The 57,210-nt window shown below is 39.5% G+C and carries 60 protein-coding genes and 3 tRNA genes (2 of these 63 only partly in view); 28 read left to right on the top strand and 35 right to left on the bottom strand.

The genetic code is table 11. The features are described 5' to 3' along the window. Positions 1-1,888, bottom strand: the 5' portion of a protein-coding gene (locus QXF67_00640) for a carboxypeptidase regulatory-like domain-containing protein (protein MEM3060030.1). The gene continues 410 nt to the left of window position 1, outside the view; the window shows 1,888 of its 2,298 coding nt (coding positions 1-1,888); it begins with the start codon at positions 1,886-1,888; its stop codon lies beyond the left edge, outside the window. A gap of 79 nt (positions 1,889-1,967) precedes the next feature. Between QXF67_00640 and QXF67_00635 the strand changes: the two genes are divergently transcribed. After that, positions 1,968-2,213 carry a TRAM domain-containing protein gene (locus tag QXF67_00635; GenBank protein MEM3060029.1) on the top strand — a complete coding sequence of 82 codons (246 nt, stop codon included), beginning with the start codon at positions 1,968-1,970 and terminating at the stop codon, positions 2,211-2,213. A 10-nt stretch (positions 2,214-2,223) separates the two neighbouring features. On the opposite strand, the gene QXF67_00630 is transcribed toward QXF67_00635, so the two are convergent. Beyond that, positions 2,224-2,694, bottom strand: a complete 471-nt coding sequence (locus tag QXF67_00630; GenBank protein ID MEM3060028.1) for a winged helix-turn-helix transcriptional regulator — start codon at positions 2,692-2,694, stop codon at positions 2,224-2,226. A 65-nt stretch (positions 2,695-2,759) separates the two neighbouring features. On the opposite strand from QXF67_00630, the gene QXF67_00625 reads away from it, so the two are divergent. Genes QXF67_00625 through QXF67_00605 form a run of 5 tightly spaced genes read left to right on the top strand, consistent with a single transcriptional unit; the run spans position 2,760 to position 7,399 of the window. Further along, entirely contained in the window at positions 2,760-3,479 is a 720-nt protein-coding gene (locus tag QXF67_00625; GenBank protein ID MEM3060027.1) for a cupredoxin domain-containing protein, read from the top strand. Next, positions 3,476-3,955 (top strand): hypothetical protein, encoded by a 480-nt coding sequence (locus tag QXF67_00620; GenBank protein MEM3060026.1) that lies wholly within the window; start codon positions 3,476-3,478, stop codon positions 3,953-3,955. Before QXF67_00625 ends, QXF67_00620 begins: the two co-directional genes overlap by 4 nt. Continuing rightward, complete coding sequence (locus QXF67_00615) at positions 3,952-4,173, top strand: heavy metal-associated domain-containing protein (protein ID MEM3060025.1); 222 nt, start codon at positions 3,952-3,954, stop codon at positions 4,171-4,173. The genes QXF67_00620 and QXF67_00615 overlap by 4 nt, the downstream gene beginning before the upstream one ends. 4 nt (positions 4,174-4,177) lie before the next feature. Next, entirely contained in the window at positions 4,178-5,098 is a 921-nt protein-coding gene (locus QXF67_00610) for a hypothetical protein (GenBank protein ID MEM3060024.1), read from the top strand. A gap of 15 nt (positions 5,099-5,113) precedes the next feature. Continuing rightward, the gene (locus tag QXF67_00605) at positions 5,114-7,399 is read left to right on the top strand and encodes a heavy metal translocating P-type ATPase (GenBank protein MEM3060023.1); all 2,286 of its coding nucleotides are present in this window, start codon (positions 5,114-5,116) and stop codon (positions 7,397-7,399) included. Between the two features lie 270 nt (positions 7,400-7,669). On the opposite strand, the gene dnaG is transcribed toward QXF67_00605, so the two are convergent. Both dnaG and QXF67_00595 read right to left on the bottom strand, forming a co-directional pair. Continuing rightward, entirely contained in the window at positions 7,670-8,998 is a 1,329-nt protein-coding gene (gene dnaG / locus QXF67_00600) for a DNA primase DnaG (GenBank protein ID MEM3060022.1), read from the bottom strand. A 176-nt stretch (positions 8,999-9,174) separates the two neighbouring features. Further along, a complete protein-coding gene (locus QXF67_00595) occupies positions 9,175-9,681 on the bottom strand; it encodes a CBS domain-containing protein (protein ID MEM3060021.1) in 507 nt (168 codons plus the stop codon). Positions 9,682-9,773: 92 nt separating this feature from the next. Here QXF67_00595 and hjc point away from each other — a divergent pair, with 92 nt between their 5' ends. Continuing rightward, positions 9,774-10,157: a Holliday junction resolvase Hjc gene (gene hjc, locus QXF67_00590; protein ID MEM3060020.1), complete on the top strand. Its 384-nt coding sequence runs from the start codon at positions 9,774-9,776 to the stop codon at positions 10,155-10,157. Here the strand turns inward: hjc and QXF67_00585 are convergent. From QXF67_00585 to QXF67_00570, 4 genes are all read right to left on the bottom strand, one after another. Beyond that, on the bottom strand, positions 10,154-10,771 hold the full coding sequence (locus tag QXF67_00585; GenBank protein ID MEM3060019.1) for an energy-coupling factor transporter transmembrane component T: 618 nt from the start codon (positions 10,769-10,771) through the stop codon (positions 10,154-10,156). The genes hjc and QXF67_00585 overlap by 4 nt on opposite strands. A 4-nt stretch (positions 10,772-10,775) precedes the next feature. Continuing rightward, the gene (locus QXF67_00580) at positions 10,776-11,453 is read right to left on the bottom strand and encodes an ABC transporter ATP-binding protein (protein MEM3060018.1); all 678 of its coding nucleotides are present in this window, start codon (positions 11,451-11,453) and stop codon (positions 10,776-10,778) included. A gap of 9 nt (positions 11,454-11,462) precedes the next feature. Further along, on the bottom strand, positions 11,463-12,266 hold the full coding sequence (locus tag QXF67_00575) for a hypothetical protein (GenBank protein ID MEM3060017.1): 804 nt from the start codon (positions 12,264-12,266) through the stop codon (positions 11,463-11,465). A gap of 160 nt (positions 12,267-12,426) precedes the next feature. Then, a complete protein-coding gene (locus tag QXF67_00570) occupies positions 12,427-12,654 on the bottom strand; it encodes a DUF357 domain-containing protein (protein MEM3060016.1) in 228 nt (75 codons plus the stop codon). Between the two features lie 79 nt (positions 12,655-12,733). On the opposite strand from QXF67_00570, the gene yjjX reads away from it, so the two are divergent. After that, positions 12,734-13,705 (top strand): inosine/xanthosine triphosphatase, encoded by a 972-nt coding sequence (gene yjjX / locus QXF67_00565; GenBank protein ID MEM3060015.1) that lies wholly within the window; start codon positions 12,734-12,736, stop codon positions 13,703-13,705. On the opposite strand, the gene QXF67_00560 is transcribed toward yjjX, so the two are convergent. From QXF67_00560 to QXF67_00535, 6 genes are all read right to left on the bottom strand, one after another. Beyond that, positions 13,699-14,586 (bottom strand): hypothetical protein, encoded by an 888-nt coding sequence (locus QXF67_00560; GenBank protein ID MEM3060014.1) that lies wholly within the window; start codon positions 14,584-14,586, stop codon positions 13,699-13,701. The two genes, yjjX and QXF67_00560, sit on opposite strands and share 7 nt — an antisense overlap. A gap of 40 nt (positions 14,587-14,626) precedes the next feature. Beyond that, positions 14,627-15,706, bottom strand: coding sequence for a tryptophan--tRNA ligase (gene trpS / locus QXF67_00555; GenBank protein ID MEM3060013.1), 1,080 nt, complete (start codon positions 15,704-15,706; stop codon positions 14,627-14,629). A 2-nt stretch (positions 15,707-15,708) separates the two neighbouring features. Next, on the bottom strand, positions 15,709-16,539 hold the full coding sequence (locus QXF67_00550) for an ATPase domain-containing protein (GenBank protein ID MEM3060012.1): 831 nt from the start codon (positions 16,537-16,539) through the stop codon (positions 15,709-15,711). Continuing rightward, positions 16,540-17,052 (bottom strand): hypothetical protein, encoded by a 513-nt coding sequence (locus QXF67_00545; GenBank protein MEM3060011.1) that lies wholly within the window; start codon positions 17,050-17,052, stop codon positions 16,540-16,542. Between the two features lie 93 nt (positions 17,053-17,145). Then, positions 17,146-18,207 (bottom strand): formate--phosphoribosylaminoimidazolecarboxamide ligase, encoded by a 1,062-nt coding sequence (locus QXF67_00540; GenBank protein ID MEM3060010.1) that lies wholly within the window; start codon positions 18,205-18,207, stop codon positions 17,146-17,148. A gap of 4 nt (positions 18,208-18,211) precedes the next feature. Further along, a complete protein-coding gene (locus tag QXF67_00535) occupies positions 18,212-19,345 on the bottom strand; it encodes a DUF1297 domain-containing protein (protein MEM3060009.1) in 1,134 nt (377 codons plus the stop codon). A 117-nt stretch (positions 19,346-19,462) separates the two neighbouring features. Between QXF67_00535 and guaA the strand changes: the two genes are divergently transcribed. Together guaA and QXF67_00525 are read left to right on the top strand one after the other, a co-directional pair. Continuing rightward, entirely contained in the window at positions 19,463-20,422 is a 960-nt protein-coding gene (guaA, locus tag QXF67_00530; GenBank protein ID MEM3060008.1) for a glutamine-hydrolyzing GMP synthase, read from the top strand. Between the two features lie 5 nt (positions 20,423-20,427). Then, the gene (locus QXF67_00525) at positions 20,428-20,991 is read left to right on the top strand and encodes a GMP synthase subunit A (protein ID MEM3060007.1); all 564 of its coding nucleotides are present in this window, start codon (positions 20,428-20,430) and stop codon (positions 20,989-20,991) included. A gap of 17 nt (positions 20,992-21,008) precedes the next feature. Here QXF67_00525 and QXF67_00520 read toward each other — a convergent pair whose 3' ends face one another. Further along, positions 21,009-22,211, bottom strand: a complete 1,203-nt coding sequence (locus QXF67_00520; protein MEM3060006.1) for an MFS transporter — start codon at positions 22,209-22,211, stop codon at positions 21,009-21,011. A 102-nt stretch (positions 22,212-22,313) separates the two neighbouring features. Further along, positions 22,314-22,450 (bottom strand) — tRNA-Leu (locus QXF67_00515). A 49-nt stretch (positions 22,451-22,499) separates the two neighbouring features. On the opposite strand from QXF67_00515, the gene QXF67_00510 reads away from it, so the two are divergent. The 5 genes from QXF67_00510 to QXF67_00490 all read left to right on the top strand — a co-directional run bounded on the left by QXF67_00510 (position 22,500) and on the right by QXF67_00490 (position 27,424). Continuing rightward, positions 22,500-22,943, top strand: coding sequence for a CoA-binding protein (locus QXF67_00510; GenBank protein ID MEM3060005.1), 444 nt, complete (start codon positions 22,500-22,502; stop codon positions 22,941-22,943). A gap of 101 nt (positions 22,944-23,044) precedes the next feature. Then, positions 23,045-23,521, top strand: a complete 477-nt coding sequence (locus QXF67_00505; protein MEM3060004.1) for a hypothetical protein — start codon at positions 23,045-23,047, stop codon at positions 23,519-23,521. A gap of 19 nt (positions 23,522-23,540) precedes the next feature. Further along, positions 23,541-25,577: an ATP-dependent protease LonB gene (gene lonB / locus QXF67_00500; GenBank protein MEM3060003.1), complete on the top strand. Its 2,037-nt coding sequence runs from the start codon at positions 23,541-23,543 to the stop codon at positions 25,575-25,577. Positions 25,578-25,640: 63 nt separating this feature from the next. After that, on the top strand, positions 25,641-26,951 hold the full coding sequence (asnS, locus tag QXF67_00495) for an asparagine--tRNA ligase (protein MEM3060002.1): 1,311 nt from the start codon (positions 25,641-25,643) through the stop codon (positions 26,949-26,951). After that, positions 26,948-27,424 (top strand): adenylyltransferase/cytidyltransferase family protein, encoded by a 477-nt coding sequence (locus QXF67_00490; protein MEM3060001.1) that lies wholly within the window; start codon positions 26,948-26,950, stop codon positions 27,422-27,424. Before asnS ends, QXF67_00490 begins: the two co-directional genes overlap by 4 nt. Here the strand turns inward: QXF67_00490 and QXF67_00485 are convergent, their stop codons facing one another. Genes QXF67_00485 through QXF67_00475 form a run of 3 tightly spaced genes read right to left on the bottom strand, consistent with a single transcriptional unit; the run spans position 27,425 to position 29,819 of the window. Next, on the bottom strand, positions 27,425-28,309 hold the full coding sequence (locus tag QXF67_00485) for a hypothetical protein (protein ID MEM3060000.1): 885 nt from the start codon (positions 28,307-28,309) through the stop codon (positions 27,425-27,427). It lies immediately after the preceding gene. After that, on the bottom strand, positions 28,306-29,346 hold the full coding sequence (fen, locus tag QXF67_00480) for a flap endonuclease-1 (GenBank protein ID MEM3059999.1): 1,041 nt from the start codon (positions 29,344-29,346) through the stop codon (positions 28,306-28,308). The genes QXF67_00485 and fen overlap by 4 nt, the downstream gene beginning before the upstream one ends. Continuing rightward, positions 29,346-29,819: a multiprotein bridging factor aMBF1 gene (locus QXF67_00475; GenBank protein MEM3059998.1), complete on the bottom strand. Its 474-nt coding sequence runs from the start codon at positions 29,817-29,819 to the stop codon at positions 29,346-29,348. The genes fen and QXF67_00475 overlap by 1 nt, the downstream gene beginning before the upstream one ends. A 78-nt stretch (positions 29,820-29,897) precedes the next feature. On the opposite strand from QXF67_00475, the gene QXF67_00470 reads away from it, so the two are divergent. Next, on the top strand, positions 29,898-31,319 hold the full coding sequence (locus tag QXF67_00470; GenBank protein MEM3059997.1) for a site-2 protease family protein: 1,422 nt from the start codon (positions 29,898-29,900) through the stop codon (positions 31,317-31,319). 14 nt (positions 31,320-31,333) lie between these two features. Continuing rightward, a complete protein-coding gene (locus QXF67_00465) occupies positions 31,334-32,275 on the top strand; it encodes an FAD-dependent oxidoreductase (GenBank protein ID MEM3059996.1) in 942 nt (313 codons plus the stop codon). Here the strand turns inward: QXF67_00465 and QXF67_00460 are convergent. From QXF67_00460 to QXF67_00435, 6 genes are all read right to left on the bottom strand, one after another. Further along, complete coding sequence (locus QXF67_00460; GenBank protein ID MEM3059995.1) at positions 32,265-33,560, bottom strand: sodium-dependent transporter; 1,296 nt, start codon at positions 33,558-33,560, stop codon at positions 32,265-32,267. The genes QXF67_00465 and QXF67_00460 overlap by 11 nt on opposite strands. A gap of 16 nt (positions 33,561-33,576) precedes the next feature. Beyond that, positions 33,577-34,845: a serine--tRNA ligase gene (gene serS / locus QXF67_00455; GenBank protein ID MEM3059994.1), complete on the bottom strand. Its 1,269-nt coding sequence runs from the start codon at positions 34,843-34,845 to the stop codon at positions 33,577-33,579. 2 nt (positions 34,846-34,847) lie between these two features. Further along, entirely contained in the window at positions 34,848-35,729 is an 882-nt protein-coding gene (locus QXF67_00450; GenBank protein ID MEM3059993.1) for a hydroxyacid dehydrogenase, read from the bottom strand. A 38-nt stretch (positions 35,730-35,767) separates the two neighbouring features. Then, positions 35,768-36,835 (bottom strand): alanine--glyoxylate aminotransferase family protein, encoded by a 1,068-nt coding sequence (locus tag QXF67_00445; protein ID MEM3059992.1) that lies wholly within the window; start codon positions 36,833-36,835, stop codon positions 35,768-35,770. Positions 36,836-36,850: 15 nt separating this feature from the next. Beyond that, positions 36,851-38,260 (bottom strand): hypothetical protein, encoded by a 1,410-nt coding sequence (locus QXF67_00440; protein MEM3059991.1) that lies wholly within the window; start codon positions 38,258-38,260, stop codon positions 36,851-36,853. A gap of 324 nt (positions 38,261-38,584) precedes the next feature. Then, positions 38,585-38,700: transfer RNA gene (locus tag QXF67_00435), tRNA-Asp, on the bottom strand. Between the two features lie 147 nt (positions 38,701-38,847). Here QXF67_00435 and QXF67_00430 point away from each other — a divergent pair. Then, positions 38,848-39,001 (top strand) — tRNA-Tyr (locus QXF67_00430). A gap of 20 nt (positions 39,002-39,021) precedes the next feature. On the opposite strand, the gene QXF67_00425 is transcribed toward QXF67_00430, so the two are convergent. After that, complete coding sequence (locus QXF67_00425) at positions 39,022-40,257, bottom strand: DUF373 family protein (GenBank protein MEM3059990.1); 1,236 nt, start codon at positions 40,255-40,257, stop codon at positions 39,022-39,024. 131 nt (positions 40,258-40,388) lie between these two features. On the opposite strand from QXF67_00425, the gene QXF67_00420 reads away from it, so the two are divergent. The 8 genes from QXF67_00420 to QXF67_00385 all read left to right on the top strand — a co-directional run bounded on the left by QXF67_00420 (position 40,389) and on the right by QXF67_00385 (position 46,310). After that, positions 40,389-40,952: an exosome complex RNA-binding protein Csl4 gene (locus QXF67_00420; GenBank protein MEM3059989.1), complete on the top strand. Its 564-nt coding sequence runs from the start codon at positions 40,389-40,391 to the stop codon at positions 40,950-40,952. A 30-nt stretch (positions 40,953-40,982) separates the two neighbouring features. Beyond that, entirely contained in the window at positions 40,983-41,252 is a 270-nt protein-coding gene (locus tag QXF67_00415; GenBank protein MEM3059988.1) for a DNA-directed RNA polymerase subunit L, read from the top strand. A gap of 3 nt (positions 41,253-41,255) precedes the next feature. Beyond that, the gene (locus QXF67_00410) at positions 41,256-42,242 is read left to right on the top strand and encodes a hypothetical protein (GenBank protein ID MEM3059987.1); all 987 of its coding nucleotides are present in this window, start codon (positions 41,256-41,258) and stop codon (positions 42,240-42,242) included. A gap of 82 nt (positions 42,243-42,324) precedes the next feature. After that, the gene (gene pcn / locus QXF67_00405; GenBank protein MEM3059986.1) at positions 42,325-43,071 is read left to right on the top strand and encodes a proliferating cell nuclear antigen (pcna); all 747 of its coding nucleotides are present in this window, start codon (positions 42,325-42,327) and stop codon (positions 43,069-43,071) included. A 4-nt stretch (positions 43,072-43,075) separates the two neighbouring features. After that, positions 43,076-43,576, top strand: a complete 501-nt coding sequence (locus QXF67_00400; GenBank protein MEM3059985.1) for an acyltransferase — start codon at positions 43,076-43,078, stop codon at positions 43,574-43,576. Continuing rightward, positions 43,563-44,192 (top strand): DUF1405 domain-containing protein, encoded by a 630-nt coding sequence (locus QXF67_00395; protein MEM3059984.1) that lies wholly within the window; start codon positions 43,563-43,565, stop codon positions 44,190-44,192. The genes QXF67_00400 and QXF67_00395 overlap by 14 nt, the downstream gene beginning before the upstream one ends. A 21-nt stretch (positions 44,193-44,213) precedes the next feature. After that, positions 44,214-44,741: a 50S ribosomal protein L16 gene (locus tag QXF67_00390; GenBank protein ID MEM3059983.1), complete on the top strand. Its 528-nt coding sequence runs from the start codon at positions 44,214-44,216 to the stop codon at positions 44,739-44,741. A 42-nt stretch (positions 44,742-44,783) separates the two neighbouring features. Beyond that, positions 44,784-46,310, top strand: coding sequence for a hypothetical protein (locus QXF67_00385; protein ID MEM3059982.1), 1,527 nt, complete (start codon positions 44,784-44,786; stop codon positions 46,308-46,310). Positions 46,311-46,318: 8 nt separating this feature from the next. On the opposite strand, the gene QXF67_00380 is transcribed toward QXF67_00385, so the two are convergent. Continuing rightward, entirely contained in the window at positions 46,319-46,642 is a 324-nt protein-coding gene (locus QXF67_00380) for a hypothetical protein (GenBank protein ID MEM3059981.1), read from the bottom strand. A 122-nt stretch (positions 46,643-46,764) separates the two neighbouring features. After that, a complete protein-coding gene (locus tag QXF67_00375) occupies positions 46,765-47,298 on the bottom strand; it encodes a hypothetical protein (GenBank protein ID MEM3059980.1) in 534 nt (177 codons plus the stop codon). An 83-nt stretch (positions 47,299-47,381) separates the two neighbouring features. Between QXF67_00375 and QXF67_00370 the strand changes: the two genes are divergently transcribed. Beyond that, the gene (locus QXF67_00370; protein ID MEM3059979.1) at positions 47,382-47,948 is read left to right on the top strand and encodes a redoxin domain-containing protein; all 567 of its coding nucleotides are present in this window, start codon (positions 47,382-47,384) and stop codon (positions 47,946-47,948) included. 46 nt (positions 47,949-47,994) lie between these two features. Here the strand turns inward: QXF67_00370 and QXF67_00365 are convergent, their stop codons facing one another. The 7 genes from QXF67_00365 to QXF67_00335 form a co-directional block, all read right to left on the bottom strand. Further along, positions 47,995-48,870, bottom strand: a complete 876-nt coding sequence (locus QXF67_00365) for a phytoene/squalene synthase family protein (GenBank protein MEM3059978.1) — start codon at positions 48,868-48,870, stop codon at positions 47,995-47,997. Further along, the gene (locus QXF67_00360) at positions 48,870-49,973 is read right to left on the bottom strand and encodes an NAD(P)/FAD-dependent oxidoreductase (protein MEM3059977.1); all 1,104 of its coding nucleotides are present in this window, start codon (positions 49,971-49,973) and stop codon (positions 48,870-48,872) included. Before QXF67_00360 ends, QXF67_00365 begins: the two co-directional genes overlap by 1 nt. Before the next feature lie 34 nt (positions 49,974-50,007). Continuing rightward, positions 50,008-50,562, bottom strand: coding sequence for a phospholipase D family protein (locus QXF67_00355; protein MEM3059976.1), 555 nt, complete (start codon positions 50,560-50,562; stop codon positions 50,008-50,010). Then, positions 50,540-53,752 carry a carbamoyl-phosphate synthase large subunit gene (gene carB / locus QXF67_00350; protein MEM3059975.1) on the bottom strand — a complete coding sequence of 1,071 codons (3,213 nt, stop codon included), beginning with the start codon at positions 53,750-53,752 and terminating at the stop codon, positions 50,540-50,542. The genes QXF67_00355 and carB overlap by 23 nt, the downstream gene beginning before the upstream one ends. 33 nt (positions 53,753-53,785) lie before the next feature. Further along, positions 53,786-54,697: an ornithine carbamoyltransferase gene (argF, locus tag QXF67_00345; protein MEM3059974.1), complete on the bottom strand. Its 912-nt coding sequence runs from the start codon at positions 54,695-54,697 to the stop codon at positions 53,786-53,788. A gap of 2 nt (positions 54,698-54,699) precedes the next feature. Continuing rightward, a complete protein-coding gene (carA, locus tag QXF67_00340; protein MEM3059973.1) occupies positions 54,700-55,806 on the bottom strand; it encodes a glutamine-hydrolyzing carbamoyl-phosphate synthase small subunit in 1,107 nt (368 codons plus the stop codon). A 74-nt stretch (positions 55,807-55,880) separates the two neighbouring features. Continuing rightward, complete coding sequence (locus QXF67_00335) at positions 55,881-56,732, bottom strand: RimK family alpha-L-glutamate ligase (protein ID MEM3059972.1); 852 nt, start codon at positions 56,730-56,732, stop codon at positions 55,881-55,883. 118 nt (positions 56,733-56,850) lie between these two features. On the opposite strand from QXF67_00335, the gene QXF67_00330 reads away from it, so the two are divergent. Further along, positions 56,851-57,210 carry the 5' portion of a hypothetical protein gene (locus QXF67_00330; protein ID MEM3059971.1) on the top strand. Its footprint extends 249 nt past the window's final position, so 360 of the gene's 609 nt are visible here — the first part of the coding sequence; its start codon is at positions 56,851-56,853; the stop codon falls past the right edge of the window.

Here is a 57,210-nt window from a genome sequence, read left to right as displayed (position 1 = left end):
TTAGCCTTGCAATCTTAATCTTTTCAGGAGTCACTGTTTCATATCTCTTCCCAAAAGAAGAAAAGCCGCTTGCATCATCAACAAATTTGTTTATTTTGTATCGTATACTTATCTCTTTTTGAGGCTCAAGGACAGAAAATCTCCATATAATGATCTTGCTTCCGCCGCTTCCATTAAGTATGTAATGCTCCTTTGGCTCTATTTCACTAATACCCACTCCAGCAACATTTGACGGGACGGTCTCCCAAAGCTCTACATTATAAATCGCTTCTTCTTCTATATTTATAATATTAAGAGAGACTTCACTTCTTTGCATGCTCTTATTTGAGATTACTTTTCTCTTGACACCTATTCTTTCGAACCCAAGCACTATTACTTCTGTTTTTTCAACCTCAACTTCAACGTCCTCTACGCACTCGCCGCTTTTGCAAAAGCCCCCACAACACACAAGTCCTCTTATGCACTGATAAGTTTTGTTACATGCACCTCCTTCAGGAACATTGAGCTGAATACACGGAGGCAATTGGCAGGTTCCGTAACAGCAGGAAAGCCCAGCTTCGCACTCAACACTTTCTCTACAAGTTCCCCCTGCGCTTACATTGCAATCCAGAGCAGTACATACTCTATTGCAACAATTTCCGCTTGCACACTGATCATCATTTTCACATGAAACTCCGTTTGATAAGTTTGAAAGACTAATTGTAAATAATGAAATGTTAAGCTCTACAGCGCTTGAAGAATTTTTTAATTCAAAGTATAACGTGCGTGATATAAACTTTGTAGCATTTACAAGCAAGGTGTAGTTGCCGGCAGTAAGATTATCAAAATAATAATACCCGTTGCTACCTGTATTTTTAGTTACTAAATATCTGTTTTTTGATATCCTTATTAGTGCATCTGGAACACTTGCATTGTTGCTTACATTTCTTACATAACCAAAAATTCTTCCACCTTTGCTTTCGTTGAGTGTTATATTGAGATAATTATAACCCCCTACAATTAACACAATTCTAGAGTGGCCCTCAAATTCTGTAGCAGTGACCGAAAGCAGATATAATCCAGGCATCATATTGAAAAAGGAGTAGCTTCCATTCTGTGAAGTATTGGTTTTTAGTGTTATGTTTAGAGTCGAGTTATCCATTTTGAGATTTGCACCGCCTATTCCATAACCGCTGCTTGAATTTAGTACAAAACCAAAAAGAGAACCATTTGTCACATCTTCTCCACTAATTCTTTTTAGTGTAAAATTTATGCTCTTGCTTTCGTTTTCAACTAGAGTAAGATTCCAGCTCTGGTTTGATTCATACCCGCTTGCATTTGCTGATATCATATATCCATTAGAGGGTACTACATCAAAAAACTGGTAATATCCATCTGAATCCGTAAATGCAGTTTCATTTCCATAGTTTCCAGATAATTTTACTTCCGCTCCCAAAAATGGATTTCCTATACTCCCATTCCAAACATAGCCAAAAAATCTGCCTCCATAGAGAGAGATGGTTGTGCTGGTATATGGTGAGACGTTTTCACATCCTGTCGTATTCAAGCTTATATTGTAAATACCCAATGCAGAAATCTTAATCTGTAGGCGGGCAGTCCCGCTAATTCCGCTAGCATTATAGCGTTCTGAAATGTTATAATCCGAAAGCGCAATAAAATTTCCACTTGAATTGACAAGGACACGGCTACTGTTGGCGTTCACTCTATCAGAACAACCTCCTACATAGTTGCTGTTATTTGCGACAATATCTAAAAAAAATGTTGAATTTACATTTACTACTCCTCCCACGACAAAAGAAAAGGAAGTTGGCTCATAGCCAAAAGAAAAACAGACTAAAAAAATAAAAACTAAAAATGAACTAATCCACCCGAAGCTTCTCCCTTTCATAGTTTTATTCATACCATCATTTTTAAATAACCTCTTCCATAACCAACCAACGCAAAATCTGACAAAGGAGGTAGTGAGGATGAAAGGTTCAGAGGGAGAAGATAGTAGATTTGGTAGGCGAGGCATACGAGATTTTGGCCCCAAACCCGTCAAGGTAAACGATGAGCTTGATGTCACTATAGAGGCCAAAGCAGCAAAAGGAGACGGAATAGCAAAGAAAGACGGCTTTGTAATCTTTGTGCCGAATACGAAGGAAGGCGACAATGTGAAGATAAAGATAAAGGAGCTTCGTTCCAGCTTTGCAATTGGAGAAGTCATAGGATAACTTTTTCTTTTCATTTTTCTTTCAGTTCGTCTATAAGGCGAACCATATTCACTTTTCCGTTTTTTTCTATGTATATTATTCCTCTTTTTTCAAGTTTCTTTACGATGCGGTGAGCCTTTAATCTGTTCATTCCAGGGAGTCTTGAAATTTCACTCTGTGTTGTCATCCCGTCTCTCTTTAAGAGCAGCTCCAAAATCTCCCTTTCTTTGTCTTCAAGGAACTTCATCACTATCCCAACATTTGTCTTTTTTTGCCTCTGAATGGTCGATATAAGATTATTATAAATAACAATCCCAGCAACGAAACCCACAAGCCCCATAATTATCATGAACTCAACATGATACTGGAGAAACGGCTGAAAAAGACTTGGTATCTCCGCACCTTCGATTGATGCTACATAAACAAAGGAAAGCGCCGTAATAAGAAAAATAAAGAATGCCGTAACTAAAATCCCAGCTATTACTTTATTTATGTTTTCCATATTTTCACACTACAACCTACATTAAAAACATTGTTTCATTATCTAATTTATATTGTTTCAGTCAAATGATACATCTAACAGCAATTAAATTTAATAAATTTAACATAGAGGTGGTCCATATTGAACCCATTGTAAACCAAAGCAATACACCACAAGAAGAACCAAACGAGATTCCCAGGAGCTCTTTTGGTTGTGGCTGCGATCAAGAGACAAGAAATGAAAAAGCCTCAGAAAACAAAGCAACTACTCAACTAAATAATCAAATGGCAAAAACCGCTCAAATAAATGCACAAATGAATACCTTCCCCTTTATACTAGCTTCGTCCCTTGCAATCCTTCTTCTGATTTATCTTGTTGCCGGTATCCTGTCATCTTCGTCGCAACCATCATGCGAAAGTGGGAATGTTGGAGCATGTCCTCTTGATGCATCCCTTACAACTCTAAACACTATCCGCTCTCCCTCATCAAACACCTCTCCCTCCTCTTATGTTACTGGAACATCCGGTAATAAAGAAGTACAGGATATCTATATTAGGGCGCTTTCGACAGGGAGATATGACAAAGACAGAATAGAAGTAAAAAAGGGAGTACCGGTCAGGCTGCATTTCTCAGCCGATAAGAATGCAGGTTGTGGAAGACAGCTCGTCATATATGGTTTAAACGTCCGTGCAATTTCAAAAAGCGGTGAGGAACAGATAGTCGATTTTATTCCAAACAGAGAAGGTACCTTCGAGTACAATTGCGGCATGAGAATGTTTAGGGGAGGCAAACTAGTGGTCGTATGAGCGCATCACATTCTATCCTATACCTACGGAACATACTATCAAAAAGAGAATATACTCTCTTGTTTAGTCTCCTCTTTCTCATATTTTTTATTATACTCTCAATAACTTCCAACTTTATAGTTCCTTTACCACTGCAGATAAATCCCTTTACAGACCCATTGCTATTGCTCATAATATTTTGCATTTCTCTTCTCATTTCTCTTAATGCTACTCTCCTCTTCTACAACCACTCTAACAAAGAGAAACATACTCTTCCACTAAAACTGTCTGTTATTGGTAGCACTTTAGCATTCTTTACAACATCATGCCCTTTCTGTTATCCCCCCCTTCTAATGTGGGCAGGCCTGGGTTCTGCCGCAGCGTTTATCTCTGGTTTTAACCTATCCTTAGGATTAATTAGCATAGTCTTTCTTGCGCTCTCCATCCACTTTCTCCTAAAAAGGCAATGCAGCAACTGCGAGGTGATGAAAAAATGACTGAAGTTTTGAAAGTAGTTGGGCTTCACTGCCGCTCTTGCGAACTTCTTCTTCAAGACGCTCTCTCAGAAATAGGAGGGATATCAAACATCAGCGTAGATTCCAAAAAAGGTGAGATAAGATTTGATGCCAAAAGTAAAGATGCTATTGAGTCAGCAATAGTCGCAATAGAAAAAGAAGGCTATACTGTAGCTAAAATTCCATTACTCAAAAAGTGATCCTATGCCTGATTTAACTTTGCATTTAACCGGCCTTTCGTGCAGCAGTTGCGAGAAACTTTTAGAGAAAATTGCACGGGACCATAATGCAGAACTAAAGAGCATAGATTACGACTCCGGCATAGTTGTTTTCTACTCAAGCGAAAATGACTTTTCATCATTGAAAGAAGCTCTTGCGCTAAAAGGCTTTATTGAGACTAATAAAGAATCTTTTGTGACTCGCGGCAACTGGGCGTTTGTAAAAGATTATTGCATGCGTCTTGTTGATGGTAGGGATGCTTCTTTAGAAGTCGAACGCAGACTCCTTATTAATGCTCTCGTTTCATTACTAACACTTATCTTTTTAGGTGCTTTGGGATACTTTGGAGGGATGTTCGATTCAGCCTATCTCCCTTTTCTTCTGCTTGCTATCTTCGCATCAATCTCTACTGCATTCGCTTATTACCATATGTCATGCTATCGCAAAGGTTTGTCCTGCACAAATGGTATGATGATAGGAATGACAATGGGTATGGTTTGCGGTTCAATGTTCGGCCTTCTCGTAGGTGCAACAAACGGTATGTTTATAGGTTCACTAGTTGGGATGACTATAGGGATAGGGTTAGGCGTCAATTTAGGGCGTTTTTGTGGAGTTATGGGGGCGATGGAGGGAATAATGGCGGGAATGATGTCAGGACCAATGGGTGCAATGACCTCAATTATGCTCTTCTCTGATAACCTTCTGCCATTTCTTTATATCTTCTTCTCACTATGTGTTATTGTAATATTTGGTTTAAGTTATATGATGTATCGAGAAGTGGGTGCTGCAAAGAAGGAGCATCATAACTCAGGGCTTTCTGACTTCTTCTACTTTTCTGCATCTCTTTTTCTGGCTGCTTCCATCATAATGATAGCCGGACCAAAAGGACCGCTTACATACATATAGAGACGGAGGGATTAGATGAAAAAAATAAAATTCTACATTTTAGGGATGCACTGTGCTTCGTGCGCCACAAACATTGAAAAAAGACTCAAAAAAATTGATGGCGTGAAAGCGGCTGTTGTAAATTTTGCTACTAATAATGCAATAGTTGAATTCGATGAGAAGAAAACTAGTCCTGACGATTTCAAAAAAACTATTGACCTTCTTGGGTACAAGGCTGAAATAGACGAAAGCCAACACAAAAGTGAGGATAGCGGTACCTCCTCCCTTCTTTATGGTTCGGAAGCCCGCGACAAAGAAAAAATTCAGCGTGAACGAGAAATAGCAGAGCTTAGGTTAAGGGTAATATACTCCTTTACCCTTTCACTTCCAACCCTAATACTCGGCCTCCCAGAGATGGTCAAAGGAATCATCCTTTTAGAATATCCGCCGCTAATATCTGAAAACTCTGCAATACTCCAATTTCTATTTTCTACTCCGGTACTATATCTAAACAGAGATTTTTTTGTAAGAGGAATTCGTTCTCTTATAAATCGAATGCCAGGAATGGAAAGTCTTGTGGCAATCGGAGTAGGTACTGCTTATCTTTATAGTGCCGTAGTAACGATTGGGCTTATTGAAGGTGAAGTATATTTTGAAACTGCCGCTCTTCTACTTTCATTTATAGTTGTCGGTAAATATCTAGAATCCATAGCAAAAGGCAGGACTTCTGAGGCAATAAAACGGCTAATAGGTTTACAACCAAAGACGGCTACCATAATTAGAAATGGAAAAGAAATAGAAGTCCCCATTAGTAGTGTCATACCCGGCGACATAATCCTAGTGAAGCCAGGAGGCAAGATTCCTGTTGATGGAGTCGTAATTGATGGTTCTTCGAGCATTGATGAAAGCATGGTGACTGGAGAGAGCATGCCCATCCACAAAAAGAAAGGAAGTATTGTTATAGGCGGCACAATAAATAAAACAGGGTTTATTAAATTTAGAGCCACTAAGGTAGGCTCAGATACGCTGTTGGCGCAAATAATAAAACTAGTTGAGGAGGCACAAGGCTCAAAAGCCCCCATTCAAAAACTTGTTGATATTGTTGCAGGAAATTTTGTTTGGGCCGTCCTTATCCTCTCACTCGTGTCCTTTTCATACTGGTTTTTTGTTGCAAAAGAAAAACTTGTCTTCTCACTTACAATCTTTGTTTCTACGCTGATAATTGCCTGTCCATGTGCTATGGGCCTTGCAACTCCAACTGCGGTGATGATGGGGACCGGCAAAGGGGCCGAATACGGAATACTTTTCAAAAACGCAGAGAGTCTTGAGTTAATGCATAAGATCAAAAAAATAGTTCTCGATAAGACAGGAACAATAACTAAAGGTAAGGCAGAAGTTACTGATATAATTCCCTTCGGCATAACAAGCAAAAAACTTTTACTTATCGCAGCTTCCGCCGAAAAGAAATCAGAGCACCATCTTGGAGAAGCTATAATAAACAAAGCAAAGAAACTTAAAATCAACTTACTCAAGACATCATCATTTAAAGTAATACCCGGATATGGCATATCAACAAAAATTGGGAATCACGAAATAATCGTTGGCAATGCTGCATTTATGAAAAAAAGAAATGTCTCACTAAGCCATGCAGCAGAAAGAGAAATGCACAAACTTGAAAACAGCGGCAAAACCGTTGTGGCCGTAGCTTCGGATAGCAAATTATTAGGTTTAATAGCAATAGCAGACACAATAAAAGAGCATTCCCCTCAAGCCATATCAAGTTTGCAAAAAATGGGCATTGATGTTTTGATGATAACTGGCGATAACGAACGTACTGCGAAGGCCATAGCAAAGACAGTTGGAATCAAAAAAGTCTTAGCGGGCGTACCACCCCAACATAAAGCAAGAGAAGTATCAAGGTTGCAGGCCACTGGTTCAAAGGTAGCATTTGTTGGTGACGGAATCAACGATGCCCCCGCGCTTGCTAAAGCTGATGTTGGAATTGCTGTTGGAGAAGGCACTGATATTGCGATAGAAAGTGGGAGTGTAGTTTTAGTAAAAAATGACTTGCGTGCCGTTTTAACTGCAATAGAACTTTCAGATTATACTATGAAAAAAATAAAACAAAATCTCTTTTGGGCGTTCTTCTATAATTCAGTCGGAATACCTATTGCTATGGGGGTTCTCTATCCATTTACAGGATTTACTCTTTCCCCGGTTATAGCAGGAGGTGCAATGGCGCTCTCCTCACTTAGCGTGGTTCTAAACACTCTGATTATGAAAAGTTTTAGGCCAAAAAGCATTGCAGGGAAAGAAAAATAAAAATATAAAATATAGTCGTGTTTAAGTGCCGCCGGTATATTCCCATGAAAACAAAAAAAAATATCAAACACCTCAAAAAACACACTTGTCCCATATGTGGGTTGGCTTATAAGCAAAAACAGTGGGCTTTAAAGTGCTATAAGTGGTGCAAAGAACACGCTACATGTAACTTAGAAATAACCGGACACGCTATACGTACATACTAGCCCTATTTCTTCTGCATATCTTTATCTTTTTCTCTTTGTGGTTTTTCATTTCTCTGCTGAATCTCTAAGTTTTCGTGTAAATAAGTGTCTTTGTTGGTCTTCTAAAAACATTACCCATCTTTACCCCTACGAGGAATTTAACTCCCTTATTTTCAGCCATCTCAGCAAGCCTTTGCGTCACTATTCCGTCGAAAACAACAGAAGATACCTCCGTTTCTTCCTCCAAACTTTTTATTATATCTCGTACTGGAATTTCTCTTATACATTCCTTTGCATCATTATAAAATCGTGCTCGAAGGGTATTTTCCAACTCATCCAGACTTCTAATATACACTTCAGGGACCTCTGAAGGTTGGAATCCACCCCTCTCTTCTGTTTCCTGCATTTCCTGAGAAGAGTTATCCGAAGAGGTTTGGGTCACGGCTGGAACATCCGCTTCTCGTCTCCGTCTATATGGAAGTTTTTTTTCATAATGCCCTTCTCTGTATCTTTCATAAACTGAAGAACCGGCTTGTTGATATGAAGGCTTGTAAACGTCTTCCCTTTTTCCGTTTTCTAATCCCTCCTTTATTGAATTCTCTTGTTCGTAAGGTACTTTCGCGCGGAGACATTTTATAACCTCCTTTCTTGAGAGTTCCTCTACTTCCTTTCCTTTTGGAGCCCGTGCTACAAAATCTATCTCTGCCGCACTTGCAAGTTCGCGTAGTATTATGTCTCCTCCTCTATCACCGTCTAGAAATACCGTTACCTCCTTCTTCCTGCAGAGGTTTGCGATGGTTTCAGTGATATTCGCTCCTCCAATAGCAATAACATTTGTTATATCGTTTTTTAGAAGGTTTATAACATCTGCACGTCCTTCAACAAGGATTATTGAATCGTATCTGTCAATTCCTGGTCCGCATGGAAGCTTCTCAGGCCCGTACTCGCAGATTTCAGATGCCTTTACTTCCACGCGTACTTGTTCTGATATTTCTCTGCTCTCTGGTATCTCTTCTATTAACATCTCTCTTAACAGTTTTTTTGCTCTTTCAATAAGCTCTTTTCTTTTTATGTTTCTTGTATCCTCAACTTTTTCAACAACTATCCGTGCTTCGCAAGGACCGACTCGGTCTACTGTCTCAAGAGAAGCTGCAAGTATACTTGTCTCAACCATATCGAGGGAGGAAGGAATTTTAATTTTCCCGACACTCTTCCCTCCTTTCTCTTGCAAATCAACTTCAATGCGGCCTATACGTCCATTTTTTTGGAGGTCTCTTAAATCCAACTCGTCTCCCAAAAGGCCCTCTGTTTGGCCAAAAATAGCTCCTACAACGTCTGGCTTTTCTACAAGGCCGTCGATTTCTATATTTGCATGAATTAAGTATTTTACGGTTTCAATATAAGTTTTCCCCACTTTGTTCACCTCTTCATTCTGAAAAGAGAGATGCACTAAAACAAAAAGGAGGAGAATGCACATTTATTTTTAGGAAGAAAGCTGTGCAATGTTGACGAAGGCTTCATCACACACAAAGGTTCTGCCTGCCATCCTTGCACAGCATATCTCTTTACTCTTTTCACAGATTAATAATATTATACGTCTCTTTCTTCTTTATATTCATAATCGGAGTATATATCCTTACTAACCCATTTTCTTATTCTTTCCTGAGGCTCAATTTCCCCCATACGTGCCTTTTCCACTAAGATCGTAGTCATTCCTGGATAAACACGCAGAAGATCCCCCTCAGTTATTATGCCTACCAGCCGCTTTTTTTTGTCAATAACCGGCAATCGTTTTATCTTATATCTTTTCATTGCAAGTGCGGCATCCTCAATAGATTTTTCAGTGTCTATAACTTTTAGAGGGCAGGTCATAATTTTTTTTAATAGTGTTTTTTTTGGATCTAACCCCGCAGAAACCACCTTATATATTATATCTCTTTCAGTTACAATACCGTCCGCTTTCTTATCCTTCGTTACAATTATCGACCCTACCTGTGTTTTTTTAAGTAGCTTTGCTGCGTCAAAGGCGGTTTTATTCCCGGGTAGTGTAATCACTCCGACGGTCATACATTCTCCTACTTTTAGTACATCCCTCATATTCATTATATCCAAATCAAAGCTTTTAAATGCTTAGTTCTTCCCCAATTGGTATAACAAAAGCTTATATACTCAAGGCGTTTTGAGTCATTATGACACCGTCTTCGCGCAAAGGTTCACGCTCTGAACGAGAACTAATTAACTATTTTTCTCAAAAAGGCTTTTCGGTAATTCGAGCCGCAGGAAGCGGTGCTAATTCACTCTCACCCGACCTCCTCGCATTCAAAGCAGGCAAACAATACGCTATAGAATGCAAAGCTCATGAAGGAAAATACCTCCACATCCAGCGCAAGCAGTTTCTCCTCCTAAAAAGTTGGGAAGAGAACACGGGTATAACTACCTATATTGCTTGGCGAGTGTCACGGGCAGGATGGTTTTTTCTCTTTCCCAGCTATTTTCGCGAAAACAAGGATTCGTATTCCATCTCTTTTGCAGAGGCAGAGAGACTTGGAAAAAGAAAAGAAGAACTGGTCTAGTCACTCTCGCTTTCAAATCCTCTTATTTCCAGTGCTATGCTCAGCTTTCTCGCTTCCAAAAATACATTCGAAATGAGTGGAATAAGAAGAGAAAACACATCCTTGCCCCCCCTAATCTCATGGGCAATCCTTATTCGCTCAATTCTCCTTTGAAAATACGGGATATAATGAAGTGCTATTATGAACATCAACACAATCTTCTTTGGCACTCGAAGAAACAATAATGCTTTCTGCAATTGATGGGGTTTGGTGGTATACACAAACAAAAGTGAAAAAAAACTAATGAATACAACATACATAAAATTCATAATTCCAAGATAAAGCCCAAGAGGAATGTTAACCCCCATAAATAACTCTAACTCTCCTCTTTGAAAAAGCGCCCTACCCAATAGCGGAATTAATCCAACTGCCAATATCAACCAATTTTTTTTGCAAACATCAATTAAGGATATATTCGCCAAATAATAGCTTCCAAACAGTACTAAGAGAAGAATCCAGGAATACTCAAGAGGGATTATAAGCGCAAGAAAAAGAAACAACAACAAAAAAGACATTTTCAACTCTGGAGCCAAAGAATGCACAATAGAGGCCCCCTCAACGTAATGTATTAACATAAAGTCATCCTCTCAGAACTTTTATCCTTCCATTATGTAGGAGAAATATCCTATCCGCATTCTTTTCAAGAATTTTTATGTCATGCTCCGCAACAATTGCGGTCCTCCCTTCTTCGCATTCTTCCCTAAGGATTTTGAACGTTCTTTCCTTTCCTTTTCTTCCAAGGCATGAGCATGGCTCATCCAAAACCATAATCTTATTTTTCATAGCAAGAGCACAAGCAAGAATAACCTTTTGCTTCTGTCCAAGCGAAAGCTCTATAGGATTTTTTTCTTTCAGTTCTATTATTCCAACCCTAGAAAGTGCTTCATCTACTCTTCTTCTCGTTTCCTCTTCATCAATACCGCGATTTCTCAACGAAAACGCAACTTCGTCATAGACACTTGTCAAAAATAACTGGTCATCGGGGGATTGTAAAACAGTCGAGATTAGAGAACTCATCTTTCTTGCACCCTCTTTTATTGGATCCTTCCCCAGAACTTCCACTTCGCCTTCAATTTTTCCCTTTACAAGCTTCGGTATAACACCATTTATACAACTTAAGAGCGTTGTTTTTCCGCTTCCAACCTCTCCGATTAATCCAACTAGCTCTCCCTCCTTCACTCTCAAATTTACTCCCTTTAGGATCTTGTCGGTGGACGGATAAGCAAAGGATAGTCTACTTACTCTAATTATTTCCATTTTCAACCCTTACTCAGAATACATCTTTACAAGACCAAACTTATACGCAATCATCCAGCTTATAACAAACTCCACAGCAGCCTGAATAGCGTTCCAGAAAAATATCACTAAATACCACGCCACACCCTTTCCCAACCAAAGAAAGTTGACTCCTTCCACCAGTGCAATAAATTCTTCTGAGCTCATCTTGAAAAAGATGGGGCCTGCAAAATAGAAGTTTGCAACTATCATCAAAAGTCCGCGCACTATTACTACAGTTATAAGAACAAAAAGCATATATTGAATTTTTGAAAGAGCATTTACGTCAACAGCCTTTTCGTATCTCCTCCAGATCAGAAGCATGATGTATGAAAATACTGCTACAATAAATATCGGTATAAGACCAATCCACAAACTCTTATGTCCTATAATCTTGCCTGACAAATCCGTTAGGTGGGTGCCAAGGCCAACCAATCCAACAAGTGCCAAAAGACATAAACATACCAATCCACACATTTTTCCAAAATCAAGCGTCTTTTTCGCTGAGATCAGATATGCTGCTGGCACAAGTATAGATGGAATCGTTGCTGCAAATTTCATAAATGCGCCTATATAAGAAGAGGCAGCAAAGAAAGTTATAAACATAGCAACAAGAACAGCCACATATAATGCGGTTTCATATCCAAGAATAAAAAAAGCCACTAATATCGGAACACCAACAAGATCAACCGTCATCCCAAATCCGGTTTGTACCCCCAACACGTCATTTCCAATCTGAAACAAAAACGCTATTGAGGCAAGGAGAGCTCCTGCTGAAAGCTTATAAGTATTCATATCACTCTCTATTGAAAATAGAACTTAAAAAGAGATTTTCTACATTTTTTGTCAAATTCTTTATAAAATTATCTATTAATCTTTAGAGTAAAACATACTATCTACCTGATAAATTACAAAAAATCACATTTCTTGGTAATATCATTTTTAAATTTAATGCTTATTCTTCCTTTCCATACTTAATTACAGCATCGAGCAGTCCGTGGGCGTATGAAATGCACCCAAATGCCGTAAATAAATCTCCTTTTTCCAAAAAGTATTTGGCATCCTCACAATACTTCTTTGCAGCTATAACAGCTTCGTGTTCAATCCCTCTTCTTTCAACCGCATTTATACTCTCATAAAATTTCTTTATATCCATCTCTACGCGTCTTTTGTTATTTCTCATATCAACCACTTTTTGTGATTAACTTTGTGATTAACATCCAAAATTATTTATATATCCTTCTCCAAAACCAACTCGCCTTATGAAAACTGCCGTCTTGGGTGGTACATTTGATACTATTCATAATGGCCACCATAAACTGTTTGTTGCCGCCAAGGGCTTCCAAAAATTAGTTGTTGGTCTTACAACAGACACGTTTGCAAATTCCACCAGAAATTATACTGTGAAGCCATATTCACAACGAAAAATGGCACTCGTCAAATACTTATCCTCAATTCACCCAAATTTTTCAATAATTCCACTTTCTGACAGATTTGGCATAAGTACGACCTCAAAAGATATAGATGCAATAATCGTAAGTGAGGAAACCGAACCTGTAGCACAAGAGATAAACTCAATACGCAAGAAAAGAGGCTTGCCGGCTCTCAGCATAATCTGCGTTCCTCTCAAGTTTGCCTTTGATTACAAAAAGCTTTCAGCAGAGTTTATCCATATGGGAAAAACTGACAATAACGGAAATCGACTTTCGAAAGTTACTGTTGCCTTGGGTTCCACCAATCCCACTAAGATAAAAAGCACTACAAAAGCCCTAAAGCTCCTTCTAAATAACTTTCTCTTAAAGGCGTTTTCGGTTCATTCGCGGGTCCCTGCCCAACCGTTTTCTCTCCACACCATTCGCGGGGCGATAAACCGTGCAGTTTCTGCATATAATAAGATGAATGGAAAAGCTGATTTTGGAATAGGACTTGAGTCCGGTCTTTTTAGGTTTGGTTCATCTTATCATGATATCCTTTTTTGTGCTGTGTGGGATGGGATGTACCTAACAATCGGTAACAGTATGGGGTTTGCTCTTCCCCAAGAAATCGTCCAAGAAATAAAATCAACAAAGTCAGAGCTGGGAGCAGTAGTTTCCACTATGTCAAAAATACAGAATATAGGTAAGAAAGGAGGTGCTATTTCATATCTTTCTGGAGGGCTTCTTACACGGGAGCAGATGATAGAACAAGCTGTTCTCTGCGCTTTTGTTCCAAGAATCCATAAGGCCATTCACTGATGTTTTCTCTTTTTTTGTTTTTCTCTATAAGACGTTTCTACGTGTTTTATCCCTACCGTTTGGTCGTATAACTCAACAGACCCAAAAATACTCCCACTCTGAGCTAATATAACTCCCAATAACAATAAAATATTAGTTAAAATTGCCCCAATGTAAGGAACAAAAAAAGCAGCTACGATGCCAAGACCAATAAGAATCAAAGCGCCCAATATAGTCGAACCTGAGATTGTCACTATCCCAAGTGCAATCTGTATAGTATTTTTCTCTGTTCGCTTAATTGAAAGCTTGACTGCATCAATAACTCCGCACCCTTTCTCTACCCAGAAGATAATAGATGCAAAAGCAAGGCGACAGACTATGTAAAATTCTAACAACACAACCACTATAAAAATCAATAATTGGACTACTAGCCAGAGGAGAACAGGTATAACGTTTTTTTCTGAGAAGCTCCCCATACCCCCATTATCTAGATAAAACAAGAACGAGAAAACCATCTTCCCAGCATAAGAAAAGAGCGAGAGAATAATCATTCCCCCTGCTAATGCCGCCACTTGGATAAGAGCTACCAGTAGGATTAGAAGAGTGTACTCAAAGACAGATTGCCGCCCAACCTTTTTACTTTCAAAATTGCGTTTTGCAAGAGCACTTTCAGTTATTTTTGCTAAAGCAAAAGACAATAAAAGGAGCTGGAACAACAATCCGGCCAAGATGCCAAAAAATCCTAAAATAGAGCCAAATACGCCAACCCCTCTATAAATAAAATGTCTAAGGATAAGCTCAATGCTATACCCACTTATTATGGTCCCTAAAAACAAAACAGTAGGCCAAATCCATGCATCAACATTTTTGTACCACCCGTAAACTTCCCTTATAATTTTCATAAAGTCAATTTTTATATAACTCATAAACGACCATCCACTCCTATCCCTCTACTCCCAACATTTTTTTAGCTTTTGGAACAAATCTCTTTTTTCTCTCCTGATGCTTTTCCAACCATTCACATACAACATTTGCTATAAACTCTTTGTCTTCACCACACAAGATTTCCCCATTCAGGCACTTTCTCCTCATCTCATCCAGCTCTTTGTCGTCCAAGAAGTGGAACTTTGCCAACTCATAAATTACACAATTTTCAATAATCCCTCCTTTTTTTCTCTGCTCTTCTGCAGTCTCTCTTCCTCCTGTAAGAGTGTTCATTATCTTCTTTCTAGCTATTGCAGGAGAGTCGTTCAAAAACAAAATACCCTCAGGATCTCTTTTGCTCATTTTCTGTTCTCCTTTCAGGTCTCTCATAAAGAAGTGGTAGGTGGATGAAGGTAGAATCAACCCTTCTCGGCCAGCTATATCCCGCGTCATCCTAATATGTGGGTCCTGGTCTACCCCTATGGGCACCAGAACGTGCTTTCTTCCTCCAAAGTCCTTATGCTGAGGAAGAAGTATATCTCCTGCTTGAGTTAAAGCAGAAAAATAGAGCGCAATGTTCCTTTCCCCATATATTGCCCTAAGCGCAGAATTTGTGACTTTTCTTGCAAAGACATAAGCCATATTCATTACTCTTTTTTCTTGGCTTTGTCTCCATACATAAGTCTTTCTTTCATCTAGACCCAACGCAAGCATATCCGCAAGGTTTGAGATTGCAAACTCAAGCCCTTTCTCTAAAGAAGTTCCGTTATCCGCATACGCTTCCAAGTCAGCTATCGCATAAAATACTTTAGCCCCAAATTCCTTTTGAAAGTAAATCATCTCATCAGCTGTCATCTTTGAACCAAGGTGAAAATCATTTGACGGCTTTATACCGCTTACTACCGCAACTTCCTCTCCTCTCTCCCATGCATCGAGCCATTTTTCAAAGTCTCTGTGGGCAAAAATGATTCCACGTCCAAAAAATCTCCCTTTGTTTTTTATCCTTTTTAAGATATCATTGCTTATCCTCTCCAACCCAAATTCAGAAAATAGTTTGTCATATTCAACAAGTTGATTGGACCAAGGATCTATCATCATAATTAAAACCTCTTTTTTGGAAAGACAGTTATTCCGCCCTTTGATATTAACATTGGAACAATTCTTTGAGAATGCGGCGTCCCTCTCATCTTTATGATTTCAATCCCTCTTTTTCTCTCATTTCCTGAAAGTATATTATGAAGATATATAAAGCCGTCTGCTACAGATTCAATCCCATATCGAGTAGCTGGTGCCTTCGGACTTGCATCTGCGTTATCTTCACAGGTAATTAGAGTTGTACAGTTCCATTTCCTTATTTTGCCCATAAGCTCAAGAAGATTTGTACGCCTCTCATCTTCCTTTTCATATACCAAAGCAAGAGGCGCAGCCGAATCAATTGCCACTCTTTTAATATTCATGCTTTCTATAAGCCCTAAGACCGTATTCTCCTGAGAAAAAAACTGATCAACTTCATGTGCAGGATAATCTATAAACACAATTTTCTTTTCCCTTTCAAGCTTTTCCAAATCCCACCCCAGGGATTTCATGTTCTCATACATGGGTTCGCGTTCCTCGTCAATCGAAATAAAAAGCCCAAGCTCTCTGAATTTAAGCATACCATTTATGATGTACTGCATTGAAAATGTCGTTTTTCCATTTCCAACTCCGCCACCAACCACAATCACACTATTTTTCTTAAACCCCCCTCCTATGAGTTCATCCAATCCCTGAATACCACTTTTAACTCTTACATCGCTGTTACCCCCTACCTTTCGGCTTTTTTCTTTCTTTATTTTATCGTCTAGCGTCTTTTTTTTCTCAGCTTCTTCAAATGCTTTTTGCATGATTCCCAGATAATCCTCATAATCTAGAAAAGAGTCATCGTCTTGCATCTATCTCAACTCTTTTGCCTTTTTTTCAAGAAGCTTTCTTCCAAGTTCCTCCCTTTTAATTATCTTCTCTTGATATTTTCTTAGCTCATCTTTATCCATTGTCCGTTTTAAAAGCTCCTCAGCATATTCGTTTGCAATAGAAGCTATGTTAAGAAGCATGTTCTGTGCTTCCCCTACCTTCATTTTAATTTCGTTTGGCTTTAATATCTCTATTCCAATGGGGAGATATTTTGCGCATAGCATCGCAAGAGAATTGAAATCTCTAAAAACCATCTTTACTTCAGCGGAAGTGTAATAGTTTTCGGTTTCACTATCCTTTTGGGGGGCCTCAATCTTGCCATAAGAGTACAAAACGCCTTCTTCGGCCAAAAGCTTACCAACAAAACCAACCATTATATTCCGCAATGCCTCCGGTGAAGTGCCGTGGATGTCATAATATAAGATAGCTTGAACCCCTCCTTCTTTCACAGCCTTCTCAGCTATCCTTTCGCCCTTTTCCTCTTCAGCGTCCATTCAAATCAACCACATGAACTTCACATTTTTACTTTTTTAATTCATATGATAAAGCTGAAAAACTAACGTCCCTTGCCATTTAACTTGGCAATTTCAGTAAACTATTTTATGGAGTTTTTCTTTTGCAATAGCTATCCTTATTTCTCTTGCAATTCTCCTTCCCATACTCATCCATTCTGGGTAATTATATACGGTATAATGCGAGCCTTCAGGATAAAGATTTGTTCCTGCCACAATTCTTGAAGATATCTCAAACGCATAAAACTGCAGATTCTCATCGCAAACTGTCTCTACACAAAATGGTCCGGGGATCCCTCCAAATAAACGTTCTGCTGCCTCTATAACGTTCTTTCCAATCTCAAATATCTCATTCAAGAGGCTTTCCCTCACAACCACCGGTTCGTTTCCAACAACCGTAAAGCTTGGCTTTATGTCCATTCCAGTAGAAAGTGGTCTATAAATCTCATCTACATTGCTCTCATACCTTCTATCTATGCCTATAAGCTCAACACTTCCTTCTCCAGCCCGGTAGCCTTCCCTTGAAAGAGGAGTATAAAAGAAGTGAGGATAAAACCTTACTCCTGCCAGATATTCCTGTATTATAACACCTTCTTTTTTGTTAACCTTTCTTTCAAATTCTTCGGGAGAGTTAACTGCAATGTACCCCCTCCCTCCCTTTGCCCCAGAAAACTTTACAATACATGGCCTATCTATTTCTTCGGGTCTAAGAAGCCGCGGAGTTTGGATGCGCGCTTCCCGCATCCACTCAAACATCTTTATTCTGTCTCTCTCCCAGACAAGCGACTTCCTATTCCCAAGAATAGGCGCTTTGAAGTTTTCTATCTCCTCTCCTCCATACTCAACAAGAGAACCATGCGGAACTAAGATTGCGTTTTTTCCTATCAATTCATCATCTATTCCGCTTGAAAGCAGATTTTTCGGGTCATCGATGAGTATGTACTCATCCGGCTTTGCCAATGCAAAAGCATCATATATTTTTTTTCTTTCTGGTGTACAAATCCCAATAGTCTTTATTCCTTCGCTTCTTGCACCGTGAAATACTTGAAGCGCGCAATGTGAGCATAGGGTAGCAATTTTGATATCCTTCGGCTTGTAATCCTCTATAATGCTATCAATAGCCTCTTTCTTAATCATAAAATCACGTGACTAACTCATCTAGTCTTCCCTCTCTGTGAGCCCAACTTATCTCCCTTGCTACTCTTCTTCCACAACTTATCCCTTCTCTATAAAGATACTGTGGATAAGGTGTAAACCTTATTCCGGGAGAACCAGGCATTCTAAATGAAATGTCGAATATAACTATTTCTTCAGATTTCTTTCTAGGTACAACTGCTCCCTGCATCGCAAACGCACCAATGATCCCCGGCGGATACTGCTCTTTACAAACCTCAAGCAATCTCTCTCCAATATCAAAGACCTTTTCAAGGAGGCTTTCTCTTAGTGTACAAGCTACATGCCCCACTTCAATATTTTCGGTTCTCACGGTTCTTGCAATTTCCATCTGTTCCCAAGCAGGGAGCCTCAAAATTCCGTCAAGACTTGTCTGCCTTCTCATATCAATCCCTAATAGCTCAAGCCTCTTTCTAATGGGGGAGTAAAAAAAATTGAAATTAAAGTGAGCTCCAAGAACAACCTCCTCAATCAATGCTTCTTCAATGCCTTTTTTTGTGCATATCCCCTGTTCTTCTAACTCTCCAACCTTCTTTTTATATTCTTCATAACTAGAAACAAAAAAGAAAGCACGCTCATAACTTCTTTCTGCCTGCTGAGCTTTAACTATAGAAAGCCTTTCAATGTTCTCTGGTTTCTTGACAACCTCCGGCACAGGAATTCCAGCTTTTTCCAAAAGCCATCTCTGGTTCTTTTTTTCGGTTCTCTCCTCTGCTCTCAATAACCTCCTATTTCCAAAGATGGGTACCCTAAACTTTTCCTCAATATTCTCATAACCAACATATACGGAAAAAGAGCGATTTGGAACAAAAATGCACTGCCGCTTCACCAGCTCAGCCACCGTTTCCTTTTTTGCTATGTCGCTCCATTCTTCAAATATCATGACCTCGTCAACGCAACCGACTTCCCTTCCTCCCTCTTTTCTTGCTAGATAATATTTGGCGTAAGTCTTCTCTCTCCCTCTTTTGCAGAGTACTATGTTCCTTATTTTTTCCTCCTTTGCGCCATCGCAAACCTCCAGCGCAGAATGAGAGCCGATAACTCCAATAGTTGGTTTTCTATATGAAGACGCAAGGCCTTGTATTTCCCTGATATCCAACATATCTGATTTATTGCTGAATAGTTTTAAAATACCTAATCCCTTTCGTCAATTCTAAGCAGAACTTATGCATACTACTTATGACATCTCTTTTAAATACATTTTTCAAAAAAATATACTATGCCGTTTGAGCCAAAAGATTTTATAAAAACAGCTAAAGAAGAAATCAAGAAAACTATTGCCTCTGATCGCGCAATAGTTGCCGTTTCAGGTGGCGTGGACAGCATAGTAGCTGCAACTCTTGCTTACTACGCTATCTCCTCTCAGCTATCCTGCGTTTTTGTTGATACGGGTCTTATGAGAAAGAATGAAGCAGATGAAGTAAGAAACGCTGCAAGAGCAGTAGGCCTGCCGCTCAAAATTATAGATGCCTCAGATAAATTTCTTTCTTCCCTTTTTAATGTTGTTGATCCTGAAGAAAAACGCAAAGTTATCGGAAAAAACTTTATAGAAATCTTCGAGCAGGAAGCATCTTTATCCAACGCTAAATTTCTTATCCAAGGTACAATTGCTCCCGATTGGATAGAGTCCGGCGGGGGAATGCGAGATAAAATAAAGTCCCATCATAACGTCGGGGGACTTCCTCAAAATATGAAATTGGAGTTGTGTGAGCCTCTCAGAGAGCTTTATAAGGACGAGGTAAGAGAAGTTGCGCGTGAGCTTGGCATCCCCAAAGAATTTATCTATCGCCAACCCTTCCCTGGACCCGGACTTGCAGTTAGAATAATAGGAGAGGTCACTCCAGAAAAGGTGAGTATAGTACGCGAAGCGTCAGCTATTGTAGAAGAGGAAATCAGAGCAGCATCATTGAGTGGAAAAATGTCTCTGCCATGGCAATATTTTTCAATACTCCTGCCTGTCAAGACCGTCGGAGTTCTCGGGGACGCGCGGGCATACAAATATACTATAGCAATCAGAGCGGTAGACAGCGTAGATGGTATGACTGCAAAAGCATCAAAAATCCCCCACGAAGTCTTGGAATCCATAACTGATAGAATAACGCGTTCCTTAAAGGACCACGTAAACAGGGTTCTTTATGACGTCACTTCAAAACCACCGGCAACAATAGAATGGGAGTGAGAACAATGGAGATCTTAATAGCAGATTTTGGTTCTCAGTGGACGCACCGAATTCAGAGGACTCTCCGTTATCTTGGTGTTTCTTCAAAGATAATCCCTCTTACAACTCCCTACAATGAAGTGAGGGGAGCCGATGCTCTAATCTTTTCAGGCGGTGCACTAAGAATAGGTCTGGGCGCTAAAGAAACCGGAAACGCCGGAGAGTATTTGCAGAAGTTTGAGGGCCCTATCTTGGGGATATGCGCGGGACAACAATTTATAGGGATGCATTTTGGAGGAGAAGCTAGGCCGGCAAGAGGACCAGAATATGGAAGAGTGGAACTAATAATAGATGAACATGACGAGCTTTTTGAAGGCCTACCAGATTCATTTATAGTCTGGGCATCACATAACGATGAAGTCGTCAATACTCCAGGATTCAAAATCCTTGCTCACTCAAAGGATTGCTCAAATCATGCTTTCAAATCAGCATCCCGACCCATATACGGCTGTCTTTTCCATCCTGAAGTGGAACATACCCAATATGGTTCAGAAATCTATTCAAACTTTCTTAAATTGGTTAGAAAATGATTATTCTAGCGTCTTTTTTATACTGAATCTTTTTTATACCGAACCATTATGCTTTTCATCCGGAAGAGGATTATTGCAGCAACAATACTACTAGCACCGCCAAAGAAAAATGCAGACTGTGGTCCATATGTTTCCCACAATAACCCTGCAAAAAAGCTTGCAAAAAATGCCAAAAAACCACCCATCCCCTGATAGTTACCAAAAAGAGTTACTCTCATTTTGCTTTCCACAACCTTACTCCCAACAACTCTTTGCAGCGTTTCCACTCCAGCAAAGGCAGCTCCATAAAGACATAAAATGACAATAAATTCACTCACACTATGCGTAAACCCAAAGCCAAAAAAAGTTATTCCGAATATTGCGTAAGATAACTGTAACGCTTTTCGGCTTCCTACCTTATCGGCAAAAGCGCCAAATGGAATTGAAAAGAGAACATAACAAGCATTGAACAAAAGATAAACAAGGGGAACATATTGTGCATCTACTCCTATTTCATTAGCTCTTATAAGCACAAATGCAAAACTGAAATTGCCAATAGCAAATAGACTTGTAGCAAGCAAAAATAATCTGGAATTATGTTTCTCAATTAGTGGATCATATCCCCCTCCGCTCTCTACTTCTATCTTCTTTTGAGTTTCTTTGTCCTCAACAAAGAAATAAAACACTGCTACAGCAATACCCGCAGGAAGAACCGCAAGCAAGAATACCTCGTAATAAGAAAGTGAGAAAGCTCCAACAAGAAAAAACGCAAAAAGCGGTCCAAACAGCGCTCCCAGCGTATCCATTGCACGGTGAAGTCCAAAAGCCTTTCCTCGCATCTCTCTCTTCGTAAGGTCAGCTATTAAAGCGTCTCGTGGAGGCGTGCGAATTCCTTTTCCTGCTCTATCCGCAAATCTAACAAGAAAGAGGAGCCACCATGAATTTGCAAGTGCAAATAGTGGTTTACACAAAGTAGAAATCACATACCCCAGACCAATAAATTGCCTTTTTGCCTTCATAGCTAATCTCCCAGAGATTATCTTGAATAGACTGCTTGAAGATTCTGCCATCCCTTCAATAAGCCCAATCACATGCTTGTCTAAAAGCAATACATTGCTCATAAAAACCGGAAGCAGAGAAAAAACCATCTCGCTTGCAATATCATTGAAAAAGCTAACTATGCCAAGAATAATAACATTCTTATCAAGACTTCCTATCTCTCTTAAAATAAAACGTCTCATAGTAGCACAACGCTTGCTGACTTTCTATTTATTCATCCTTCACTTCTCACCAACACTCGATATCAAACCAAGAAGACTTCTTGATCAATTCATTGATTAAAATGCAGGGGGCAGGATTCTCTTTGGAAAGTCTTTTTGGAAAACTGATTCGAACCTGCGAAGGCCTAAGCCATCAGATGTCGCACGAACTCTGTTTGGTCTTGAGTCTGACGCGTTTGACCAGGCTCCGCCACCCCTGCTTACACAAGTTTTTATCCTTCCTATTAAAAAATCTTAACTCAAAACTAAATGGTTTTAGTGATACATACGGTTTCAGATGAAGAACTAAGATTGCTCCTATCTATTTCCAAGACGATAGCCGTAGTCGGCTGCTCTTCAAATCCTCAAAAAGAGGCACACAGGATTCCAAAATATCTCCAAGACAACGGCTACAGGATAATCCCAATCAACCCAAACCAAAAAGAAATTCTTGGGGAGACTGCTTATCCCAGCCTCTCTGCTCTCTCTTTCTCTCCCGATATAGTGAATGTTTTTAGGCCTTCACAAGAGTGCCCGCAAATAGCAAGAGAAGCTTTAAAGCTCACCCCACGGTTACTGTGGCTTCAGCTGGGAATAAAAAATGCTGAGGCAGAAGAAATAGCCAAAGATGCTGGCATCCCTTTCATACAGGATAGGTGCATAATGCTCGAACACAGACGATTATTCAAAAATTCTGATATTCAAAACTTCTGAAATACTTAAAAAGTCGTATCACCAGAAATAAATAGAACATCTTCAGACATACAAATTTGATATAAATTTAATAAATAAGAATATAAATAAGGGATAGATCTATGCTCAAGATTATTCCACCTCTTCTGTTCTTGATTCTTGGTGCCATACTGTTTGCTTACAACATCAACGCCCCTTTACTTGTAAGCCAAGAGTCCTCCGTCTACGTTAGGTTTTTTACGGATGACGGCAAGCCAGCTCGCGGGATTGTGGTTTTTATAGAAGGTCCAACTGAAAATCTCACGCTTGTAACCGACAATGCGGGGTATATTAATTTTAAGGCAAAGGGTGCTGGCTCTTACACATATAGAATACAGTCGCAAGAAGATAAAAACTTATTAATCGAATTTGAACAAAAGACACACATAATCAAAAACCAAGAAGAAAATTATGAACGCAGCAACCTGATACAGAACACAATACAAGCTACCTATGAGATGGGACAGGTGCTTGTCTCAAGCGCTACTATAGTCGTTCCACTCTTTGTTGTCTTTCTTATAATAGCCTTCATTGCAGTATATATAACATTAAAAGATTAGTAATTAGGTATGGTCCACTATGATGCAGTTTAAATCCACAGAAGAACTTCCGGTTCCGGAGAAATTAATAGACCAGGTCATAGGACAGGATGCCGCCGTAAAAATTATTAAAAAAGCAGCAGCTCAAAGACGAAACGTTCTTCTTATAGGGCCTCCGGGCACAGGAAAAAGCATGCTTGCGCAGGCAATGGCAGAGATAATGCCTGCAGAAACGCTTGAAGACGTTCTTGTCTATCCCAATCCAAATGACGAAAATAGGCCCTTAGTCCGTGTGGTTAAGACAAACCCTTCGCAAGAGGAGATAAGACAAGACCCTTTCCTCCAAGAAATCTATAACCATAAAACACAATCCATCTACGAACAAATGGGTCCTGATAATAATTTCTTGCCAGCAAAGCCAAAACGCAACCGATTGGGCTTTTACACCCAACCAAAAGAAAAAGGCTACGGACGGAGAATAGTGGAGTACTCAAAAAGAAAGCATCAACTTGAAAGTAGTGGCGTTTCTCCAACAATACTCCTTGTCGGCCTCCTTCTTCTTTCCATAGTTTTTATATATGCCACAGATGGCTTTTCAGAAAAAAATCGTTGGTTCTCACTCGCTCTTCTTATTGGAGTTGCAATCCTCTTTTTCATATGGCGATTTACGAGTCAGATAGGTAGGAGGATGGGATTTTCCGATGGACTCTCAGAACCAAAGTTAATAGTAGACAATTCAGGAATGAAAACAGCCCCTTTCGTTGATGCTACTGGTTCAAAAGCAGGGGCGCTTTTTGGCGATGTAAAACATGACCCACTTCAATCAGGAGGACTTGGAACTCCTGCGCATCTTCGAGTTGAAGCGGGCGCAATACATAAGGCCAATAAGGGCGTCCTATTCATAGATGAGATTGCCTCAATGAGCATGAAATCTCAACAGGATATCCTAACCGCTATGCAAGAAAAGCAGTTTCCTATAACTGGACAGTCAGAGCAATCAAGCGGAGCAATAGTAAAAACAGAGCCCGTTCCGTGCGACTTTGTGCTTGTAGCAGCAGGAAATATCCACGACCTTGCAGGAATGCATCCAGCTCTCCGCTCCCGTATACGCGGTAATGGATACGAAATATATGTGGAAGAGTCTATCCCGGATTGCGAGGAGACAGAAAATAAGTTTGCACGCTTTGTTGCCCAAGAAGTAAAAAAAGACGGCAAAATTCCTCACTTTACGCGTGATGCTGTCGAAGAAATAATAGCCGAAGCAAGAAAACGCTCCTTTAGAAAAAAACACCTCTCACTCAATCTCAGGGAGCTTGGAGGTCTCATACGCGCGGCAGGAGATATAGCAAGAGAAGAAGGAGCTTCCCTCGTTGACGCCACTCACATAAGAAAGGCCCGTGCCGTTGCCCAAACGCTTGAGCAACAGATATCTACACGAAGCATAGAGTACAAAAAAGATTATCGAATATTTGTATCGCATGGTGAAAAAATTGGAAAGGTCAATGGGTTGGCGGTCATGGGAGAAGGAGCAAGCGGGATTGTCCTTCCCATAGTTGCAGAAGTCACTCCTGCATCCTCCAAAAACGAAGGAAAAATAATAGCAACGGGAAAGCTAGGGGAAATTGCAAAGGAAGCCATCTCGAACGTTTCTGCGATAATAAAAAAACACATAGGAAAAAATGTCTATAATTACGATATCCACGTTCAGTTTTTGCAGACATACGAAGGAGTCGAAGGAGATTCAGCCTCAATCTCTGTTGCGGTTGCAGTTATTTCGGCTCTCGAGAGTATAGGGGTAAAGCAAAACTTTGCAATGACAGGTTCGCTATCTGTGAGAGGAGAAGTGCTGCCCGTAGGTGGCGTTAATGCCAAGTGCGAAGCCGCATTCGAGTCAGGAATAGAACATGTAATCGTACCCACGGCAAATTCAGAAGGGATATTCCTCTCAGAAACCGCAAAAAAATCACTTAAAATACATCCAGTATCAAGAATAGATGAAGTCCTGTCCCTTGTTCTGCAAGAAGGAAAAAGAAAGTCTATTCTTATCAAAAGGTTACAAAAAAACTTGCGCGAATAGGGTCTTTGCAATCATATTTAATTTTATTTTTTTCAAATCATAACGGTGCTCTGGTGAAAAGGAATGGACCCCATCAAGGATAGATTTGTGCAGATAAGCCAAATTCAAGAAGGACATCATACGGGCCAAAGAGTAAAAATTCGTGGATGGGTCTATAGGCAAAGAGCCTCAGGTGGCGTCTCCTTTGTTGTTGTAAGAGACAGCAGTGGAATAATCCAGTGTGCAATAAAAAAGGATTCAGTAGGAGAAGGAGCTTGGCGTGCTTCAAACGACCTCTTTATTGAATCGTCAATTCTTATTGAAGGGGTAGTAAAAGAAGATAAAAGAGCTCCTGGAGGATACGAAATATCTGCTACAGATGTAAGGTTAGTCCACAAAGGCGAACCCTTCCCAATAGCAAAAGATCAATCAGTAGAATTTCTCCTAGATACGCGACACCTCTGGCTCAGATCACGAAAACTTACAGCCATCATGAAGGCGCGAGCGAAAATTGTCTCATACCTTAGAGAATTTTTATTCCAAGAAGGTTTCTGGGAAGTTGCACCCCCAATAATAACACGCGTAGGATGTGAAGGCGGAAGCACACTATTTCCTTTGGATTATTTTGGAAAAAAAGCATATCTAACTCAATCTTCTCAGCTGTATGCTGAAGCATATATCGCTTCTCTTGAGAAGGTATATGTTCTTGCTCCTTCATTTAGAGCTGAGCCTTCAAGGACCACAAAACACCTCACTGAATATTGGCATCTTGAACCTGAAATAGCATTTTATGACCATAAAATGAATATGGAGCTCCAAGAAAAAATGATAGAATATGTATGCCAAAAATTCGGATACCAAGATGTTGATATCATCAAATCATTAGATCAAGACCCTGAACGTCTCCTAAAAGTGAAGGCTCCATTCAAAAGAATGACTCACAAGGAAGCAGTAAGCTTAGTAAACAAACGAGGGGGGCACATGAATCAAGATCAAGACTTCGGTTCGGATGAAGAAAGTCTCCTTACAAAAGGCGAAGAGAAACCCATTTTTGTAACCCACTTCCCAAAGAAGATAAAGTCATTTTATATGCGGGAAGACCCACAAAATCCCGGCTATGTTCTCTGTGATGACATGTATGCTCCTGATGGCCACGGAGAGCTAATTGGTGGAAGCGAAAGAATATGGGATTTAGAAGAACTTCTCAAAAGAATAAATGAAGAAAAACTCAATGCCGCAGATTATCAGTGGTACATCGACCTTCGAAGATACGGAAGCATACCTCATTCAGGATTTGGATTAGGCATAGAGCGACTTATAAAATGGATGCTTAATCTAGATCACATACGAGACGCTATTCCCTTTCCACGTCTGATAAACAGGGTTGACCCATGATTGTGGAAAAAGAGTTAATAAAAAAGCAATTTCGCATATTCCTTGAAGGAAAATCCCCTCCTCTTCCGCCTGAAGTGCGCAAGCAGATAATAGTAGGAATGACCGGTGGTGCCTTTGACGTTTTGCATTTAGGCCATGTGTTTACTCTTGAGAAAGCAAAAGAATATTGTGATTTTCTAGTGGTTGTTGTCTCAACAGACGATTTTGTGATGAAAACAAAAGGCAAGCTCCTTCACCCACAAGAATATAGAAAAAAAATGGTCGAATCTATTAAATATGTAGATTTTGCAATTGCGGGAGTTGAAGATAGACTTTCTACGTTAAATTTTGTCTCTCCTGATGTTATCATTTTTGGTTATGACCAAGAACCCTTTGTACCGCCTAAACGAGACTATAGAATAATAAAAATAAAGGAACATATGGACGAATCTCTTTACAAAAGTTCGAGAATAATAAGCGACCTTGGATATTGACTATTCCTGCAACCTCTCCAAAATCTCCTTTATCTTTTTGTCAGCATCTTCTTTTTTTAGGTGGGTCCCTCCACACATCGGATGTCCTCCTCCCCCATACTCCTTCATCAATGCACCTATATCTATCTTAGAGGCACGATTAAATGTATTCCTCCCAACATTAATGTCTATTACATCCTTATTAGTTCTGTTGTCATATATTCTTACTGAAACTAGTGAACTTGGGAATGCTACGTAAATCAAAAAATTGTTTCCTTTAGGCACTTTTTCTAACCCTCGCATATCAACAATGGATACTGAACCCTCCATTCTCCCGATTTTTTTTACCATCTCCAAAAAATCTTTCAAATCTTTTAATGCAGCTTCGGTTCTTTTTTTTACCTCCCTCCTTTCAAGGATTTTTTCTATACTCTCACCTTTTCTTATCCATTCGATGACATGCCACCTATATTCATCATCAACTTTTTTTTCTGCATCACTCTCAAGCGTTTCTGATAAGAGCCTCCACCCACTAGGATTAATTGCCTCTTGAGGGGTTATCTCTCCTGAATCTATCCTATCTGCCCAATCCACAACTTCTTGGTAACGTTCAAGATAAGGATTTTCATAATATTCGTAAACAACTCTTGCCGCACTTTTTTTTAGTGAAAAGCTTCCTCTAATTTCAGTTCCTTCAGGTGGCTTACTTGTTGCATGATGGTCAAACCAAAGCCCGCATTTTGGATGAAATGGAAGGTCAGCAATTATGTCGTTTTCGGTTACACGTATTTTTTTCTCCTGTATGGTTGCAGGATCTAAAAACAATATCTCATCCACAACTTCTACGCAAGTAATCAAGACGGCACAGATCACACCGTCAAAATCAGTATGCGTGATAAGTCTCATTCAAACCAGCCGCTCAATTCGGTTTGTTTACCTTTAATCTGCTGACTCTTTATAAGTGATTCTGCCGTTTTCCTAACTCTTTCAGGAGAGAAGTCATGCTTTTCACAGAGAAACTTCTCAAGGTTGTCTCTATCTGCTACCCCAAACTTGAGCTCAATCTCCTTAATTACGGGTGGATTTAGAAAGAAGTTTTCAATTGCAAATACGTCCTCATCAAATGAAGCTTTAAGTTCTCTCTCCACATACGTCTTTACTTTTTCAAGGCTTTCGGATTGTCTAACTATCTTAAGTCCCTTCTTTACACCGATTCCCTTTATACCTTTATTAAAGTCAGTGCCAACAAGGATTCCAAGCCAGATAAGCTTTTTCCTACTTAAGCCATTCTTTCTTAGTATCTCTTCAAGTTCAACGACTTCAGGCTCTACCAAGACATACTCATCTTTTCGTGGAACCTTTCTCCTACCGGTTATTGATAAGTTTCGCAGTAGCCGGGGAGCTCCAAAGAGAAGGGAATCTGCGTCCTGAGACGCCACCGCATAAACCAACCCGTTTCTTGCCATCTCTGCTGCCTGTGCCTCGCCTTCTGAGGGTGCTTGTATAAAAGGGATTCCCATATACTCCAACAGTTTTTTTGAGTCCTCTACCATTTCTTTAGTTAATTCGTTTGCTGCCTGGGCATATTTTCTTGCTTCATCTACCTCCCCCCTTTCAATAGCGTCTTTCCAATTTTCTTCAGCCTCTTCTCTCACCTTTCTCCTTTCTTCCATCGTCCTCTCCTTAAAATCTGGGGGCCTGCCATCGAAAACATAAACTACTCGAATACCATTTTCGATGAGTTTTGAGTTCCTGTAAAATATTCCTGCAAGATGTCCTGTTACTTTCCCTTCAGAGTTCATAAGGGGGGTTCCATCAGCTTGTCTGGTAGATGAAAGAAATTGATAAATGGCGTTGTAGGCATCGACAGCAAATATCCTTCCAGAAATCTCATTGAGAGAGACTTTTCTTCCTTCAATTAGTTGTCCTATCTCAGCACCCATTAAAATTGGCCCCCCTCTTTTCTTTTTTTATCTTTTTCAAAAATGTCCCACAGCGTTACCCCTTCATCCACCGATTTTGAATTCTTTGATAAAGTAACTGATTCGGTCACTTCTTCCAATAACTTTATACTGAGTTCGCGCTCTAATTTGCGAGCAAGCTTTTGTGGCGGAAGAGCACTCCCACTTTCTATTTTTTTTAAAAAAGACTCTTTCTCATTTATCCTCTCCGCTACAACCGAAACGGAAAGCCCCATTTTTTCCCGAGCCTCTCTTATTCTTTTTGCGTAATCGTCGACAATCTCAACTTCAGTTTTAGGCGCTGGTTGGAATGTGTTTTTCTCTCTCCTTTCAACTGACGGCCTGCTTAATATTTTCCCCAGAGTTGAACATTGTTGACAAACAAAAAGTTTTGCACCTTCCACTAAAATAAGATATCCTGCCCCTTCACCTCCACACATCTCGCATTCAGTCACGGACATCACCCCGTTTCAAGGCAACAACTATATCCTTAACTCAATCAGCTTTATATTTTCTCTTTCCAATATTTTTTCATGATAAAACTAAACAAGCGTATCACTTTAACCGCATTAATCTTCATCGCTACATTGTTTCTTCTAATCCTATTGCTGAACGTTGAACTTAACTCAATCATCAAATTTATCCTAGCGGTCATTTCACTTACGTGTGCAGGAACCATCCTCCAATCAATTTGGAATATTTCAGGATTTGGAGGTCTAATGCTTCTCAGAACCCAAAGGGGGGTGGATTACCTCGATAAAATTGCGAGACTTTCTCCAACTTTATGGAAGTTTTTTGCAGATTCTGGTTTAGTCTTTGGGTTCGGGCTTTTTTCCATCTTCCTCTTCCCAGATTTGAAAAAGAACATCAAATATTACGCTATAGTTATCCCCCTTTCATTATTCATTATTCTACTGTTCTTTTTGTTTGCTATTCCCCACATCCTACCACTGGCTTCGTCACTCATCTCAGGGATCGACCTCATAGCAGTAAGCAAAGAAAAAAGTAAGGGACTGATTGGAGATGAAACTTTCATCTACCTTTCAGCGCTTATTATTTTTGTTGGTGGATTTGCAATTTTTTCGCTTATTGGGCTTTTTTACTATTCTCTTACAATCTCCATTGCTGTCTTAAGATTTATTTTTAATTCAGACCTCCGCATCAAAGTGATGGAACCGGGAGCATCCCTCCTTCTTCCCGGCATAAATCTCCCCCTGTGGGAAGGAATCATAGCTCTTCTTGTTCTTCTTTTTGTTCACGAGACTGCTCACGGGATTCTTTCAAGGGTTTCTAAAATACGGGTCGATTCAGCCGGTCTTGTTCTGTTTGGAATAATCCCGGTAGGGGCATTTATAGAACCAAACGAAAGTGAACTCTTGTCAGCTGATAACCTAACGCAAAAGAGAGTTCTTATAGCCGGTTCAGCTGCAAATTTTGTTTTCAGCATATTCTCCTTTTTCATTTTATCCATTTTTGTAATCTTGAGTTCAGACTTACGACAGCCCGCTTTGTACATACTTTCAGGAAATTCTGAACTTGAAAGTGGCGCCATAATAAGGGCTATTGATTCGCAGCCAATCTCTGAAAATTTTGAACTACCAAAGTTCTCAGCAGGTCAAAAAGTTAGGCTCTTGACAGACAAAGGAGAAAAAACCTTAATTGCAGACGAAAATGGAAGACTGGGCGTTCTCTATGTTCCGCTCTCTAATCACGGCATAGGTTGGAGATTTGTTTGGAAGGATGGCTTTGAAAGTTTGAACTTTATCTATTCAACCATTGCTCTCCTCTTTCTCCTAAATTTCATAGTTGGAGTTGTAAATCTTCTCCCTCTTCCTTTTTTTGATGGACAAAGAATATTTGAACTCTCAGTAAACGACAAGAGGATAGTAAACGCCATAACAGCCGGCGTGACTGCTGCTTTTCTCCTAAATTTTCTTCCATGGTTGTTTAAATAAAGGGTGATGGGTGCATGAACAAATTAAAACTTTATGATGTAGCAATAGTCGGTGCTGGACCCGCAGGATTAACTGCAGCGATTTATTGCGTAAGAAAAAAGCTTTCAACAATCTTGTTTGAATCAAAATTGCCCGGAGGCGCGTTGGCTCTGACAGACCGCATTGAGAACTTTCCCGGCTTTAGGAGGATTTCTGGCCCGGAGCTTGGTGAAAAGATGCTATTTCAAGCAACTGACCTTGGTGCAATCTACGTTCAAGCGCAGATACTTGACATAAAAAAGGAGAATAAGAGTTTTATTCTGATTGGAAATGACAAAAACACCTACCTCTCAAAGTCAGTAGTTCTAGCAACAGGCGCTTCATACAGACACCTTGGGGTCCCCGGAGAAAAGGAATTTGCAAGTCGTGGCGTTTCATATTGCGCCATATGCGATGCCGCATTCTTTAGTGAAAAGGTCGTGGCAGTCGTTGGAGGTGGAGATTCTGCGTTTACTTCCGCACGTCTTCTCTTAGACTACGCAAGTAAAGTCTACATAATCCACAGAAGAGATGAGTTTCGAGCTGGAGATAAACTCTTGATAGAAGAAGTCAAAAATCTAGGAGCAAATTTTATTCTCAATGCAGAAGTAAAGCGTATAGAAGGAAGCAAAAGGGTTGAGCGTATCGTTTTTTTTGACACAAAATCAAATACCGAAAAGACCTTACCTGTAGATGGTGTTTTCATAAACATAGGCTTTGACCCCGCCAACTCATTGGCAAAATCCCTTGGAGCAAAGCTTTCTGAAGCAGGTTACGTAGAGGTTGATTCTCGAATGCAAACCAACATTGGTGGAGTTTTTGCAATAGGGGATTTAACTGGAGGAGTAAAGCAAGCTCCTGTAGCAGTAGGGCATGGGGCTATAGTATCAGAAGCGGTTTATGACTATGTAAAAAGATTTTCGGCTTTTAATGAGTAATCCCGTAACTAAAAAGCAGTATAAGAATAGCCGGAGAGACCCATTTTAGAATATACTCAAGTATTCTCGACAGAGTTCTATTCATTATTCCTGCCAGCAGTAAGAACCTTTTTATATCCCAATAATGAGCTAGCGCAACCAAAACTAAAAATGCGGACAAAGGCGAAAGCATTGTGCCAAATATAACATCAAATAAGTCCAGGATAGGTTTTCCAAACAGTGATAAGTTGAGAGGCGAATAACTCAATAGCACTACACTACTCACTAACAAAAGTGCAAGAAGAAAATACTCGACCGCTTTCTGTCTTGAAAGTTTCAGTTTACTATCAAACGAGTGAATACCCATCTCGGCCATGGAAATTGCCGAAGTAAATGCTGCTATAAATACAAGAAGAAAAAAAATACCTCCCACAAATTTACCAAACGGCATCATTCCAAAAATGACTGGAAGCGCTTCCATTGATAAAAGTGCTCCTTCTTCTATCGAAGTACCAGATAGGAATGCAAGTGGAAATATTATAAACACTGAAAGAAGTGATACTGTCAAGTCTCCTAAACATATCGTCAGCGCAGACTTTTTTAGGTCTAATCTATCCTTTACATAGGCACCATAAGTAAGCATCAATCCCATGCCTATCGAAAGTGAAAATACTACTTGAGCAGAAGCAAAAAGCCACGTTCGAGGACTCATAAAATATTCCATATCCAATTCAATTTTTTCAAGCGTTTTCTCTATGGTCTGAGGCATCATTATCAACATATATGCGGTTATCACCACTAATAGCAAAGCGAGAATAGGAACAAACACCATGACAGCTGGCTCAATTCCTTTTTTTATTCCAAGTGACATCACTACGTAAAGGAGAAAGATAGTCGCAAGGAAAAATGGGACAGATATATAACTTCCTGATATAATCCCAAAATTCACGTCTAGACCAGTAAAAAAACCGAATGCATAAAACAACATCCAGCTTGTAATAACGACGTAATAGCTCAAAATAAAGAACACTACCAAAAGTGTAAAAATTCCAAGGCTCTGGGGGAACCCAATCTTCTTTAAAACTTCTAAATAAGAGACCCTAAAATACAGCCCAGCTCCTATCTCAAGCATAAGCAGTGGCACTCCAATCACAATCAAGCAGACTGTGTATGGAACTAAAAATGCCAACATTCCATTCTGTCCCATTATATATGGAAATCTCCAAATGTTGCCGATACCAACAGCAGAACCTATCGCAGCAATTATAAACTCTAAACTGCCCGACCACCTATCTTTTGTGCTCATAAGGCCAAGCACCCAATTATTCCCATTCTATTCTTTCGCACTGCATAAAATCCTGCAACGGTTTTGGAATATCAATTCCATCCTCATCCTGAAAATTTTCGACTAGTGCAACAAGCGTCCTTCCAACTGCAATTCCACTTCCATTTAAAGTGTGAACATATTCCGGCTTTCCCTTTCTCCAAAACTTGATATTAGCTCTTATTGACTGAAAGTCAGTGCAGTTTGAACAAGATGATACCTCTCTATATTTGTCCTGAGACGGAATCCAAACTTCCAAATCATAAGTTTTTGCAGATGCAAAGCCTAAATCGCCGGTACAAAGCTCAACAACTCTATAAGGTAATCCGAGCCTTTGCAAAACAGACTCAGCATCTTTCACCATGCTTTCTAATTCCTTGTAAGATTCATCCGGCAAGCAGAATTTTACTAACTCAACCTTGTCAAACTGGTGTTGGCGAATGAAACCTTTTATGTCCTTTTGGTACTCTCCCGCTTCTCTTCTGAAACATGGACTAAATGCGCATATCTTAACTGGCAAATCCTCTTCATCTAAAATTTCATCGGCAAAGAGATTGACAAGTGGTACTTCTGCCGTGGGAATGAGATAAAGCTCATCTTCGCTACACTTATAAACTTCCTTAGAAAACTTTGGAAGGTGTCCACTTCCAATCATTGCTTTTTTTCCAACAAGATATGGAACCCAATACTCAGTGTATCCTCTGCCAACTGCACATTCCACCATAAAATTAGAAAGAGCCCTTTCCAGACGCGCTATCTTCCCTCTAAGAAAAGCAAACCGGTGTCCAGCTAACTTTGCTCCTCTTTCAAAGTCGATAAGCCTATGTTTTGTGAGTAAGTCATAGTGTGGGACAACGCTTTTTGAATCCTTTTTTGGTTTTTGAGGTCCCTCCCTTACAACCACATTTTCTTCAGAGCTATTTCCCAGAGGGACGCTGTTATGAGGCATATTCGGAATAAGAAGTAAAATTTCCTCTATTTTTGATTCTATTGTCCTAATCTCTCTTTCAAGTTGAGTTATCTCTTCAGAATTCTTCTTCATCAGTTCAAGCTCTTTTTCTATTATTTCACCCTTGCTCTTTGCTTGAGCAATCATTTTTGAAAATTCGTTTTTCTTTGCTCTCAGCAAATCAAGCTCAGCCTTCTCTTTTCTCCATCGTTTGTCTATTTCAAGCAATTTTTTTATGATGTCTGTATCCATCCCCCTCTTTGTCAGTCCTTGAAAGAATTCTTCTGCGTTTTCTCTAATCTGCTTCAGTGTTGGCATGTTTACCCTAACTCCTGCTTTAATTTATGCACAAGTTCTACTCCAATTTTTTTTTGAGCTTCTTGAGTAGAGGCTCCGATATGGGGAGTGAATATAATGTTGTCTAATTCTAGTAACTTCCCCTTATAAGGTTCGGCTGAATAGACGTCAAGAGCGACAGCATAAATTTTTCCAGATTTGCATCCATCATACAATGCATCTTCATTTATAAGTTCGCCGCGGGCCAGGTTTAATATCACCACTCCATTTCGCATCATTTCAATTGCCTCTTTATTTATCATTCCTTTTGTTGCATCAGTTAAGTTACAGTGCAATGATATTATGTCCGACTCTTTCAAAAGTTCCTGAAAAGAGACTATTCTTGCATAAGCATCGTTTTTTGCAGTAGGGTCAGACGCAATCACTCTCATCCCAAGAGCAACAGCCTTTTCTGCTACGGCTTTCCCAATTCTTCCATATCCTATTATTCCAAGAGTTTTTCCTTCAATTTCAAAGCCGGTTAGCTTTTTCTTTTCCCACTTTCCATTTTTCATTCCAAAATGTGCTTTGCCAACGTTTCTACAAGCACAAATCATCAATCCTATTGTAAGTTCAGCGACAGCTTCAGTTGAGGAACCGGGAGTGTTAAATACCTTTATGCCTTTCTTCTCGCAACTTTCTATGTCAATATTATCAAGTCCCACCCCTGCCCGTGCAACTACTTTTAGTTTTTTGCAATTCTCTACAAGTTCTCTGGTTACTCGTGTAGCACTCCTAACAACAAGCGCATCTGCATCAGTTAAAGCAACCCCAATGTTGGATGGTTTATAAACTATTTTTCCAACTCCACTTAGCATTTCTAATACATCTTCTTCCATTTCATCTGCAACGACTATAGTCGGCATATAACTAAAATTAGAATAGAAAGACTTTAAAGTGGTAATCATCTTCCTAAAATTTCTCTTATAGCTTCAAACGCCTTCCCTAAATCCACTTCTGTGAAATTTCCTATGTGGCATATTCTAAATAACCTTCCCCTATAAGCCCCAAAATCTCGCGCAGTGACGATATTCCTCTCTTCGTATAACTTTCGTCTCACCTCATCCGCATTTTCAAGCAAAAATGCAGTTATGGTATTTGAATAAAATCCTTCTTCGGCAAAGACCTCATATCCAATATCCTTTACAAATCGTCTTGCCATCTCCCCCCCTCTTCTGTGTCTCTCAATATTTGCGCTCATTCCTCCTCTTTCTTCACAAAGTTCAAAAGCAGCCTGCAACCCATACATTAAGCTTATTGCTGGCGTATTAGGGGTCTGAAATTTTTTCATATTCTCTGCATGTATCTTCATATCAAGGTAATATGAGGTACTTTTGTTTGAAAGCGCCCTTTCCATGGCTTCCTGAGAGACTCCTACAATTGCAAGTCCAGGCGAAGCTCCAAGTGCCTTTTGGGAAGCACTTATGCAGAAATCTATGCCAAAGGACTGCATGTCAAGTTCCATTGCTCCCCAAGCAGATATAGCATCGCATATAGTAATCATCCCTTTATTTTTTGCATAAGAGAAGACATCCTTTGCGTGATTTGCAACACCTGTGCTTGTCTCATTATAAACCATCGCAAAAAGAGTTGCGTCAGAAGCTTCATCAATCTTCTCCTTTGCTCTTTCCAAACTCCATCCTTTGTTTGCTTCTAGGTTATATCCAATCACATTTCCGAAATAACTTGCAGCTTTTGCAAGCTTCTCCCCAAAATGTCCGTTTGAGAGGCAGAGTATCTTCTCGTCTTTTTTGCACAAATTCGCAAACGCAAATTCCCAACCGGTAGTTCCAGAGCCAGTAAGCACAAAGGCATCTTGGCAGTTCATGTTTTTCTTAATGTAACTAACAAGACCACTTATCAGTTCTTCTATCTCTCTTCCTCTATGGTATATTATCTGTTTTGACATTGCTTCTCTTATTTTTGGGTGCAACCACACTGGACCAGGAGTAAGGAGAAGTGGTTCGCTCATACCTTCGCATCACCGTTAGCGTCTGAGACTATACAATGCTCCAACAAATCCTAAAAGTAGAATAGCAATGGGAAGAGGACAATAATTACCAGTAACTTGACCTGCCTCAACGCTTTTTCCCGATAATGCCGCCTCTGAAATAATCTTGTTTAATTTTGCGTCAAGGTTATCAATATCCGCCAATTTCATATCTATCTCTGAGTTGTTTATTCTTGAAGAGAGGCTTTTGGATATTGAGAGGTACAACTCCTCAATTTCTGAGCCAGGTTCGATGAACCTAGCCTCTGAAGCATACTTTTTTGAAATCTCCTCATATCTTTTAATTAGATTAGAATACCTTAACTTTAACTCTTCTATTTTCCTTTCCACGTTGGAAGCAAGAGCTTCGAACTCATCTTCCTTTCCAAATGCCTGCCTATAATCCCCCTCCCTACCAAGAGCCAAAATCTCATCCCCTATTGCAGAGAGATTTGCCTTTCCATCTACGAGTTCTTGTGAAGTTAAATTTCTCAATATTTCATCTGATGCATTAACTATTTTTTGAATCCTCTTCGATACAGAATCTTTTAATTTAGAAAACTTCTCTATCCTCTCTTCAAAATATTTCTTTTGTTCGGCAGTTTTTTGTGCAATCTTTACTGCCCTCTCCTCTTGTTCTGCGGAGCTTAGGAAGAGGACCCTCAAAGCTCCAAGCTCATTTTTTGAAGCTACCAGTTCTTCTGTCGAGTAATTTATTTTTGGACAATACTCAAAGCATCTGGAATCAAATCTATCGCAACCAGGATCAGTTCGGTTTAGAAAAATTCCATTCTGAGACAAGTTACTTGAAATTGAAATGATGTTGTTGAGCCTTGAAACGAGTTCTTCAAGTTTTGATTCCTCAAAGTTTTCAAGTATCTTTTCAGCTTCATAAAGTTCATTGTTCAACCTGTCTTTTTTTTGCGTATAATCAAGCATCGCTTCCCAAAACCCATTTGCATTAATTACACCACTGCAGAGAGGAACAGCAAAGCAAGCAACCAAGCAACTCTCTTTATCTTTACATGGCTTTTTGTCTACCCCCAAATATCTATCGCATCTTCCTTCTAAATCCTCTTTTCCGCTTCTAAACTTTCTCAGAGAACTTAATGCCCTTCCAACAACGCCTTGATAACCCCGTTTTAGATACGCATCATTAATAAGTGCTTTTTTTATTTCATCCACAGATTCCAGCGCACCGCCTATGTCTTGAGAATAAATGTACGTCTCTTTCCCATTTATTTTTATAAGTACAAGAGAGGACTCATTACTCATAAGAGGAATTTTTTCGATTAAATCAGAAGGTTCCGTATTTTTTTCAAGAAATTCGTTTATAGAAAAAGAAAATAATGTTGCAAAAAACATCATACTAACTAATAAAACAAAAAATGATTTCTTAAAAACCAATTACACCACCTACACAAAATATTATCAACAATCTTTAAAAAAGCATTTTAGATATCAAACCGACTTCTTGTGACCGTTTACACTCCTAAGCCGTTTACTTATTTGTTGCAATAGTTAAGGCTTTTTTTATCCATCTGGTAGAACGAATGGTTAATCCTTATTTCCAGCCAAAGGAACTAATATTTGAGAAAAACGCAAGGCGTCTAAGCATCTGCTGATAAAATCTTTGAGCAGAGATATCTGAACGAGCCGTTTAAATTCTTAATTCCACCTTAAACCTTTTCACTTGATTCTTATTCAACGCTCCAAAATAAAAGAAATCGACGCCTCGGCCGGGATTTTCAAAAATCCGTTACTCCTTTCTCAGGAAGGCTGAACATTTTTTGAACCCGGGTCGCTAGATCGACAGCCTAGAATGCTAACCACTACACCACCGAGGCAATGTCTGATTTATAATTTTACTATCTAAATTTAAATTCTATTGCCTCTTACGAACTAATCCTTTCAAGAGCAAAAAGAAACCGTAACTTCTTCAACCTATAGGTTTATTTTTTAAATATGTTATCACATTTAATTTAGGTAGGAATCCCGCCATAGCTCAATCTGGCAGAGCGTCTGGCTGTAGCTTGTAACTGCTTTTTCAAAAGCAGGAACCAGAATGTTGTGTGTTCAATAACATAAAGGCAAAACAAACTAAGGATGAAACTTTGGCCCTATGTAGAATAAATCACACTGGCGGGATTTCTTTTTTTATTTCCAAATTAGTAGTTTACGACCACTCTATCTCCGATAGAGGAAATCGCATCTATGGGAAGCTGAAATCTCTGTCCAAATGGAGATTCCACAATAATCACAGATTCCTTTGAGTCTACGCCAATTATTCTGCCAACATACGACCCGGTCTCGGATAGCACCTCTTTGTTTTCAAGACGCATTCTTGATATCACATCTACTTTTATCTTTTTGATTACTTTGATAGAGAAATAGGCGGCTGCCACTGAAATAATAGTTGCAAGTATTACATCTGAAAAATAGACGTACGGCGGTTCAATGTTCAAGACCCACTGTACTGCAACAGAAAAAATGAACCACAAGATGGTAACGCTTATAGCATAAAGCCCGTATTTTGGAATTTCAAACTTCTTCTTTTCACTCATCAAATCCATAATTTTTCCAAACACAACAAGCAAGAGAGCCCATGGAAAAAGCTCAAGCATGCTTTTTAGTGTAGATGCAGTTACCTTCACTCCTTCCAACCCACTTGAAGTTGCCTTGAGATACGCCTCATATGCTATCCATAAAGAGAAAAGGAAAAACGGTACTGCGGTAAGATAAACAATCAAACTCATCCTCTCAACTGAAAAATTAAATTTTGTAAACATCCGGGATACTGATTCCTCTATTCCAAGACCTTTTGCAAGCAAATAAAGTCCCAGCAAAGCAGCCAGCGGTTGCCAGCCCCAATTAAGATAAGTCGAAACAGAAACTACTAGCAATACCAGTGCAGGTATCCCAAATATAAGGCGAGCATAATAAGGATCCTTTAACTTCTCAAGTAAAACAAAATACGTCTGTTCCAATTCCTTTGCTTGCTTAATTACGAGAACCTTTACCGAATCTATTTTTATCCTTGACCTAACTATGGGCATTATTTCCTCATCTGAAGCGCCATCAGAAATAAAAACACAGGAATCAGCATGAAATTCTGAGAGTACCCTTTCCAGCTGTTCAGATATTTGTTTGTCAGCTGCAAAACCAAGCTGTTTGTTGCCAGTAAGCGTGGCAATCTCTACGTTGTATTGCTCGGACAGCTCATCATAGGTGGATACTGCTTTGAAAATAGCATTGGTATCAGGATCCTCTGGATCTGCTAATGCAAGTTTTATCGCGGCTTCAATGTTTTTTTTCCTTCCAATGACAGGACCAGATATCTTTACTTTTTCGTACAAATCGTTGTCTCTATCTATACAAAGTACAAGAATGGATTTCTTAAACATATAATTAAAAAAATGAAGAAAGCTATTTAAATAAGCATAGGTAGAAACTAAATCCTTTATGCTCTCATTTTAGAAAGCAGAGAAGGTTGTATTTTAAGCTTTGGTAAAGATTATTAAGGAGGGCTTGTGGCGTGGAAGTTGAAAAGGAAGCTGTTCCGGGAATGGAACTAGGTGTGGAAGAAGAATTTGCAGAAGGGCCAGGTACTTATTCTTCAGATGGTAAGATATACTCAGCTCTTTTTGGGAAGGTTGTAGTCACCAATAGACGAATAAGCGTAATTGGACGAAAAATGCTATCCAAAATATCAGTTGGTGATATCATTTATGGTAGAGTAGAAATGATTGTCGAACCTGTTGCCCTAATACTTACTGCTCAGCCACCAACACCTACTAAATTTTATGAAAGCATGGCAGAATATGCAGTCATGCATGCGTCGTCTCTTGGCATCGGCTTTGTTAGAAATATCCATGATTTTGTCAAAATAGGAGACATTATCAAAGCTCGAGTTATAGATATCAAACCTACTGAAGTTTCCGTTGGAGTAAATAGCCATGACCTTGGGATAATTAAAGCGTTTTGTACTCAAGATAGGCATCCAATGAATTTGGTATCCCGTATGCTTGTCTGTAGCCATTGTGGAAAAAAAGAAACGAGAAAGATAAGTTCAGAATATGGAAAAAGCATCATGAAATAATTCTTAACATTCGTCAAAGGTGGTTGTTATATGGAAATAAAGGTAATAAAGGAAGAGGAAAATTATCTCGAGCTAGAAGTCGGGGGAGAAGACATCTCAGTTCTTAATGCGATACGTGAAATAGCCCTGGAAGATGAGGATGTGGAGTTTGCTTCTTGCACCCAAGAACATCCTGAGGTTGGAAATCTGAAACTTATTGTTAGAACGAAGAGCAAAGACCCAGCCAAGGTTCTTGCAAATGCTGCTAAAAAGCTTGCAGACCAAGCTAAAAAATTCAAGCAAGACATAAAAAAGGAGTAAGGAGTGAATGTGACAATTAAGGAGTATATAATCCAGCTGAATAAAAATAACGTTTTTTATCTTCTGATTGGTTTGTGCTTCATTCTGTTCCTTCTTACTAAGAATCCCGTCTTTGGAGTATTAATTGCAATATTTATATTCTCTCTTTTAGTAGCAGAAGTTCTTGGGGGTGTATTTTCCCATGGATTAAAAAAGGAAATAAAAGAAACATTAATCACTATTTTGTATGCTTTAGGGTTGTGGTTTGGTGCATCCATTCTTCTTGGGGCGTCTTCACCTATCAACGGCATAGTCACTTGTTCTATGCTCCCAAACTTAGAAAGAGGAGATTTAGTAATACTTTCGGGCGGAACCCCAAAAACACAATTCATCAACGTAAGTATATCTGATTTTAATAGCCTCTTAAACCCCTCAACAGTGGTCCATTACGATAATTATTCAGTTGATGTAGATGGCTCCTTTTTCTCTTTTTGCGCTTACAACAAAAAATATGAACCAGCGTGTACCTTATTTTTAAAAAATCCAGAAAAATTCAAAGAGAGCCGTGGTGGATTTACTTTTACCTATTCCAGGTGCGAAGTTTCTAGCATTGACGGACAATACATAGGTTATTCTCCTTGCATTGATGCAATAATTTATCAAAATCAGAGCTACCGCTTTGATAAATCAAATGATATTATAGTCTACTCTCCACATGCTTCTGAACTCTATTACCCTAATGATATAATACATAGGGTTTTTTTGGGGCTCAGAACAGACTCAACTACTTATTACCTAACCCGCGGAGACAACAACCCGGTCGCAGACATTCAAGCATACAACTATATAAATGGAAAATTTAATGTGCCTCCATCAACTACTCAACTAAAAGGAAAAGTTCTTTTGCGTATCCCTTATATGGGTTATTTCAAGCTTTTCATATCCTTCTTTCAAATAGGTGATCTTGCTTTCATTGAACCAGAAGGATGCAAGTCAGTCCTTCAAAGCTAAGTTCTATATAAATAAAGCTTTCAAAAATCCTCACTCAGAATTAAAAATTTAGCATCCATAAATAGATGGGAGGTCGGTGCATATGTTTAGGATAGTTGTCTCTGATGCAAGGTCCTTCAAGGGAGCAATAGACTCAATAGTAAATTTGATCGACGAAGGCCAACTTGAATTTACAACAGAGGGAATACGCCTCAAGGCCATGGACACATCCCAAATAGCAATGGTCTGCTTTTTTATGCCAAAAGACGTTTTTTTGGAATACGATGTGCAATCAACCTCCCGCGTAGGGATAAATTTTGACAGTTTAAGCAAGGTTCTCGGAAGAGCTCGGGCAGGGGAGCAACTAGAAGTGCTTGAAGATGAAAATAAACTTGTGTTACGCTTTGTGGCAGAAAAAAAGAAAAGAAGCTTTAAACTTCCGATTATTGAGATGCCAAGTGGAATCCAAAAAGAACCCTTAATAGAGCATGATGCATTTGTCAAAATAACAGCAGCAGCACTTAAAGAATTATTAAAAGATGCTGCATTAATCTCTTCACACATTACATTTGAAGCGAATGATTCTGGCTTTTTTGCAGACGTAAAAGGCGATGGAGCAAATCTTCATTCTGAATACGAAAAAGATTCAAGTGAGATATCTGAAATAATTGCAAAGGCTTCTTCGCGAGCAACGTTTCCTCTTCAGTATCTTGACGACGTCACGAAAGCTGCACCGGATACTGAAGAAATCGAGATAAAGCTAAAGACTAATGCCCCTATAAAAATAACTTACGAAGTAGAGGGAGCAAACGTCTCCTACTATCTTGCTCCACGGTTAGATAGCGATTAAATCCATGAGAAGGCTACAAATAACAAAAGTTTCTGGTAAAAATTCTCTCCATCTATGGTGGAGAGTAAAAAATCCCTTGCGCACGGCCTTTAATTACTGTCTAATCCAGATTTCAAAGAAAATTCCTTCACTTAGCATCAAGAATTTACTGCTTTCGCTGACAGGAATTCGGATAGGTAAAGACGTTTCAATCGCGCCGGACGTAGATTTTGACTTCTTATATCCTGAACTCATTGAAGTAGGGGAAAATTCCATCATCGGCTATGGAGCTGTAATACTTGCACACGAATTTTTGATAGACCAATTTCGTGTGGGGAGAGTTAGAATAGGCAAAAATGTAGTTGTAGGTGCACGCTCTATTCTATTGGCAGGTATAGAGATACGTGATAATGCGACGGTCGGAGCGGGCAGTATCGTAACAAAAAACGTGGGAAAAAATCAACTTGTTTGTGGTTCACCTGCCAGAATAATCAGAAAGCAAGGAAAGACGCATGAAAACCACTAATCTCCGTCAGATACTCATCCTACTCCTCATCTTTGCATCTATCTATGGAATTTACTACTACTCCTATGCATTTAAGAAAGTAAACATCTATCTTTGGCTGTTTGTAGCGGATTCCCCTCTATCTATCATTCTTGCTCTGGCCGTACTCCTTAACCCCTCCCATGATCCTTCTTTACTTTTATTACGTTATCTTTCATCAATTGCTCTTATAAAGTATGGAATTTGGACCATTTTCCTGATGGCGTTCTTCCATCCACAAGTTTATCTTTCAGAAGAAAGTCTTCTTAATTCTCTTATTTTTTTCATCTTACCCCACATAGGAATGGTGGCTTTGTCTATCCTTACTATCCCTTACAAACGCACTCTTCTTATAATTCCTGCGTCTTTATTCTTTTTTTTAAACGACTATGTAGATTATTATATTGGGGTAGAAAAAATAATTATCCCTCCAAATGACTTTGAGGCAGTTGCCCACTTCTCTATCTTTCTATCTGCATTATCCTCATTAGTGGTTTTTTTGCTTGCAGGAAACCCCATAGTTCAAAAAACGCAATTTTTTATATACTCTTATATCAAAAATAACAATGCAAACAAAAAAGATGAAGAAATTAAGTAATATCTAAGAGGTGTCCATCATATGGGTTTAAGGCCAGCTAGAACTTGCAGAAGTATAAAAAAAGTTGCTTGGACAAGATACTCAAAAAGCACTCCAAAAAAATCGTATATCAAAGCTATGCCCCACCTTTCTCTTCATGTATATAAAATGGGAAAGGATTCCGATTCGTATAATATACAGTACGACTTTGTCGCAAAGCAGCCAGTGCAGCTTAGAGACAACGCAATAGAAGCATCAAGGCAAGCGGTAAATAAGTATCTTGAAAAAGTAATGCGAGACCAATACCTATTTCATGTTCTTGTTTTTCCCCATCAAGTCCTAAGAGAAAACAAAATGATAGCTGGAGCAGGGGCAGACAGGCTTCAGAAAGGAATGCGAATGGCTTTTGGACGCACCACGGACAGAGCAGCACGGCTCTATCCAGGTCAATCACTGTTTAGAATCATGACAACAAAAGATAAGGAGGATGCCGTTCTTGAAGCTTTTAGACGAGCGCGTTGCAAGGTTTCCGGAAAGTTCGTTGTTGAAAAGAGGCCTATCTCCGCATAGTAGCTGGTGTTCCTATCTCCGCATAGTAGCTGGTGTTTATAATTGGATCACTCAAACAGGGACATAAATACTCAAATAGATATACTCGTAGAGTTTCTCAAATCAAAAAAGGTTGTTGAAGTTTCAGAGGCAGCGTCAGTCTGTGGGCTCGGTATAAAAGACACAGAAAGATGGCTTCGTGTATTAGAAGAAAGAGGCCTTATTGAGTTAGAATACTTACTTACAAAGACATATGTTCGCTGGAAAGGAAAGAAGGCACATGTAGACCATAAGGAAAACTTAGTCTCACAACCTCACGAAAAAGAATTGGAAAAAGAAGATACTCTGTCCAGTCCCTCTCTTCCCCAAGCTTTCTCTCAAACCGAATCCGCCTCACCGCCTTTGAGAAAGCCGAAAAGTAGAAAGAAGAAAAAGCCATTAAGCCTCAACCTTTCTGCCAACCGACTTAAAGAATATATTGCTGAAATAGAAAAAGAAAAGAAGGTTCTTGCAAAGTTGCATTCAGAAAAAGAAAAAATATACGAAGAGGTTTACCTTCCAATCGAAAAAAGAATGGATACTCAGCTTCAAACGATAGCAGAGAGATTACTAGAAAAGGAAAAAACAATTTTATTTCTTCAGCAGAGAACAATGGAAATTCCGGAGACAGCACAACAGATGGAGTCATACCTCGAAAAGATAGCATCTATCGATATAGAAGCAAGGAAAGTGTTTCAAAGCCTAAAGACTCAGATTGAAAAACTACTTATAGAAATCAATCAAGCAAGATATGATACAACAAAAAAAGTAGAAGAAAATGAAAGAGATCTCTTTGGAGCCGAATCCAAGCTCATTGATCTTGTTCAACTTTTGGAGAAATCAAAAGAGGAGCAGCAAAAGCTCCGTTTAACCATCCAGGAAGCGACTGCACAAATAAGACAGAACATGGAGCATCTAGAGGCGGCTCAAAAAACCTATGATTCAATAGAAACAATTACAAAAAACCTTTCTTTACGACTCTTACCAATGCGTTCTTCCCTTGAAACTCAAAAGCAGAAGATCAAGGAACTCTCAGAGCAGATAAATAGACTTTCACACATTGATCGAACAGTGGTTGAATACATTAACGAATACTCGCGTCGTCTTGACGAATTTGAACGTTTTGCGCAAGAGAGTCAAAAAGCATACGAGTCTCTTAGGGAATCCGTAGAAACAAATTTTGTCAGACGATATATCGACGAGTTAAAAGAAGTATCTGAAAAAAACCTTTTTGAAGCCATCTCTGCACAAAGGACAGAGGAAGAAATAAACAGGCAGATTGAAGCTTCCAAAAAGAGAATAGCGGATCTTATAATTGAGGCAAAAAGTATAGTCAAGTCAATAGAAGCATCAGTCAGCACTGATGAAGAACCTCCAGGTGTTGGCGTTGATACACTCAGGTTACGAGCAAGGAGTGCTTATGAAAACTTTTCTCAAGCAATAACATCCAGAGACACTCTTCTTGAACATCTCGGAAATTTAGAACACAATGTTGTCCCAAATAAAAAAGAAAAAAAAGAAAAAAAGAAGGACCTTTCAAAGAAAAAATAAAGGCACAATTAACATGTAGGGCTTAGTCCAAACCACTCAGCATCCCATTTTTTTGGTTGTTCATTTTCTTTTTTTGTTTCGTCATTAACTTGCGGCTCTGGCGCACCGATCCAAGGCGCACAGTCTCTGCAATCGTGATACTCACTAACATTTTCGATTTTTTTGTCTTTGCTATCTGATTGAGTTGCTTTGATAGCTTGAATAGCTGCCTCTGTGAGGGGTTTTGTTATCAAAAACGATGACGACCTCTTTTTCTCGACCCCAGTTTCACTACGCATTTCTGGGCTTCTGAGTATTCCTTTCTTCAGATTTATTGTTCCGATACTAGTCATAAATAACACCTCGCTGATGAATTGTATTGAAGAGATCAGCTTAAAAGAAAAATTTACCAAAAAAGAGTAGCCTATATTCGTCAATTGCAGTTGTAACCTGACAAATTGCGTCTACAGTGCTTCTAGGGAGATTCGTACAACTTATCCTTCCTACTTCTTGCATCGTCAACGATGGCAAGCCAGGAATCCCCAATTTTTATTAAATAGTTTCCAAATGTCTTAGATATCCTTATAATCATCGGTCTATACTTCCTTGATGACTCCTTCGAACTGACAGTCTTCCTCTCAACCTTTATCATACCGACTCTTCGGAGCCTGGGTAAAACCCTATTGTAAAACGTTGCCTTCGATACACCAGATGTCCTGACAAATTCATTTACGTCAGAGCCACTCATCTCACATTTTGACACCAGACAAGAAATAAACGATGTTGCACACGCATAATACTTCTGCTGGTACTTTTTTGGAAAAACAAAATTTAGTACCTCCTCCAAACTCCATAGATTTCTTGTTATATTCTCATTTGAATCTTGAAAAATTCTCAAATGGTGACTATCATGAGGGGGGAGGTACATGGCTTCATGAGACGGGATGCCTCTTGAAGCAATACCTTTCCTTCCCTGCACCTCCAACTCTTCATCTTTTTTTTCTTCCATATGCCTTCACTATGAGAATAAAAGTTATAAATATTAGATTCAAATTAATTCCAAATAAATCTTTTAGGAAAGGTGAAATTTAAATGGTTGTAAGACTAGGGGAGAAAGTGCCTGATTTTGAGGCCAAGGCCTTCGTTGATGGAGGGGAAAAAACCATAAAACTTTCAGATTATGGAGGAAAGTGGGTAATTCTTTTTTTCTACCCTGCAGACTTTACATTTGTATGCCCCACAGAGCTTGAAGAGTTAGCAACTCTTTATGATAATTTCAAAAAAGAAGGTGCAGAGATCCTAAGTATAAGTACTGACACCGTCTTTGTACACAAAGCTTGGCACGATAACTCCCCCGCTATAAAAAAAGTGAAGTTTCCCATGCTTGCTGATCCATCAGGGCGAATTTGCAAGGAATTTGGAACGTATATCGAAAAAGAGGGCATCTCCTTTCGAGCAACATTTATAATAGACCCTGATGGCGTCCTCAAATGCCTTGAAATGAACGAAAACGCTATAGGAAGAAGTGCAAAGGAAACTTTTAGGAAGCTCTTGGCCTGCAAATTCATACGCGAAACAAAAGGGGAAGTATGTCCGGCAAGCTGGGAGCCTGGCAAAAAAACAATAAGACCAAGCTTAGACCTTGTCGGAAAAATATGACTATCAACCTACCAGATAAACAAAATATTAATTCCAATCCTTATTCTCATTTCCAAATTTTTGTATAAGATGGGTAAATCATCATCTTTAGGATAAGTATTGCTTTATCCATCAAACTAAGGCCATACGTCTTTGAAAATACATCATAGCCGCTTTTTTCAATGCTGTCAAGGATTTTTGCATAAACCGCACCCATAAGCAGAGCTGCAAATCGGGAATCTTCTTCAATGCAACAAAGAACTTTTTCAGCTTTCTCGAAATATTCCTTTACCCTTCTAACTTGAAATTCCATAAGTCTTCTAAATTGGGGGTTTAATACCTCGCTGAAAAGCTCCTCTTCTGAATAACCGTACTTTCTTAAATCCTCGATTGGGATATAAATCCTCCCCCTTTTTGCGTCCTCACCAACATCCCTAAGTATATTTGTAAGCTGAAGTGCAAGGCTAAGATACTTGCCATATTTCTCTGCTTTTTTATCTTTTATCCCAAAAATATGCAACGAGATAGTACTCATCGTAACTGCAACCCGTTCGCAATATTTAAGAAGATCCTCAAAAGAGTTGTATCTCTTGATAGCCAAGTCCATTTCACAACCCTCAATTAACCCCAAAAATGCTTGTTTGGGTATCCCATATTTTTTTACAGCATCCTGCAAAGCAATGGTTATTGGATGGTTTGCTTTTCCCCTATAGCAAAGTTCCAATGCCCGCTTCCACTTCAAAAGGAGACTTTTTTGATCCACACTTCTAGATTCATCAACTATGTCGTCCGCATATCTACAAAATGCATATGAAGCAAATATAGCGTTTCTCTTTTCCTTTGGAAGAAACGAAAAGCCAAGATAAAAATTAGATCCCCGTTCTCGCGTTATCTTTTTGCAGTATTCATAACATTCCTCCAACCTATACTTTCCTCTTTCCATCAAGCCACCCATCTTTTTTTCCGTGGACACCAAACACAGTTTTCTATGTGATTACACCTTTCAGCCTTTCCTAGACCTATTTTTGCAAGTGGAATTAAAAGCTTTTTTGAGAAAGAAGCAGTATTTAAGTCTTTCAAAAATTTACGGAAATCACCTCTCCTTTTTGCCTCTTCCAATAAAAATTTTAAATAAGGATTCCCTCCCCATTCATAAATCCAGCGATTTAGTATGCCAAGCTCCAACATCTCTCCAAACTCTCTTTTCCAAAGCAAGTCGTAGTCCATCTTCTCAGTTATGCTTCTAGCTGCAAGATATCCAGAACAAATCGCATATCTCAACCCAAAACCAAATACAAAATCCTGAAATCCCGCCGCTTCCCCCACATATATTCTACTACCTACCTTTGCTGATTTAGTTAAATAAAAAGAAACGAAGTTAGTCTTTATTCTCGCATTCCTCATATCCAAATCTTTTTTTTCCCTTGCTCGTTCGATAGTCTTTTTGAAGTAGGCATCAATATTCTCAAAATTCTTGGTTATTGCAGTACAGACTGTACCTACTCTATCAGCAACAACCAAATAGGCATAGCCACCTGGTGCAATTTCGTTGTCCAAAAAAACTAAGAACGTATCCTCTAGCCGAGTTTCAAAAATAGCCTCCCTTGCTAATCCTTCCACAGATGATGGTCCAGTTGCAATAATCTGCGGTTCCTTACACCTAGACATAAAATTTATCTTTACCCCTTTTCTTTCAGCCTGTTTTTTGAGTGCATAATCCAGCATCCCCTTTTGATTTCCTCTACGCACAACATACCATAAAGGCTTTTTTGAAGATAGGACGGCGTCCTTATCTCTTCCCGCTATCACTTCGATATCAAAGAAGGGCTTTGAGTAAAAGTTGGGCTCTATCCCAACATCCTCAAGCCAATCGAAAACATCTCTTTGGCTGGTATAATTTTCAAGAAATTGAAGACTCCCCTCCCATTTCATTCCAACATCTTTTTCCTTTTCAAAAACTTCTACTTCAAACTGGTCTGCCAAGTTTATTGCCGCAGACAAACCAGCCGGTCCTGCTCCTGTTATGCTTATCCCTTTCTTTTTCATTCTAAAATCCTCTAGAGTCCCATATTAATATGGACTACGTAGCTTCTTGCCAATCTTCTTCAAATATTTTTTTATATTCATCTACTATCTTTCCACTTAGAATTACTCCTGCTTCGCGATTGGTAGCAAAAGCGGATCCAGAGAAGTTCATACTGCCAACCAATGCTCTTCTTCCATCAATAATCATAAATTTTGAATGAGTAAGCGTAAATCGCTGGCTTGCCATCTTAATCTCAATCCCTTCTTGTGCCATTTTCTCTATCAACTTCCATTCTTTATCAGCATCTGTTCGCCTTTCAACTATAAGGCGCACACGAACCCCTCGCTTTTTTGCTTCAATTAAGGCTGATGACGCCTTTTCATTTGTGAATAAATACACTTCAATATCAATGCTTTCCCTTGCAGAATCGATAAGGCTTATTATGTCTTTTTCAGCCCCTGGAGAAAAGACAGGTGTGGCATGTGTGGCTCCAAAAAGAGGAAGAACCAAGTCGCTGAACAGTATTAAAAGAATTGTCATAAAGCAGAGAGAAAATATAGCGCCCGCAATAAATGCGCAATCTATCCTATCCTCTTTTTTCCATTTCATTAAACTCATCCAACATACGTACTCCGACATCGCCATTTCTTTTTACAGATTCCATCGCATCAAGAAGTGCAAAGGCCGCTTCAAGGTTTGTTATGCATGCAATATTGCTCTCAATCGCTACCCTCCTAATTTTAAACCCATCGGTTTGGGCATCCTTACCCTTAGAGGGAGTGTTTATTACTAACGATATCATACCATTTTTTATGCTAGAAATAACGTTTGGTTCGCCTTCTCCTGCCTTATTCAAAACGACAGCGTTTCCTATGCGCTTTGCAGTTCCTTCCGTGGCACAGACTACAAAACCAAGGGCGGAAAATCTTTTTCCAAGCTCATAAGCATGCTCTTGGTGTTCTTTCTTTAAGCTTATAAGCACAGCCCCACGTATAGGAATGTTCAAATTAGCCCCAAGAAGGGATTTGTAATATGCTACTCCAAAATCATAGTCGATCCCCATCGCCTCGCCCGTACTCCTCATTTCAGGTCCAAGTACGAAATCAACTCCCGGCATTTTTAAGAAGGGAAAAACCACGCTTTTTACTGCATAATGAGAAATTTTTGCAGAACCTCCTTTTGGAAGTGAGAGCTCAGAGAGTTTTTTTCCTAAAATAACTTTAGTAGCTATCTTAGCAAGCGGCACGTTTATTGCTTTGCTCAAATATGGAATTGTCCGCGAAGCTCTCGGATTTGCTTCAAGCACATAAACTACATTATCTTTTACTACGTACTGTATATTTATTGCACCAATATTTTTCATCCCCAACGCTATCTTTTTAGAATATTCCAAAATTTTTTTCTGTACCTCAGGGATAAGTTTAATGGGCGGAGTAACACAACTAGCATCACCCGAATGAACTCCTGCACGTTCTATATGCTCCATTATTCCACCAACAAAAAGTTCTTCTCCATCGCTTACTCCATCAATCTCACACTCGACTGCTTTTTCTATATATTTATCTATCAAAACTGGATGATTGTTTGAAACCTCAACAGATTCTTCAATATATCTTCTTAGTTCATCATCTGAATAAACAATCTTCATTGCCCTTCCAGCAATCACGTAACTTGGCCTCACGATTACAGGGTAACCTACTCTTCTTGCAACGGAAAGAGCTTCCTCTTCACTGGTTGCACTCCCATTTTCTGGTTGATTTATTCCAAGGCTCTCTAAAAACTTTCTAAACCTCTCTCTATCTTCAGCAGTGTCTATGTCCTCTGCCTGCGTCCCAAGTATCTTCACACCTGCAGTTGCAAGCGGTTGTGCAAGATTTATTGAAGTCTGCCCTCCAAATTGAACTATGACTCCATCAGGCTTCTCCCTCTCTATTACATTCATCACGTCCTCAAAGGTAAGCGGTTCAAAATAAAGTCTATCTGAAGCGTCAAAATCAGTACTTATTGTTTCTGGATTGTTGTTTATCATAATGGATTCATACCCACACTCCCTAAGCGTAAAGGACGCATGGCAGCAACAATAATCAAACTCTATCCCCTGCCCAATCCTTATAGGACCAGAACCCACTACCAAAACCTTCCCTTTCCGCAGTTTTAAAGAATTCTCGTTACCCGATTCCTGGACTTCATCTTCGGTGCCGCTATAAGTTGAATAGTAGTACGGGGTTTTTGCCTCAAATTCGGCTGCGCAGGTATCAACCATCTTGTACACCGGCATAATCCCCCATTCCTTTCTTTTTCTCCTAACCTCCATCTCATCTATCCTGCAGAGCTCCCCAATTTGAGCATCAGAAAAGCCCATCTTTTTTGCCCTTTTAAGGATTTCCCTTTCAGGGCCACCTGACTCCAACTCCTTTTCAATATCTATTATACCCTTGATTTTGTTCAAGAACCAGCGGTTTATGGCCGTAACCCGATAAACCTGTTCAATGCTCCACCCTCTTCTAAACGCCTCAAAAATTGCAAAAATACGAAAATCAGTCGGTCTGGAGAGGTGTTCCTCTATCTCATTTTCTTTTATTTTTGGCTTTTTAATTTCAAGAGACCGCAAAGCTTTCTGTAGGGATTCCTCAAAACTTCTCCCTATTGCCATCACTTCGCCGGTGCTTTTCATTTGTGTGCCAATTGTGCGAGAACATTCCGGAATCTTGTCAAAAGGCCATCGGGGGATTTTAGTTACCACATAATCCAACGCAGGTTCAAAGGAAGCAGGCGTAGTGCCAGTAACCATGTTCCTTAGCTCGTATAACGAGTATCCCAGAGCCAGCTTTGCCGCAATTCTTGCAATTGGGTAGCCGGTTGCTTTCGATGCAAGTGCACTTGATCTTGAGAGGCGTGGATTTACTTCAACAACCACATACCTTCCTGTTTTTTGGTCCAGAGCAAATTGGACATTACATCCGCCAACTACTCCAAGCGCCCTTACAATATCTATTGAGGCCTTCCTTAACATTTGGTGCTCAACATCAGAGAGGGTCTGTGAAGGCGCTACGACTATGCTCTCGCCAGTATGTATGCCCATCGGATCAACATTCTCCATGTTGCATATGCATATGCAGTTATCCTGGGCATCTCGCAGGACTTCGTACTCTAGCTCAGCCCAGCCAGCGACACTTTCTTCAACAAGTACTTGGCCTATAGGACTTATCCTAAGTCCAAGAGATAGAAGATGTTCAAATTCGCTCATGTTGTTTGCCTTTCCACCCCCCGTCCCCCCAAGCGTGTAGGCTGGTCTCAAAATAACTGGAAATGAAATTTCATGAAGAAACCGTTCCGCTTCATCAAAATTCGAAACGGCCGCGCTACGTAGATACGGTTGATTTATCTTGGACAGAGTTTCTTTGAACTTCTCCCTATCCTCTGCAAGCTCAATTGTGGAAACGCCGGTTCCAAGAACCCTTACTCCATACTTTTCCAGGATTTTCTTGTCATGAAGCTCTTTTGCAAGGTTTAGTGCAGTCTGCCCACCCATTGTTGCGATAATTCCGTCAGGTCTTTCTTTTTTAATAATTTTTTCTACAAACTCCGATCTGAGCGGCTCAATATAAATGATATCAGCAATTTCTTTATCTGTTTGGATAGTGGCAGGATTTGAATTCACGAGTACTGTGCGAACTCCTTCCTCTTTCAATGCAGTACAAGCCTGAGATCCAGAATAATCAAATTCAGCTGACTGTCCTATAACTATAGGCCCAGAGCCTATAATTAAAACTTTTTTTATGGATGCATCTTTTGGCATGATATCTCCTCTCTTGTTTGTGCCTTTCTTGTTTCAATACTTTTTTCCAAGTAGATAGAGCATAAGCGCTTTCTGTACGTGTAGTCTATTTTCTGCTTCTTCGTATACAACAGATTGAGGCCCGTCTATTACTTCAGTAGTTACCTCTTCGCCCCTGTGAGCGGGAAGGCAGTGCATAAAAATTGCATCCTTTTTAGCAACTTCCATAACCTTCCTGTTTATCTGAAACGGCATAAACATCTTTAATCTTTTTTCTCTCTCCTTTTCCTGGCCCATAGAAACCCACGTATCTGTATAAACTACATCAGCATCCTTTGCCGCTTGCATTATGTCATGGACAATCTCGACTTTGCCCAGCCTTCTTGCACTTGCAAGATAAGTAGCATTTATCTCGCATTCTGAAGGGCATGCCAGCGTTACATCCATGCCAACAGTTGTACATGCTACCATAAGCGCATTTGCCATGTTATACCCGCAATCACCTGCAAATACAACTTTTGCATTCCTATGCATTCTCCCTCTTTCCTTCATTGTAAGCAAATCAGCCAAAGCCTGGCAAGGATGATCCAACTCTGTCAATCCATTTATCACAGGAACTCGTGACCCCCTTGCAAGCTCTTCCAGGTCAACATGCTTGTTGAGGCGAGCCATGATTAGATCAGAATACTGCCCTAACACTGCACCTGTGTCGTACATCGTCTCTCCCCTTGATATCTGAGAAACAAAAAAGTCAAGAAATATAGCATGCCCGCCAAGCTGCGCCATTCCTGCTTCAAACGAAACTCGCGTTCTTGTTGACGGCTTTTCAAATATCATTACAAGTACCCGGTTTTGAAGAATATTTGACGTCTTCCCATTTTTGTAATCAGCTTTTAACCTCTGGGCCATTTGTAGGATTTCCTCAATATCGTGCAGTTCAAGCTCATCTGTCCTCAACAAGTCCATATCTACTCCTCTTTTAAATATTTTACAAACACATCAAACAGATGTTTAGAGTCTTGCGGTCCAGGGGACGCTTCCGGATGATACTGCACAGAAAATATGGGAAGTGATTTGTGCATTAATCCTTCGTTTGTCCCATCATTTAAATTTATGTGTGTTTCTTCAAATTCATCACTAACTTCATTTGCGTCTACAGCATATCCGTGATTTTGACTTGTGATTGCAACTTTTTTAGTTTTCTTGTCTAGTACTGGATGATTTGCACCCCGGTGCCCGAATTTTAATTTATATGTTCGTGCTCCAGCAGCTTGTCCCAAAAGCTGATGTCCAAGACATATCCCAAATATCGGCAAATCAAAGAGTTTGCGCATAACCTTCGTTATGTCCTTTAAAAGCGCAGGATCGCCCGGTCCATTTGACACCACTATGCCATCTGGTTCAAAACTCCGGATTTCTCTTTCGCTTGAAAACGCGGGTACAACTACCACACGCACATCTCGTTCTTTAAGCTGCCTTATAATTCCCGCCTTTACTCCGCAATCTATTAAAACAACAGTTGGAGGCCGTCTATCAAACGATTTTGAAGACGGTTCAATCACATAAGGTTCCTTTGTAGTTACTTCCTTTACAAAATCTGTCTTTGAATAATCCACACTCCTTGCTAAAGAAAGAAGTTTATCCAAATCCGGCTTTCCGCTATAGACTCCAAGCGCAGCAGGCATCACCCCTCCATCTCTTATCTTCTTTACAATATGTCTCGTATCTATCCCTTGAATTCCTGGAATTCCAAATTCTTCCAAGAATTCTGAGATGCTTTTTTTTGCGGTGTAATGCTCATACCTTTCAGACGCTTCAAAGACACAAAAACCTCTTACATGAATCTTTTTGCTTTCAAAATACGTCTCGTTCACACCGTAGTTTCCTATAAGCGGATAACACATAAGGAGTATCTGGCCTGCATACGACGGGTCGCTCAATGCCTCTTGATAACCCATCATCGAAGTATTAAAGACAAGCTCGCCACAACTTTCACCTTCTGCTCCAAATCCACTTCCAAAAAAATAAGAGCCGTCAGAAAGCACAAGAGCAGCGTTCAAATTTTTCGAGTTCACAGAAAACCCAAGGATAATAATTTACATAGAAGTATTTATAATCTATACTATAATGTGTTTCAAGTTTTATTCTTCTATGATTTTATTATTCTTTTTATATGTTCAATCATCTTATCCGCTACATTTGTTCCGGTAGCTTTACAAAATCCTGTAAACTCCGGAGTGTGGTTTACTTCAAGTACCTTTAAGCCATCCGTTGATTTAGCCAAATCTATACCCAATATCTCCTCACCACCAAAAACTTCGCCAATCTTTGCACATACCTCCTCAATCTCCCCTTCAATTCTATACTCCTCCACCATACCGCCCAAATGATGGTTTGTTCTGAAATCGCCATTGTTTGAAATTCGAGAAATTGCCCCAATTACTTCTGTTCCGCAAACTATCACGCGAATGTCTTTGCCCTCTTTTTCTATATACTCCTGCATATAATAAATCCTGTGCATCGGATTCTGCATAAGCTCCTTGTATTCAAAAATAGCAGTTGCAGCTTCGGGGTCGTTAACCTTATGTACTAACCTGCCCCAACTTCCAACGACAGGCTTAACGACGTAAGGATAACTAATAATATCAGCGCTTTTTTTTGCAACCTCTGGGCTGAAGCAGATAACCGTTTTTGGGGTCTCTATACCTTCCTTGGCAAGCATCATTGAAGTTAATGCTTTATCCCCACACACCTCAAACGTATTGCTTTTATTTATGCTTCTCTTTCCGCTGCATTCCAGATACTTTGATATGTAAATACTTCTTGAAGTTGACACAGAACGCATAAAGCTTAGGTCCGGAAACGCATCCCCGTTTTTTTGTATGTCAAGGACGGCTTCCTCATCCTTTATCCTTCTAAGCATAACTCCACTTTTTTGGGCGGAATGAAAAATCTCCTTCGTCTCAAAACCAACAAAAGAGTAAACAACTCCAATCTCCATGACTTTAATTTTAAATGCAAAATTAAATTTAAGTAATGTTAAAACTTCAATCCAAAATGACTATTTTGTTAAATTTTAAACATCTATCTTTTATACCAGCTTTTACCATAACCCTGTCATGCCAAACTACTCTCAAGATATTCGTTTGTACCTTCGCGCACGCCCTATCCTTAGAAGACACTTAAAAGACAAAATAATAAACTGTTCTTCACTTGCGAAGTTGCTAGCGCTTGAGCTTTATCAAAATAAGAAAGCCCACGTCGCAATACGCGCTGCCCTTTTGAGAGAATCAAAAAAAGAAGATTATTTCGACAAGATAGAAGAAAACGCCTTAAATGTTCTCAAACGCAGCACTATTGAGGTTCGGACAGGTCTGTGCGTCGTTATATCAAAAGCCCCTCTAAAAGTTCCTGTCCTTGCAGTCTCCACTAGCAAAAGCGGGATAATGTCAGTTGTTGACCAAGAGAACATTGCAAAT

This window comes from Candidatus Anstonellales archaeon, from assembly GCA_038869735.1.
Classification (GTDB): domain Archaea; phylum Micrarchaeota; class Micrarchaeia; order Anstonellales; family CG1-02-47-40; genus JAWCQO01.
Note: the sequence above shows the minus strand (reverse complement) of the source record. Positions and strands in the feature narration are given on the sequence as shown.

What these genes read in the sequence shown, in the direction of transcription:
- QXF67_00380 (MEM3059981.1), bottom strand. Translation starts at nt 46,642, where the DNA reads ATGACTAGTATCGGAACAATAAATCTGAAGAAAGGAATACTCAGAAGC.
- QXF67_00575 (MEM3060017.1), bottom strand. Translation starts at nt 12,266, where the DNA reads ATGAATACTTATAAGCTTTCAGCAGGAGCTCTCCTTGCCTCAATAGCG.
- pcn (MEM3059986.1), top strand. Translation starts at nt 42,325, where the DNA reads ATGTTTAGGATAGTTGTCTCTGATGCAAGGTCCTTCAAGGGAGCAATA.
- QXF67_00450 (MEM3059993.1), bottom strand. Translation starts at nt 35,729, where the DNA reads ATGCCGACTATAGTCGTTGCAGATGAAATGGAAGAAGATGTATTAGAA.
- QXF67_00585 (MEM3060019.1), bottom strand. Translation starts at nt 10,771, where the DNA reads ATGTTAATACATTACGTTGAGGGGGCCTCTATTGTGCATTCTTTGGCT.
- QXF67_00560 (MEM3060014.1), bottom strand. Translation starts at nt 14,586, where the DNA reads ATGAAAATTATAAGGGAAGTTTACGGGTGGTACAAAAATGTTGATGCA.
- guaA (MEM3060008.1), top strand. Translation starts at nt 19,463, where the DNA reads ATGCCGTTTGAGCCAAAAGATTTTATAAAAACAGCTAAAGAAGAAATC.
- QXF67_00595 (MEM3060021.1), bottom strand. Translation starts at nt 9,681, where the DNA reads ATGAGGGATGTACTAAAAGTAGGAGAATGTATGACCGTCGGAGTGATT.
- QXF67_00630 (MEM3060028.1), bottom strand. Translation starts at nt 2,694, where the DNA reads ATGGAAAACATAAATAAAGTAATAGCTGGGATTTTAGTTACGGCATTC.
- hjc (MEM3060020.1), top strand. Translation starts at nt 9,774, where the DNA reads ATGACACCGTCTTCGCGCAAAGGTTCACGCTCTGAACGAGAACTAATT.
- QXF67_00360 (MEM3059977.1), bottom strand. Translation starts at nt 49,973, where the DNA reads ATGAAAAAGAAAGGGATAAGCATAACAGGAGCAGGACCGGCTGGTTTG.
- trpS (MEM3060013.1), bottom strand. Translation starts at nt 15,706, where the DNA reads ATGATGATAGATCCTTGGTCCAATCAACTTGTTGAATATGACAAACTA.
- QXF67_00605 (MEM3060023.1), top strand. Translation starts at nt 5,114, where the DNA reads ATGAAAAAAATAAAATTCTACATTTTAGGGATGCACTGTGCTTCGTGC.
- QXF67_00460 (MEM3059995.1), bottom strand. Translation starts at nt 33,560, where the DNA reads ATGAGCACAAAAGATAGGTGGTCGGGCAGTTTAGAGTTTATAATTGCT.
- QXF67_00580 (MEM3060018.1), bottom strand. Translation starts at nt 11,453, where the DNA reads ATGGAAATAATTAGAGTAAGTAGACTATCCTTTGCTTATCCGTCCACC.
- QXF67_00465 (MEM3059996.1), top strand. Translation starts at nt 31,334, where the DNA reads ATGAACAAATTAAAACTTTATGATGTAGCAATAGTCGGTGCTGGACCC.
- QXF67_00625 (MEM3060027.1), top strand. Translation starts at nt 2,760, where the DNA reads ATGATACATCTAACAGCAATTAAATTTAATAAATTTAACATAGAGGTG.
- QXF67_00395 (MEM3059984.1), top strand. Translation starts at nt 43,563, where the DNA reads ATGAAAACCACTAATCTCCGTCAGATACTCATCCTACTCCTCATCTTT.
- QXF67_00540 (MEM3060010.1), bottom strand. Translation starts at nt 18,207, where the DNA reads ATGATTAAGAAAGAGGCTATTGATAGCATTATAGAGGATTACAAGCCG.
- QXF67_00425 (MEM3059990.1), bottom strand. Translation starts at nt 40,257, where the DNA reads ATGTTTAAGAAATCCATTCTTGTACTTTGTATAGATAGAGACAACGAT.
- QXF67_00635 (MEM3060029.1), top strand. Translation starts at nt 1,968, where the DNA reads ATGAAAGGTTCAGAGGGAGAAGATAGTAGATTTGGTAGGCGAGGCATA.
- QXF67_00390 (MEM3059983.1), top strand. Translation starts at nt 44,214, where the DNA reads ATGGGTTTAAGGCCAGCTAGAACTTGCAGAAGTATAAAAAAAGTTGCT.
- QXF67_00620 (MEM3060026.1), top strand. Translation starts at nt 3,476, where the DNA reads ATGAGCGCATCACATTCTATCCTATACCTACGGAACATACTATCAAAA.
- QXF67_00525 (MEM3060007.1), top strand. Translation starts at nt 20,428, where the DNA reads ATGGAGATCTTAATAGCAGATTTTGGTTCTCAGTGGACGCACCGAATT.
- QXF67_00610 (MEM3060024.1), top strand. Translation starts at nt 4,178, where the DNA reads ATGCCTGATTTAACTTTGCATTTAACCGGCCTTTCGTGCAGCAGTTGC.
- QXF67_00370 (MEM3059979.1), top strand. Translation starts at nt 47,382, where the DNA reads ATGGTTGTAAGACTAGGGGAGAAAGTGCCTGATTTTGAGGCCAAGGCC.
- yjjX (MEM3060015.1), top strand. Translation starts at nt 12,734, where the DNA reads ATGAAAACTGCCGTCTTGGGTGGTACATTTGATACTATTCATAATGGC.
- QXF67_00375 (MEM3059980.1), bottom strand. Translation starts at nt 47,298, where the DNA reads ATGGAAGAAAAAAAAGATGAAGAGTTGGAGGTGCAGGGAAGGAAAGGT.
- QXF67_00445 (MEM3059992.1), bottom strand. Translation starts at nt 36,835, where the DNA reads ATGAGCGAACCACTTCTCCTTACTCCTGGTCCAGTGTGGTTGCACCCA.
- QXF67_00570 (MEM3060016.1), bottom strand. Translation starts at nt 12,654, where the DNA reads ATGAGAAATAACAAAAGACGCGTAGAGATGGATATAAAGAAATTTTAT.
- argF (MEM3059974.1), bottom strand. Translation starts at nt 54,697, where the DNA reads ATGGACTTGTTGAGGACAGATGAGCTTGAACTGCACGATATTGAGGAA.
- QXF67_00335 (MEM3059972.1), bottom strand. Translation starts at nt 56,732, where the DNA reads ATGGAGATTGGAGTTGTTTACTCTTTTGTTGGTTTTGAGACGAAGGAG.
- QXF67_00415 (MEM3059988.1), top strand. Translation starts at nt 40,983, where the DNA reads ATGGAAATAAAGGTAATAAAGGAAGAGGAAAATTATCTCGAGCTAGAA.
- lonB (MEM3060003.1), top strand. Translation starts at nt 23,541, where the DNA reads ATGATGCAGTTTAAATCCACAGAAGAACTTCCGGTTCCGGAGAAATTA.
- serS (MEM3059994.1), bottom strand. Translation starts at nt 34,845, where the DNA reads ATGCCAACACTGAAGCAGATTAGAGAAAACGCAGAAGAATTCTTTCAA.
- asnS (MEM3060002.1), top strand. Translation starts at nt 25,641, where the DNA reads ATGGACCCCATCAAGGATAGATTTGTGCAGATAAGCCAAATTCAAGAA.
- QXF67_00550 (MEM3060012.1), bottom strand. Translation starts at nt 16,539, where the DNA reads ATGCAAGACGATGACTCTTTTCTAGATTATGAGGATTATCTGGGAATC.
- QXF67_00490 (MEM3060001.1), top strand. Translation starts at nt 26,948, where the DNA reads ATGATTGTGGAAAAAGAGTTAATAAAAAAGCAATTTCGCATATTCCTT.
- carB (MEM3059975.1), bottom strand. Translation starts at nt 53,752, where the DNA reads ATGCCAAAAGATGCATCCATAAAAAAAGTTTTAATTATAGGCTCTGGG.
- QXF67_00545 (MEM3060011.1), bottom strand. Translation starts at nt 17,052, where the DNA reads ATGGACGCTGAAGAGGAAAAGGGCGAAAGGATAGCTGAGAAGGCTGTG.
- QXF67_00535 (MEM3060009.1), bottom strand. Translation starts at nt 19,345, where the DNA reads ATGTTGGATATCAGGGAAATACAAGGCCTTGCGTCTTCATATAGAAAA.
- QXF67_00400 (MEM3059985.1), top strand. Translation starts at nt 43,076, where the DNA reads ATGAGAAGGCTACAAATAACAAAAGTTTCTGGTAAAAATTCTCTCCAT.
- QXF67_00365 (MEM3059978.1), bottom strand. Translation starts at nt 48,870, where the DNA reads ATGGAAAGAGGAAAGTATAGGTTGGAGGAATGTTATGAATACTGCAAA.
- QXF67_00485 (MEM3060000.1), bottom strand. Translation starts at nt 28,309, where the DNA reads ATGAGACTTATCACGCATACTGATTTTGACGGTGTGATCTGTGCCGTC.
- QXF67_00505 (MEM3060004.1), top strand. Translation starts at nt 23,045, where the DNA reads ATGCTCAAGATTATTCCACCTCTTCTGTTCTTGATTCTTGGTGCCATA.
- QXF67_00520 (MEM3060006.1), bottom strand. Translation starts at nt 22,211, where the DNA reads ATGAGACGTTTTATTTTAAGAGAGATAGGAAGTCTTGATAAGAATGTT.
- QXF67_00470 (MEM3059997.1), top strand. Translation starts at nt 29,898, where the DNA reads ATGATAAAACTAAACAAGCGTATCACTTTAACCGCATTAATCTTCATC.
- QXF67_00510 (MEM3060005.1), top strand. Translation starts at nt 22,500, where the DNA reads ATGGTTTTAGTGATACATACGGTTTCAGATGAAGAACTAAGATTGCTC.
- fen (MEM3059999.1), bottom strand. Translation starts at nt 29,346, where the DNA reads ATGGGTGCTGAGATAGGACAACTAATTGAAGGAAGAAAAGTCTCTCTC.
- QXF67_00615 (MEM3060025.1), top strand. Translation starts at nt 3,952, where the DNA reads ATGACTGAAGTTTTGAAAGTAGTTGGGCTTCACTGCCGCTCTTGCGAA.
- QXF67_00355 (MEM3059976.1), bottom strand. Translation starts at nt 50,562, where the DNA reads ATGAAATGGAAAAAAGAGGATAGGATAGATTGCGCATTTATTGCGGGC.